Source organism: Coprococcus sp. HCN-4056, from assembly GCF_037892645.1.
Classification (GTDB): Bacteria; Bacillota; Clostridia; order Lachnospirales; family Lachnospiraceae; genus Coprococcus; species Coprococcus ammoniilyticus.
Window position 1 is genome coordinate 461,371 of sequence record NZ_JBBKBL010000002.1, and the last position, 57,671, is coordinate 519,041.

The following is a 57,671-nucleotide window of genomic DNA, read 5'->3' on the forward strand; positions in this document are numbered from 1 at the left end:
GCATCACTGTTCTCATCTGTATCGTCAGTACTTTCTGTTGCTTCCGTAGTCGTCGGTGTATCTGTCGTATCCTTCTTTCCGGAGAATAGCTTGAAACCGGCAATCTTAGAAATCAATAATGCAACAAGGATTGCAATGATAACTACAACTGCAATACTTGATATCATAATGATCTTTTTCAGTTTTGGATCCAGCTCATCCAGTTCTGCATCGTCATCATCTTCCGGCTGTCTGAGTTCTTCCTCGTCATCCTCCTCATCGTCGTCATCATCAAACAGATTATCAAATTTGGAAGGTGGTATGATCGGTGTGTCTTCCGGATGCTCTTCCGGTTCCAAATCTTCCTCATCCAACACAGGCTCATTCATCTGCCTTCCTTCTTTGATTGCTTTCATTTCATCCGAGGTCATTTCAACCGTTGGCGAACTTGGCACGATTGGAGGCACAACAACACAGTCAATATCCGGATTTGCCTGCACGCGCTTCAGATCTGCGATCAAAGCACTTGCTGTCAGATATCTGCGCTCTGCCTTCTTCTGTGTACATTTCAAAATAATCTTTTCCAGACTCGTCGGTATGTCCGGATAATATTCTCTAGGGGAGATCATCTCACCCTGTATATGCATCAATGCAACCGCAACATTATTCTCTCCCTCAAATGGCACATGTCCGGTTACCATTTCATACATAGTGATACCAAGCGAATAAATATCACTTCTTTCATCACTGAAGCCGCCTCTTGCCTGCTCCGGGGAAATATAATGAACACTTCCCATGGCATTTGCTGTCATAGTGTTGGAAGAAGCTGCTCTTGCAATACCAAAATCTGTAACCTTGATTCCGCCATTTTTTGACACAATAATATTCTGTGGCTTTATATCTCTGTGGATCGTATGATTCTGATGGGCTACTTCCAGTCCCTGTGCGATCTGGATCGCAATATTAATTGCCTCATCTGATTTCAGTCTTCCCTTTTCCTGAATATATTCCTTTAAGGTAATTCCTTCTACCAGTTCCATTACGATATAGTAAATGCCATTGTCCTCCCCGACATCATATACATTTACGATATTCGGATGGGATAATCCGGCTGCTGACTGCGCCTCGATCCTGAATTTTGTTACAAAATTCACATCGGAACTGAATTCCGGCTTTAAAACTTTTATTGCTACATATCGGTTCAGCACATGGCATTTTGCCTTATAAACCTCAGACATTCCGCCCGTACCGATCAATTCTATTATCTCATAACGATTACTGAGTATCATTCCTGGATTTAACATGTTTACACCTCTCACTATTTTACAGCAACCACAACGGAGATATTATCTTTTCCTCCGTAATAGTTCGCTCTGTCAATCAATTTTTCAACCGCTGCTGTAATATCCCCGCTGTCTTCCATCACGATTTCTTTTATCTCATCATCCTCGATCATATTGGTCAAGCCATCTGAACATAACAAAATCCTGTCATTTTCCTTCATATCTAACTCAAAGAAATCGATCATGACCTTATCTGATATTCCCAGTGCTCTGGTTATTATATTTTTTTCGGGGTGATTTCTGCCTTTATTTCTGTCTAACTGTCCGGATCGTATCAATTCCTCCACAAGGGAATGATCCAGAGTTACCTGTCTGATATCATTATCTATAAAATACAGCCGGCTGTCCCCGATGTTTGCAACATACAGGGCATCTTCCTCACATACAGCCGCCACAAGGGTCGTTCCCATCCCTTTCAGATCTTCCTTCTCCCTTGCCATTCTGTATATCTTATCATTTGCATAAACAATCGCTCTTTTTAGAACGGATACCGAATTGTTCAACGTGCTTTCTTTTATATATTCTGTTACACATTCAATCGCAGTCCTTGATGCAACATCACCAGCTTTATGACCCCCCATACCGTCTGCTACTATGTACAGATTTGGCAGTGGTCCAACTGGCTCATCACAAAAGAAAATGCTGTCCTGATTCTGGGCTCGTTTCTTACCGATGTCTGTTCTACCATCCGATCTCATCTGATGCCTCCCGTCTAAAAAGTCTCTTTTGCCTCTTCATATTTTCTTCGAAGCTGTCCACAGGCAGCATCAATATCTCTGCCCATACTTCTTCTTATTGTAACATTTATATCTTTCTTTTCAAGTATATATTTGAATTTTTCAACAGAATCACCGAGTGAACGACAATACTCACGCTCTTTGATCGGATTTACCGGAATCAGATTCACATGTCCGTGCATATTTTTTAGAAGCTCCGCCAGCTTATATGCATGCTCCGGTGTATCATTTTCATCCTTCACCAATGAATATTCAAAGGTTACCCTTCTGCCTGTTTTTTCAAAATAATACCTGCATACTTCCATCAGTTCTGCGATCGAATACTTATTTGCAATCGGCAACAGCTTTCTTCTGTCTTCATCGGTCGGACTATGAAGAGACAAAGCAAATGTAATAGAAAGTTCCTCATCTGCCAGTTTTTTTATTTGTGGAACCAGTCCGCAGCTTGAAACCGTAATATTTCTCTGGCTGATATTTTTGCCCCGCTCGTCATTGATGATCCGGATGAAACGAATCAGATTATCATAATTATCCAGAGGCTCTCCGGTTCCCATTACAACAATATTCGACACGCGTTCTCCTGTGATCCGTTCGATCGCATAGATCTGATCAAGCATCTCTGATGCTTCCAGATTCCGAATCAGACCGCCTATTGTAGAGGCGCAGAACCGGCATCCCATACGGCATCCGACCTGAGAAGAAATACAGACGGAGTTTCCATGCTTATACCGCATCAGCACACTTTCCAATACATTTCCATCCTGTAAACGGAATAGAAATTTATTGGTTCCATCCTGTTTCGATACCAGTCTGGTCACCTCTTCTACACCATGCATGCCCTGCTTTTTAATCTCCTCGATCAGTTTCTTTGGAACATTTGTCATTTCTTCCGCATCTGCAATTCCTTTTTCATGCACCCATTCAAATATCTGTTTTGCACGGAATGCCGGCTGTCCGACTGCCTTTACCCAGACTGCCAGTTCATCAAACATCATGGAGCGGATATCCAGTTTTTTTATATCTTCTATCTCTGTAAACATATCTTTCTCTTCCTGAACCATAGAATAACCGGAAAAGTGCTCTGCTCTCCGGCATCAATTTTCTTATCTGCTATTTCCGTCTGCGCAATCTTGAAATAAAAAATCCATCGCAGTGATCCACTCCCTGCAGCAAAGTGATATACCCTTTTTCTGCACGTTTTTTTAAACATTCCGGCATATAGTCAGAAAGACTTTCCAGTTCGTACTCTTCATGTGCCTTTAAAAATGCTGTCACGTTTTCTTCATTCTCGATCCGGTCGATCGTACAGGTTGAATAGATCAGTGCCCCTCCCGGTTTTACATAGACGGCACAGACATCCAGAATCGTCTTTTGTATTGCTGCAAGTTCTCTTACCATATCCTCTGTTACATGATATTTAATATCATTTTTTCTCGCCATAACACCAAGTCCGGAACAGGGAAGATCTGCAAGAACAACATCTGCTTTCTCAATCATATCCGGATCCGGAACCGTTGCATCCCATACCTTTGTTGATACGTTATGAAGCTCTAACCGTTCCAAATTCTCATCGATCTTATCAACCTTTTCTTCTGAGATATCACGCGCATATACATGTCCCCGTTCTCCGGTCTGTTCTGCCGCATACATGGTCTTTCCGCCGGGAGCTGCACAGACATCAAGGATCACATCACCCGATCTGATCCCTGCTGCAAGCACCTGCAGGCTGGAGCTCTCATCCTGAACCGTAAACAGGCCTTCATGGAATCCCGGAACCGTACGGATATAATCATATCCTGAAATAATCAGGGACGTCTGATTATAATATCCTTTTTCTACTTTTATGCCTTTTTCGATCAGAATATTCCGAAATTTCTCCATTGTCGTTTGCATCGTATTTACACGGATCGTTGTGCCACGCTCCTGCTCGCCTGCCTGTAGAATCTGCTCTAACTGGTCTGTACTGTATTCCTTTAACAGAAATCCCACCAGCTCCTCCGGAACTGAATATTTCACAGACAAATATGATTCTACACCATCCTCCATGGAAGGATAAGTAATTGCCGCCTTGTTCCTGCATACACTCCGGAGCACGCCATTTACATACCCTTTTAATGTCCGGAACCCTCTTTTTCCTGTCAGGTTCACATATTCATTACAGGCAGCTTCATCCGGTACTGCATCCATATAAAAAATCTCATATGCTGCCATCCGTAAAATACAGCGGATGACCGGCTTACATTTTTTAATTTTTGTTTTTGAAAATTGATTAAGAATATAATCCAATCTGATCTTCTGCTCTGTTACACCCTCCGTCAACCGGCTGATGTAAGCACGTTCTTTTTTATTCATAAACTGATTTGCCCGGAGTGCTCCACCTAGAGCATCCCCTGCAAATCGATCATTACGGTCAATATCAAGCAGAATATCCAGAACGATCTCTCTTGAAGTTTTACTCATATATCATCTGACCTGTCTTAAGTTTATTTCCTGCAAGAAATGCTGCACAATCCATCGGCTTCTTGCCTTCCGGCTGAAGCTTTCTTATCATTAATGCTCCATTTCCACATGCAACCGTAAAGTTTTTCTTCGTAACACGAACGATCATTCCCGGAACGATCTGTGTTCCATCCTCCAATGCCTCCTCCGGTTGTTCACAAACGGAAGCCTCATAGATCCGTACAGTCTTCTGATTCATCTTCGTATAAGCAACCGGCCATGGCTGTAACCCACGGATCAGTCGTTCCAGAGAAGCTGCATCTTTTGTAAAATCAAGCTCTCCCATTTCTTTCTTCAGCATGGATGCATAACAGCTTAACGAATCATCCTGTGGTGTCCGTATCGCTGTATGGTCTTCAAGCTTTGAAAGTGTAGACAGGATCAGCTCTGCACCTGCGTCTGCAAGTTTATCGTGAAGCGTAACTCCGGTATCGGTATCTGCGATCGGAACAACCGTCTTTTCGATCATATCTCCGGTATCTAATCCCTTTGCCATATACATCGTAGTAACACCGGATTCTGTCTCACCATTAATGATCGTCCACTCAATCGGAGCTGCTCCTCTGTATTTTGGAAGCAGTGACGCATGAATATTGATGCATCCGTACTGTGGAATATTTAAGATAGATTCCGGAAGGATCTGTCCATAGGCTGCTACAACGATAGCATCCGGCTGATAATCCCGGATAATCTGAACATTTTCTTCCTCCCTGAGTTTTACCGGCTGATAAACTGGTATATCAAGGGAAAGTGCCTTTTCCTTAACAGGTGTTGGCTGAAGTGTTTTTCCTCTTCCCTTCGGTTTATCCGGCTGCGTAAAACATGCAAGAACCTTGTGTCCTGCATCTACGATTGCCTGCAAAGGCTTTACTGCAAATTCAGGGGTTCCCATATATATAATATTCATACGATTATCTCTGCCTCCTTATAGTCATCTGGTAATTCTTTTATTCTGTCTCGTATAAGCCATCTTCTACTTTATCTTTATATAAGATACCCTCCAGATGGTCTGTCTCATGGCAGATTGCCCGTGCCAGAAGGCCTTCACCTGTTACCGTGATCTCATTCATATCACGATCCAGTGCTTTACAGACAACATGCATCGGTCTTGTCACCTGTCCAACCTTTCCCGGAAGGCTCAGACACCCCTCGTCTCCGGTCTGCTCGCCGGACGTCTCTATAATCTCAGGATTAATAAGCGTCAATGGATGCTCATCTCCGATATCAATTACAACGATCCTCTTTACAATTCCAACCTGTGGCGCTGCAAGCCCGACACCATTTGCCTCATACATAGTATCAAACATATCATCGATCAACTGAGATAACCGTGGAGTCATCTCCGTAACAGGCTTACATATCTTTCTTAAAATACTGTCGCCATCGATTCTTATCTTTCTTGTTGCCATCTCTTGTTCTCTCCTTAATACATATTTAAAGGATTAAAGTCAAATTGAAGACTTAAATCCTGAACTTCTTTTTTCTCTGATATATATTGTTCTATCTGATCTTTTAAAACCACCAGCTCATTATACCGATAATTCTTAATATAGACAACCCTTCTGTAAATATCACGGATTTTTGCAATTACCGGAGCAGACGGTCCGATTATCTTCATGTTCCGGTCATCTACCGAACAGCTTCTGATATAATCACAGATATCCTCCGCCATCTGATCCAGAAAGGCTTCATCTGAACTTACCATCAATACCACCATCATATTCCATTCCGGTGGATATTTCATCAGTCCCCGATATGCCTCTTCTTCTTTATAAAAATAGGAATAATCCTGTCCGGCTGCTGCTTTTATCGCATAATGCTCCGGCTTATAGGTCTGGATCACAACCTTTCCCGGCTGTTCCCCTCTTCCGGCTCTTCCTGCCGCCTGGGTGATCAGATCAAAAGTCCGTTCTCCTGCACGGTAATCATTCTGAAACAGTGTAAGGTCTGCAAGAATGATCCCAACCAGTGTTACATTTGCAAAATCATGTCCTTTTACGATCATCTGTGTTCCGACCAGAATATCAGCTTCTCCGTTTCCAAACTTTTCCAGGATCTGTTCATGTGCATTCTTCGCAGTTGTCGTATCCTTATCCATACGAAGGATCCTCGCCTGCGGAAACAATCTCTGTACCTCTTCCTCCACCTTCTGAGTTCCGGTTCCATATCCGCCGATCAACCCTGAATGACAGGAAGGACATACTTTTGGCTGAGGCATCTGGAATCCACAATAATGACAGATCATCTGATTATTTCCATGTCTGGTCAGGCTGACATCACAGTGTGGACATTTCAGTGCCTCCCCACAACTTCTGCATGACACGAAACTGTTATATCCTCTTTTATTGATAAACAACATTACCTGCTGCCTGCGGGCAAGCCGATCCGCGATATCATCTGCAAGTTCCCGACTTATGATCGATCGGTTTCCTGCTTTTAATTCCTTTCTCAGGTCAACGATTGATGTCTTTGCGAGTTGTCCGCTTCCTGCACGTTCATGCAGTTCAAGCAAACGATATGTCCCGTTAAGTGCCTTGTGATAACTCTCAACGGACGGAGTTGCCGAACCAAGCAGTACACTTGCATGTTCAAGCTCCGCCCTTTTTACTGCTGTCTCTCTGGCATGATACTTCGGCGGATAATCACTCTTATAACTTGATTCGTGTTCCTCATCTATAATAATGATCCCCAGATTCTGAAATGGTGCAAATAATGCCGAACGTGGACCGATCACAACATCTACATCCCCGTTCTTTGCCCGCATGAACTGGTCATATTTTTCTCCATCACTCAATCTGGAATTCAGGATTGTCACCCGGTCTCCAAAGTAATTCCGAAAATACCGTACGGTCTGATATGTCAGTGCAATTTCCGGGATCAGAACGATCGCCTGTTTTCCCATCTCCACTGTTTTCTTTACAATATTCACATAGACTTCTGTCTTACCGCTGCCGGTAATTCCATGCAACAGATAAGTCTGTTGATGTCCCTGTTCCATATCATGGGTTATCTCATCTACTACAATCTGCTGTTCTTTGTTTAAAGTGATCTGAAATTCCTCTTTATAGTCATAAATCCCCGCCGTCCGATATCGTTCTTTGCTGATGACTGCGATGACTTTTTCCTGCTGCATCGCTTTCAGTGTAACCGAAGAGATATTCAGTCTCTGTCTGACAATATCCATTGACAGATACCGTTCCGGCACTTCTTCCAGCGCCTGTAGCAGCCGCAGCTTCGCCTGTGCATGTTTTTTCTGATATTGTTCTCTGACCTGTGCTAACTGTTCTGCATCCATCTGATCCGTCAGCACAACCATCTGATCCGTCAACTGCCGGATCGTCTTCTTTACCGGCATTACCATGCGGATTGCATTGATCATTGTAGATCCATAGTTCTCCCGGATCCATGCAGCGAGCGCAAGCAGTCGTCCTTCCACCGGAACCGACCGATCACAAAGTTCTGCAATCTTCTTGATCCGATCCGGCTGATATTCCGTCTGATCCGAAAAACCGATCACATATCCTGTACGAAGGTGGTTGCCTCTGCCAAATGGGATTTTAACCATGCTTCCTATCTGGATTTTTTCCTGTAATTCATCCGGTATCCGGTATTGAAACGGCCGGTCAATGGCTTCATGCGAAATATCGATTATTATATCCGCATATCTTGGTAACATCTTCTTCCTCCAGTATCTCCCGGATCAGGTCTCTCTCATCCATGTGATATTTCACACCCTTGATCTCCTGATAATCCTCATGTCCTTTACCTGCAAGTACGATCACATCGCCCGGTTCCGCATGCATGATCGCATACCGAATTGCTTCCTTCCGGTCAATGATCTCTACATATTTTCCTGTTGTCTTATCGATTCCTGTTTTTATATCATTGATGATTGCCTGTGGATCTTCTGATCTTGGATTATCCGATGTTATGATCGTGAGATCTGCCATATTTCCGGAAACCTCGCCCATCTCAAATCTTCTCTCTTTGGAACGGTCTCCTCCACATCCAAACAGGCTGACCAGTCTGCCAGGATTATATTCACGCAATGTTTCCAAAATGCTTTCAAGACTGACTGCATTATGTGCATAGTCGATCATGATCGTGAATTTGTCTGAGATTGGGATCAGTTCTACTCTTCCCTTTACCTTGATCGTTTTCAGGATTGCCTGTATCTTGTCAAATGGAACGCCCATCAGATCTGCAACTGCAATCGCTGCCAGTGAATTATAAATACTGAAATTACCCGGAAGATTAACCAGAACATCACCATTTAATTTTCCAGACAAATGATAACCAATACCCAGATGTCCGTCTTTGTTATACAGATTATGATCGTTTGCCTTGTAATCATAATCGCCATGAATTCCATAGGTCACGATCTTGCAGGCTGCATGCTCTGTCATCATATCTACATGTGCATCATCTGCATTGAAGATACCCGTTTTGCACATCGTGAATAATTTGCTTTTCCACATTGCATATTCTTCAAATGTCTTATGTTCATTTGGTCCGATATGATCTCTGGAAAGGTTTGAGAAAATACCGTAATCAAAATCAACCCCTGCCACACGGTCAAGCATCAATCCCTGTGAAGACACTTCCATAACAACACTGTCTAAGCCATTGTCGAGCATGTCCTTTAACTTCTTATGCACGATCATGGATTCCGGTGTCGTATTGTTCGCCGGTATGACTTCTTTTCCATCCATGATCTCGATCGTTCCGATCAGTCCAGTCTTGTGTCCTGCACTCATCAGCATCTCACGGATCATATATGTTGTTGTTGTCTTGCCCTTTGTTCCTGTAATGCCGATCACTGTCAGCTTGGACGAAGGATTTCCATAAAAATTGCTGCTGATGATTCCCATCGCATACCGGGTACTTTCAACCTTTACGATCAACACGCCCGGAACTGGATTTACATCCTTCTGGACGATCAGACAGACAGCTCCTTTTTCTGTTACATCTTTTATATATTCATGCCCATCAAACTTGGCTCCCACTATACAGAAAAACAATCCCTGTGCTCCAACTTTTCTGGAATCATTATAAATCTCTTTTATCTCAATATCTTCATCTCCGCAGATAACCGAATACTGCAGTCCCTTTAATAATTCGCTTGCTTTCATATGCTGCTCTCCTTTTTAGAAAAGAAAAAGGTTGCGCAAAAATGCAACAACCTCTTTTTTTATTAGTTATCTTCTTCGTCGTCACCGACAATCTTTACTTTGCCGCTGTAAAGCTCATCAACTGCTATGGATAAAGGCTTATTGCTTGCTGTATTTACAAGTGGCTCCTGTCCTGCTATTATCTCTCTTGCGCGCTTAGCAGTTGCAAGCACGATAGAATATCTGCTCTGAACTACCGGATGTTCTCCAGGTTCAACCTCTGAATTTACAACTGCCATTAAGTCTGTGTATGATGGATGTAACATAAAATTATATCCCCTTTCTATATTTTTTCTTACCAGATGCCTTTCAGGTCATCTCTTATTTCTTTTATATAAGCCTGATTATTTGATGTTCTGCATGCATAGCCTACGATCACTGAATTCACTGTCTGTATACATTCTTCCAGATCATCATTGATCACTATGTAGTCATATTTATCCATGTCTGCAGACTCTTCTGTTGCTTTCTTTAAACGCTTCAGAATTACATCCTCTGCTTCCGTTCCTCTGCCCCGCAGTCTGTCGCGCAGGCTGTCAATGCTCGGCGCACTGATAAAGATCAGCAATGCATCAGGGTACTGTTCTTTGATCTTCATAGCACCCATGACTTCTATCTCAAGGATAATATTTTTACCCTGATTCAGACTTTCTTCCACAAATTTTCTTGGTGTACCATAGTAATTCTCAACATATTGTGTCCACTCGATAAATCCGCCATAATCAATCAGATTCTCAAATTCGCTCTTATCCATGAAAAAGTATTCTCTTCCATGTTCTTCTCCGGTCCGTGGACTTCTGGTTGTTGCTGATATCGATAATTCATATCCATAATCAGACACCAGTCTCTTTACAACGGTACCTTTTCCGACTCCGGAAAAACCTGAAATTACAATTAATGAACCTCTGTTTCCCATCTTTTTTACTCCAAATTCTGTATCTGTTCTCTGACTTTTTCAATGTCCGTCTTTAATTCGATCGCACGGTTTGATACATCCAGTGAGTTTGCCTTGGAAAGGATCGTATTCGCCTCTCTGTTCATCTCCTGCGCAATAAAATCAAGTTTTCTTCCAACACTTCCACCTGCCTCCAGAATCTTTCTGGTGCTGTCAATGTGGCTCTTCAGACGAACCGTTTCCTCATCTACACAGATTTTATCCGCATATATAACAACCTCGGTTGCAATCCGGTTCTCATCGATTGCTGAGCTATCAATCAGTTCTGAAATCTTGTCGATCAATTTCTGACGATAAGCTGTTATAAGCTCCGGCGATACTTCTTCAATATAATCGACTGCAGCCGTCATATTGTCAAGCTTCTCCAGCAGATTAACCTTCAGGTTCTCACCTTCCACCATTCTTGACTTCACAAACTTATCAGCCGCCTCGTCAAGTGCACCTTGTATCAGGCTCCATAACTCATCTTCATCTACTGTCTGCTCTTCCAGAATAAAAACCTCCGGAAGTCTGCATATAATCGATGGACTGATATCATTTGTAAGATTAAAATCTGCTGCCATCTGATTCATATAGCCAACATATTCCTCTGCCAACTCTTTATTATATTTTACTGAGACATTTGTCTCGGTCAGATCTTCATAAGTGATAAAGACATCTACCTTACCACGTTCTATATACTTCTTTAAATATGCTCTTATAGTTGTTTCAAAAAAACTCAGTTTCTTTGGTGTTTTTACATTGATCTCGCAAAACCTGTGATTAACAGCCTTAATCTCCACAACTATCTTACGGGCTCCGGAAACGACTTCGCTTCGTCCAAAACCTGTCATGCTCTTAATCATAAAAATCACATTCTCCTTAAAACAATGGATACTATATTATACTTCAACCGCCATAAAAAATCAAATATTTTATCTCGTTACTTCTTCTATTCCACGGATCACCGGTTCTGCTATCATTGAATAATTCGTATGATAGATGACAAATCCCGGTTTGGCTCCTGCCGGCTTCTTCAGATTCATCCGTTTTGTATAGTCGATCTCCACCTTTGGATTCTCTCTTCCAGACGAATAATATGCTGCAAGCCTTGCCGCCTCTTCATAGGTCTGATCCGGAAGTTCTTCTGCTCCCTCCATCCGTACGATCACATGCGAGCCCGGCATCTTCTTTGCATGGAACCACATGTCCCCGCCATTTGCAAACTTAAATGTCAGTTCATCATTCTGCAGATTATTCTTGCCGACATATATATGAAAACCATCAGATGATATATAGTGATATGGCTTGCTCTTGCTGGTATGCTTATCCCCTTTTTTGCCATATCTTCCCTTGATATATCCGCTGATCATCAGCTCTTCTTTTACCTGAGCTAACGCATTTTCATCCAGTGTCATATCGATAAATGTCTGAACCGATTGTAGATATTCCAATTCATGTCTGGTCTCAACAGTCAGCTTTTCTAACACCTCATATGTCCGCTTCTGCTTGTTGTACTTTGCAAAATACCGTTTGGCATTCTCAAGCACCGATATTGTCGGATCGAGTGGAATTTCGATTTCTTCATTTGTGTAATAATTCAATGCACGGAAGCTCTTTGTTCCCTGCTCCACTCCATATCCATAGGTATTGATCAGCTCACCATATACCTTATATTTCTCCCGACCTTCGGTATCCTTCATCTGCTTTAACTGCAGATCATATTTCTTGCTGGCTCTTTCAATCGCAGTTGAGATGATTTTCCGCAGATCTGCTGATTTCTGCCGGATTCTTGTTACCTTGCTCTTCTTAAAGTAATACTCATCTAAAACCTTTGAAATTTCATCCTTATCTTCTACCTGATAATCCTGATACATACTGAGTCTTACTGATGAAAATTCAACCGGAATATACCCATCATATACAATATTCGGCACATAGTTTTCTGTCTTTATATCGGAAACCATTTTCTCAAATTCCTGGTACAGCTTCTCTTTCTGAATATCCGTTAACGCTGCTGTTGACTGTCCGCCATCGATTCCCACACGATAACAAAGCTCATTTGCGATCAGGGGTGAAATACCTGTAACTGAGGTATAAATTGCCTTTGTAACAGTCACAGGCTTTGTATATACCGAAGATGCAAAATAATCCTGATCTGCATCATATGGAGAACGCTTATCACCGGACGGCGGATATACATAAGCTTTACCTGGAAGGACCTCTCTCACCGAGCTTACCAGATGGGATATATGCTTGATACTATCAATTATCATTCCATCCGCATCCGTGAAGATAATATTACTGTGCTTACCCATGATTTCTATAATAAGCTTCTTTTTGCACAGATCTCCCATCTCATCGAGGTGCTCGATCGTGAATTCCACGATACGTTCAAAGCCCGGCTGGCAGACATCTACGATCCTGCCATTTCCGATATGCTTACGAAGCAGCATACAGAAATTCGGAGCTGTCATCGGATTCTCCTTAGGCACCGGCAGCAGATAGATCAGAGGCAGACTTGCATCTGCAGATAACAGTAAGCGGTAATTCTCCCTGTTGTTTTTTATAATAATATTCAGTTCATCATTTTCCGGCTGGTAGATCTTATAGATCCTTCCATCCACTAATTTCTTTTTCAGATCACTTACAACATTTGATATTACAACTCCGTCAAAAGCCATATGAAACCACCTTTCCTGCGCAGATCCACCTATTTTTGTACGACCGCAGCCCCAGATCTGTATGTTCTGCGGTAAAAAGGCAGAAAATGTATCGCAACATCTTCTGCCTGATTTTTCATTTATGAAAAATGAGTTTGACCGTTTGTTTTTATAATGAATTGTAAAGATCGTTATAGATCTTTGCTGAATTGTACCAGGAGTAATCCATTCTCATGCCACGCTCCTGAATACCATACCATGCGTCTTTGTTGTTATAATAAACTTCCTTTGCATAGTTGATCGCATCTAACAGCTCATATGCATTGTAATTTGCAAATGAGAAACCTGTACCTGTATTCTCAAACTGGTTATATGGTTCTACTGTATCTTTCAGACCACCAGTCTCTCTTACGATCGGAACTGTTCCATAACGAAGTGCCATTAACTGGGTCAGACCACATGGCTCAAATCTGGATGGAACAAGCATAACATCACAACCCGCATACATCTTATGGGATCTTTCATCCGAATAATAAATATTCGCAGAAACCTTTGCAGGATGAATGCCCTGATAATAACGGAACATATCTTCATATCTGCTGTCACCAGTTCCAAGAACGATGAACTGGACACCATCACAACAGATATCATTCATAATGCGATCAACCAGATCAAGTCCCTTCTGGTCTGTCAGTCTGGATATAATACCGATCACAAACTGCTTATCATCCTGTGGAAGTCCACATTCCTTCTGAAGTTCAACCTTGTTGATCTTCTTCAGTTCACGGAAATTGTCGACACTGTAATTCTTGTACACCTGTGAGTCTGTAGCAGGATTCCATACATCATAATCAATTCCGTTTACAATTCCCCAGAGTGACTGCCATCTTGCACTCAGAAGCCCATCCAAGCCTTCACCGTAATATGGTGTCTGAATCTCTCTGGCATATGTGTTACTTACTGTTGTGATCTTGTCTGCATATACAAGACCACCCTTTAACATACTTGCATCTTTTCTGACTTCCAGCTTATCCGGTGTGAATACATAATCCGGGAGACCGGAATCTGCCTTGAGCGTATCGATATCCCACTTACCCTGGAACTGTAAATTGTGGATTGTCATAACAGACTTCATGCCACTGAAAAACGGATTTCCGGCAAATAACGTTTTCAAGTATACCGGAACCAGACCAGCCTGCCAGTCATGGCAGTGCAGGATATCCGGCTGGAATCCTACTGCCGGCAGAATACATAATGCTGCCTTTGAAAAGAAGCTGAACTTTTCAATATCCCACTTTACATCTCCGTATGGGGTAAATCCATTGAAGTAATATTCATTATCAATAAAATATACTTTTACTCCTTCGTATTCCAGATACATAACCCCGACATAATCATTCTTATATCCGATATCCATATAGAAATGGGTCAGATACTGCATTTTTTCTCTGTATTTATTTGGAATACAAAGATAGTTCGGCATGATAACCCGAACATCATATTCATTTCTGTCAAATATTTTTGGAAGTGTTCCTACAACATCCGCCAGACCACCCGTTTTGATAAATGGTACACACTCTGAAGCAATATAAGCAACTTTCTTCATCTTCTCTTATTTCCTCCCATGGAATAACTCCAAAATAATATTAATTTTATCATATTTATACATATAATTCAATGAATAAAGGTGCTGCATTTTATTGCAATTATAAAATTTGGCTGTGGACTTTTGGTTACTTTTCCATTATGATGAAAATGATCGGTCAACACAGTTTTGAATGGTATCCGGCATACCCGGAAATGACCGTCAATTTTATTTTAATAAGGAGACCAAACATGGCAAAACAGAATGATGATGAATTAGATGATATCGAAATGATGTCACTTGAACTCGACGACGGAACAAACCTCGAATGTGAGATTGTTGCTACCTTTGATGTTGAGGATACCTCTTATATTGCTTTGCTTCCTGTCGAAGCACCGGAAGGTTATGATGATGACGAGGTTCTTGTATACCGTTATATTGAACTTCCAAACGATGAATTCACACTGGAACCAATTGATGATGAAGAAGAATTCGATATGGTTGCTGATGCTTTTGATGAAATTCTGGATGAGATGGAATTCAATTCCATGTCTGAAGATGACTAATCATCTTCAGACACAGTAACCAGATTATTTTTTATCGTATATTCGATACTTAATGTTTTTGTAATCTGATCTTTTTCAAAATACACACAGATTTTTTTATCATCCACAAATGTTATGACACCTTTGCCATATCGTTTGTGGATGATTTTATTTCCAACCTGAAGCATATCATAGTCGATCACCATTTCTGTTACAAACCGGGAAATCTGTCCCGTCTTTCCATACACCACCTTCGGTACATAGATATACAGACCATATCGTGCCCTGGTAACGGCAACATAGAACATTCTCCGTTCTTCCTCCAGTTCCGCATCTGTGACCGATTTCTTATGGGGCGTCATTCCTTCTACTGCATTCATGATAAATACCTGATCAAACTCCAGTCCTTTTGCCCCATGCATCGTCGCAAGTACAACTGCATCCTTTGCGTGTTCCGCTGTTTTCCCCTGTTCCTTCAGTTTTATCCTATATTCATTTAACAGGTTAAACCACTCAATAAAGGAATCGGCACCTCTTGCCATCTCCTGAAATTCATCCGCAATATCCATATACTCCTGCGGATCGATTCCTCTATATGAAGCATATTCCTTCAGATATTCATCATACCCAACTGCTTTCCTGATATAATTAATGGCTGCATATGGTTTTAATTCTGCGATCCTCCTGAAATCCGTTTCCAGGGTTACCAGATTCTGCACTATCCTGTGATTATCCTTATAGAATTCCTGCATCCGCTCCAGATCTACCGGATCAGTTTCCAGGCACTCCCGGCTTATATACCGGTTCGGTCGATTTATGATCCGTAAAAATAATGCCCGTTCTCGGTTTCCAAGTGCTGCCTTAATATAATCAAGGATATTCACGACGACAAAATGGGAAAACAGATCCGGCATATTATCCTTCATCCGGAATGGAATATTATTCTGCATCAGCTTCATTGCAAGTCCGGACGGTTCCGAATTGGTACGATAAAGAATAGCAATATCCAAATATGGGATACCCTGCTGATTCATCTCCCGGATTTTCTGTATGATACCATCTGTTTCCTGCCGCATTCCCTCGACTTCAATCACATGCACACGCTCACACTGACTTTTCTCAAATGCAGACCGGATCTCCTTCTGATACCGCTTCTTATTGTTCTTAATGATACGTCCTGCCGATTCCACGATTGCACTGCTGCATCTGTAATTTATACTTAGGCAGACCATCCGGGTATCCGGGAAATCATCCGGGAAGCCAAGCATGATCCTCGTATCTGCGCCACGGAATCCATAAACAGACTGGTCGTCGTCTCCCACCGCAAATATATTATGTTCTTTTCCTAACAGCAGCTTCACAGTCTTATACTGGATCCTGTTAATATCCTGAAACTCATCAATCAGAATATACCGGAACCTCTGCTGCCACATTCTCCGGATATCCGGTCTATCCCGAAGCAATTCATATGTAAATACGAGCATATCATCAAAATCAATCTTATTATTCGCCCGAAGTACCTCTTCATACTCCCTGTAAGCAATCCGGAAATCTTCCGGCTTCATGTTCATCGAATGATACTGTCCGATCGGTGTCAGTTCACTTTTTACCAGACCGATCTCTGCAATTACATTTTTTGCAAAATCATCCTGTCCATTGTATTCCATATTATGTTTTTCAATAATACTGCGAATGATCTGATATTTCTCCGATTCCAGTATGATATTGCTTCCATTATATCCATAGGCTTGACGTAAGATCATAAAGAATACCGAATGAAAGGTTCCAAAAGTAACACCACTCGAATATCCCATTATTTTCTCAAACCGGCTTTTCATCTCACCTGCTGCTGCCTTGGTAAAAGTGATCACCAGGATCTGACTTCCATTTACCCGACCATGCTCCAACATATATTTCACCCGGTGCGTGATCACCGTCGTTTTTCCACTTCCCGGTCCCGCTAGAACTAGCATTGGCCCTTTTTCATGCCGGATCGCTTCTAATTGTTCCTTACTGAATTGCTGTTTTTCTTCCAATCGTTCTTCCCTTCAACAGAAAAGAGAACAGGACGGATACAACCATCTGTCTGTTCTCTTTCTCTTTCCTGTTATAAAATTCTGCTGTAGTTCTTCTTTATCAGATTATCTACCGCAGCATTTCTTATACTTCTTACCACTACCACAAGGGCATGGATCATTTCTTCCAACCTTTGGAGGCTTTACAAGTGTTCTGGATGTCTTCTCTTTCTTATAGAGTTCATCTCTCTTTTCCTGTGTAAGGATCTTGTCCCATGCAGGTAATGTATATAACCATTCTGCATTGCATCCAACCATATTCATATACAGCTTCTCATAATCAATACCAAGTGTTACTTCTGAATCCTCTGTAACCTCGTCGAGATTATTCGATGTGATCAGGCTGTCATCAATTCCATCCAAGAAACCGATCATGGTCTGGATACTTACTTCAAACTTCTCTGCAAGTGCCTTTACTGTTCCTTTTACAGGATCTGCCTTTGGATTTGCAAGAATTATTTCATAAATACCTTTTTCTGCCTGAAAATAATCAAACCAGAACTGCTTTCCTTCTGGTGTTCTGTCATCAAAACCATACGCATAATCGCGCCACTGTGATAATAAACTCATGTTACATACCTCGTTTCAATTTTTAAAACTTTATAGAGTATATCAGATAATCCCTTATTTTTCAACATTATTCTTTTCTGTTTCATCTGACGACACAGCCTGATCTGCCAGTTCTTTTCCTTTTGCTGTAAGCAGCTTTGTGATCAGACTGATTCCATAAAATAATACCGGAACCAGAATGCACAGAAATAATGCCGCTGAAAAATATTCACTGCCTGTTATTCCCAAGATAAATACCCAGACAACCAGTCCAAGAATCACAAGGACCATAAGAAAGGCTGCTATCCGCTTCATTTTCTCCATTAAAGTTCTTCCTTTATCTTCTTAAAATATTGTTTTATGTTCTGCTCATATCCATTATCCGTCGGTTCATAAAACTGTCTGTCTGCGATCTCATCAGGCAGATACTGCTGTTTTACATAATGATTTGGATAATCGTGTGCATATTTATAACCTGTATGTCCAAGCTTCTTTGCTCCGCCATAATGTGCATCCCGCAGATAGACCGGAACCTGTCCTGTCTGCTCATGTTCCACAACATTTTTTGCAGAAAAGATCGCATTCACGATCGCATTACTCTTTGGAGCGCACGCCACGTAGATCGCCGCATGTGCAAGTATGATCTGAGCCTCCGGCATACCGACCCGCTCTACCGCCTGCGCACATGCTGTTGCAACACAGATTGCATTTGGATCCGCATTTCCAACATCCTCACAGGCACATATCATGATCCGTCTTGCTATAAATGTAATGCTTTCTCCACCGCACAGCATCTTTGCCAGATAAAATACGGCAGCATCCGGATCGGAACCACGCATACTCTTGATAAATGCAGAAATGATATCATAATGATTGTCTCCGTCCTTATCATATCGGAATGCTCTTCTCTGAATACATTCCTCTGCCACCGACAGCGTAATATGAATCTGCCCATCTGCTTCCGGTTCGGAAGAAAGAACTCCAAGCTCTACTGCATTTAGTGCACTTCTGGCATCTCCTTCTGACATATCACTTAAGAATTCCACGGCATCATCATCTATACATGCATTAAAGGCTCCCATGCCCCTCTGGTCATAAACAGCCTTTAATATGATCTCTTTTATATTTTCTTTTGACAACGGTTTTAATTCAAAAATATTAGATCTTGAAATTAAAGCCCCATTCACTTCAAAGTAAGGATTCTCTGTCGTTGCTCCGATCAGGATGATCGTTCCATCCTCCACAAATGGAAGCAGATAATCCTGCTGTGATTTATTAAAGCGATGGATCTCATCAATAAAAAGTATGGTTCGTTTTCCATACATTGCCTTCATATTCTTCGCTTCTTCTATGATCTGCTCCATATCCTTCTTACCGGAGGTTGTTGCATTGATCTGCTTGAAATCCGCCTTTGTCGTATGTGCGATCACCATGGCAAGCGTCGTTTTTCCGGTTCCCGGCGGTCCGTAAAAAATCAGTGAGCTAAGCTTATCCGCCTTTATCGCACGATAGAGTAATTTCTCTTTTCCGATAATATGCTCCTGCCCGATCACCTCATCCAAGCTCTCAGGTCGCATTCGTTTTGCCAGAGGAGAATCATCATCCTTCTGGTTTTCTCTCATATAATCAAATAAATCCATTCTTATTCATCCTAAATAACATCAAGCTTCTTAAGGATCTCGTTGAATTTCATAATATCAATCGGTTTGCAGATGTAATCATCATAATCATCACTGGCCTGATTGCTGTCAAAGCTGGTTTCATCCAGTGCACTTGTCATAATAACCTTTGACCGTAACATTCTGGATACGCCATGCTTTCTCTCTGCATTTCGAATCGATGCAAGTACCTTATATCCATCGATCTTCGGCATCATGATATCCAGACAGACAAGTTCAAAATTTTCGCCCTTTTCCAAATGATTTACAAATTCATCAACAGCTGCAATTCCATCTGGTGTAATTACAACTTCTCCAAATTTACTTAAATATTTTGATAAAAACTTTGCATTTGCAACATCGTCCTCAGCAATTAATATTCTCATGACAAACTTCCTCCTACTTTAAAATCTAAGCATCTTTTCAATCTGGTTCAGCATCTCTTTTACTTCAACACGAAATGTTTTCTTGGAATATTTGGTTCTTCGCTCTAAAAGACCCTCTGTAAATATACCATTAAACATCAATGTCAATTCCCGTGGGGTAAATACCTCCCGAATCTCTCTGTCTGCTATAGCGTCTTCAAACAGCTTACAGACAAATTCATTTCTCTTCAAAATACATTCAGAAATAACCTCTCGTGTCTCACTCAGATGCAATAATTCCTCATAATGCAGCATAATCGCACCCATACCAATATAATTATCATAATAGGTTGCATATGTATCTGCATAAAAACGTAACTTATCCATATTTGATCCGGCCTGATGATCCACGGTCATCTGGATATTCTTATCAAATGCCGCATACTGTACGACCACTTCCGTCAATACTTCATCAATACCCCCGAAGTATTTATAGATCAAAGTTTCGGATATATTTTCCTTACGAGCCAGATTCTTGGTTGTCAGAGCATTCAATCCCAGATCGCCGATTAGTTCAACTGCCGATGCAACGATCTTATCCCTTCTTGAAACGTAATTCTCAGCCACACCGTTCTCCTCTCAACACATAAACTTACACCCAATATATACTATATAATTCTATGTCATGCTCTTTCGTTTGTCAATCAAAAAAGCTTCAAATTAATATACGCAGAACACAGTTGTAAACTTCTCTTTTTTCTTCTGTTTTCAAGGTGCTTTTATGCCTGTGTTTCTGATGAAACACCTGTTTTTATACAGTTACAGTCGTCAGCATATGCTTTTTCCGGTCGTAATAATAAAGATTATAAGAAAGGATATCCTGTCGGTGAAGCACACTGTCATTTGCTTCTTTCACAATATCTGCCAGCATCTTTGGCTCCGACACTTTTCCAGCCTCCACAAACATACACTCATGAATACTGGACGGCATAATATAGATACTGTCCCCGGCAAGCTCCGTACACATATCAAGGATTCCCCTGTACAACATAGCTCCGGCTCCGTTTAATCCCATTTCATTTGATATTACATACAGTTCTCCGCACTCGCCCGAAAACTCATCTTCCACAAATGCAGGAAGACAGTTTCTCGCCTTTAGATATGCTGTGATCCGGTCGATCACTGGAGGAAAATATCTTGGAGTATTCCTTTCTGCCAGTTGGTAAAGTGTCTTCGTATCTGTATGCCATCGTTTCAGATCATCCTCTGATACCGTTGATGATGCCATCCCATTCTCACCTTTATGAAAGACACATCGAAATATGATCGCAAGATCATGAAACGGAATATACGGAACATGCTCCAGATATTCTTCATTCATACTTTGATTCACAACCGTATAGATCAGCCGGTTCTTCACCCAGTTAAAATCCATATAGTTCTGAATTTCATTGTCGGATGATACTTTGGTACATCGTTCCGTAAAGATATCCTTTATCCTCAAAACAACAGTATGTATCTCCTCCTTTTGAATATCCTCTCTATAAAAATCGTCAATATATATCGTTGGTGTTATCATGGAATTTCTGTCCCTTATATTGATTCCTGTAAGAATCAACCCGTTATTTTTTACAACTCTGGTAACCGCAACCTCCATATTGTCCGGTTCAAATAAAACTGCCAGCCCATCTCTGACTGTTTCTGTAAATTCATTAAATTTCATTTTATCTCTCCTTCGCAGCTTCTTTGTCTGAAACATTTCGAAAAAATGATAAAATCCGGATTCTATTGCTGAAATATTTCTTCCATCATGATAAAGAATTTCCTATGTGTCGTCAACATTTTGCGTGTGTTTATTTGTAACAGCTTGTGCGTTTCTGTAACAGTTTTTCTTCCGAACAAACAAAAACGGATGTGTATTTCGCATCTTTCTTATCAAAATCTGCAAAAAACACATCCGCTCTTATATTTTTTTATCGATGGATAACAATGCTTTTATCCGCCTGCTCACAGGCAAAACCAGCCATCCCTATTTATATTCTTTTACATATTTTGACAAAAAACTAACAAATACGTCCATCTCTGCATCCGTTCCGATCGAGATTCTCAGATAATTGTCAATCCTTGGCTTATCAAAATAACGCACATAGATATTATTCTCTTTTGCCGCAGCAAAGATCTCCTTTGCAGGAATACTCTCATGTGTTGCAAATACAAAGTTTGCAGTTGATGGCAGACAGGTAAATCCAAGCTCTGCGATCTCTTTCACAAATCTTTCTCTGGTTGCAATGATCTGTCCAACCTTCTCCCTGAAATATGCATCATCATGAATGGATTCTACACCGAGCACAAGAGACGGGCGGTTCATCGTATATGAATTATAGGAGTATTTCACATCATTTAAGGCTTTGATCAATTCAGGGTTGCTGATCGCATAACCGATTCGAAGTCCCGCCATGGAACGTGATTTTGAAAAGGTTCTGACTACCACAAGATTGTCGTATTTGTCGATCAGAGGAAGTGCTGTTTCTCCTCCAAAATCAATATATGCCTCATCTACGATCACGATCACGTCCGGATTGTTCTTTATGATCTCCTCTACATGATCCAACGATTCGTAGATACCTGTCGGTGCGTTTGGATTCGGGAATACGATTCCACCGTTTTCGCCCTTATAATCATCTATCTTCAGACGGAAGTTCTCATCAAGTGGCATCTGCTTATATGGAATCCGGAACAGTTCTGCCCATACATCATAAAAAGAATATGTGATATCCGGGAACAGAATCGGTTTATCCGAATTAAAGAAGGTCAGAAATGACATTGCAAGTACATCATCGGAACCTACACCTACAAATACCTGTGATGCATCCACACCATGATACTCCGCCAGTGCATCCACCAGTGCGCCTGCTGTCGGATCCGGATATAACCGTAACAGATCCTCATTATCCTGAACCGCTTTTACTCTTGGAGACGGTCCATACGGATTCTCATTTGTATTTAATTTGATCACATTTGTATTCTTTGGCTGCTCACCAGGTACATATGGTTCAACCTGACGAATATTATCTCTCCATGATGCCATGATTTATCCTCCATGTTATCTCTGCTAATCAGCAGGTTATCGTTTTCAGTTGTCTATTCTATCATTTTGCAGGATGAGATACAAGATAAGAATCATCTGACACTTATTTATAAAAGGACTCTCCAGTTATTCTCACATTTTCCCTGCACGATCAAATTTTCATCTCCGATCAACTGGTAATTATCATACCCCATTGTGACATCTGCAATTACATCAACTGCATTTTTTCCAATGCTTTTTTCATTATCCGAATAAAGAATATTATAGTCTTCATCTACCAGATAAGACTGCAACTCACTCATATCGTCAGATGCGGTAAGGACATCACTGAGTTCCCTGCTGTAAAATGCTGCGATCAGGATTGCATTTTTATTTAACCGTTTCAGATAATAAAGCCGGTCATAACATTTACTATAGTCAAAAAACACCCGGATTCTGTTTTTGTATTTTCTGAAAATGCCATTTTCCGCTCCATATTCAAACTGACATACTACAACCTTCGTTCTATGCCGGGGATAGGTACATTCTATATCTGTACTGCCCGGATAGAAACATTATACTCAATTTTTCAGATATGGCATATAAATCCTTTTATAACAGAATGTGTTTTTTCCAAATTCCGGCTTTGTAAAATAAAAATGATATTATAGCTCCAACGGCTGTCGCGATCGGTATAGATATCGCAATTCCTCTTACACCAAGTTCACAAAGGAACGCCAGAACATATGCTAACGGAATACGAACGATAAATGCAGATATCATATTTGTAACCAGCGTAATCCATCCATTTCCAGTTGCAGTTGAAACCGTATTAAATGACATGATAAATGGAAGTCCCACATATTCAAACGAAAAAGCAAAGATATACGGCATACCATAGACTAGGACATCTTCTTTTACGCCAAACAGATGAAATATCTGCTCCGGGAATATGTGCATCAACGTAAACACGACCAAAGACACACCAATACAGAGAACCAGACAACAGTGCATAGTCTTTGATGATCGTTTCACATCTTTCTTGCCCATATTCTGTGCGATCATGGCTGATGCAGCCGAGCTGATCGCTGCTTCCGGAAGAATTGCAAATCCATTAAAGTTATTTACTATTCCTGCTGCAGCCGATGCTGCTACACCACCCGCCCTGTTAATGAATGTAGTCAAGATCAAAAACGAAAAATTTGTACCAACCATTTGAATACTAAGCGGCAATCCGGTACGAAGCAGAGTGTGGAATCCCTCTTTTATAAAATGAAAAGAAGATGGTTTGAAATCAAACATAAAATCATGATGTTTTAAATATATTATACAAAATAACATCGAACAGCCCTGTGCAAATACAGTTGCAACAGCAGCACCACCGGCTCCTAAATGAAATCCGGCAACCAGCACCAGATCCAAAATAATGTTGATCACACATGCAATCATAACAAAGATCATCGGTGTCCGACTGTCACCAAGTCCACGCATAATTGCACTTAATGCATTATAACCATAAATAAATAATAGGCCCAAAGTGCAAATAAACAAATACTGTTCTGCCTGTGAAAATGCCTCTTCAGGTGTATCAAGTAATCGAAGTAACGGCTGTTTTAATATAAATAACAGTACCATAAATGCTGCTGCCATAACTGTCAATGTTATGAATAATGTACTGATCGCTCCATTGATCTTATCCTTACGTTTTGATCCTAGATAATTTCCAAGCATCACAGTTCCTCCGCCTGACAGTCCCGCAGCAAGATTTGTCAGGATCACAAGCACCTGTCCTCCGATATTAGCTGCCGATATGGAATTTGTTCCGCCAAAATGTCCTAATATGATCAGATCGATCAGGCTGTATAAGGACTGGATCAAATTACTGATAAAAAACGGCACAGCAAACCATACAAGCTGCTTCCAGATATTTCCTTTTGTAAGATCATGTTCAAATGTACTCATGTCTACATTCACCTCTTTTGTAATTAAAATGGTATATATCCTTTATTAAAGTCATGTTATTATTTCTAATTCATACGCTCTAACATACTTATATCGCCAGACTGTATTGCCTGAATATTCTTTTTAATTCGTTCTTCTTCCCAGTCCCACCATCTGATTTCTTCAAGTTTCTGAATCGTTCCTTCATCAAATCGTTTACGAATTGGCTTTGCCGGTACTCCTCCAACTACCGTATATGAAGGCACATCTTTTGTTACCACTGCACGAGCGCCTATAATTGCGCCATCACCGATTGTTACACCAGACAAAATAACTGCTTCATATCCAATCCACACATCATTTCCAATTACAATATCACCCTTATTATCCCATGCATCGCATATATTCTTTGCATCCAATCCCCATTCTTCAAAGAAAACAGGAAACGGATACGTAGATAACGATTTCATTGCGTGATTTGCACTGGTAAATAAAAATTTTGCCCCACATGCAATAGAACAGAATTTTCCAATTTTTAGCTTATCCTTATTAACAGGATAATGATACAAAACATTATTTTTTTCAAAATCAATCGGATCATGTACAAAATCGTTGTATATTGTATAATCCCCTACCTCTATATCAGGGGTATTTATAACATTTTTCTACATTTCCTGTAGAAAATGATCCATGTGATCTTCCAGAAGCCTTATCACCCGACTCTTGTCATCTACTCCATCATATATGCTGTAAAGCAAAAAAATAGGTCCATAAAAATCAAGTGCTGTCTGTCTGGCTTTTCTTGTATCCCCCAGCATATCCGAGAACAAAGCTTCTATATAAGTTAATGGTCCACCTGCAAGATAATTCTGATATAACTGTGCCATCTGCGGCTCCCTGTACTGTTCCAATGTCAGCATCTTACGGAAACAGGATGAAAACTCTTCCTCTGTCCAGTGAAGAAACTGCACCTTTGTAAACTGCTTAATTTTATCAAATGCTGTTTCTTTATACTCGGCCACAACCTTTTCCAGATCGCCCTCCGGCATTTCATACCGCTTTACTCTCTCCATATCCAGTTCATTCATTTTGTCAATAATACTGTCCAATATCTCCTGCTTGCTTTTATAATGCTTATACAATGCAGCCTTGGTTACTCCAAGCTTTGAAGCAATATCATTCATGGATGTTCCCATATATCCGCTCTGTGCAAATAATTTTAAAGCTTCTTCCAGTATTTTGTCCTTTGTATTCTTTTCTTTAATCTCCACACTTGTCTCCTAAATCAGCCTCATCAATCGGTTACCTTTTGGCCACTTTATTATAGTTACCTATCGGTTACTTGTCAACAGTTATTATTTAAAAATAGAAAAGAACATCGTTAACTGCCTATCAAACTCTTCCACTTCCTGCTCGTCAACCAGATAGCCCTCCGGCAATCCGTGATAACGGATACCATACTCGCTTGCCTGTCTGAAACCACTCTTACCATAAAAATCAATATTCTCCTTCATGATATTATATTTTACAAAATCATCCAATGACACCGTCTCATACTTTTCAGGCATTCTCTCTTTATCATCCTCCGGCATATCATGATCTGATGCCTGCTCACTATCCTGTTGCTTCATCCGCTCCACAATACAGTTAAAAATATCTTTTTTGCTCTTATAATGATGGTATAATCTCCTTTTGTCATACCAAGTTCTCCTGCTATCTGGCTGACTGAGGCAGCCTCGTAACCATCCCTGGCGAAAAGATTAAGTGCCGCAATTAATATTTCTTCTTTCCTATTACTCATACTAATAACCTCTGGGCAAAAAATAAACGACCGTTTACACTTTTATTTTAGTAAACGTTCGTTTATTTGCCAAGGCTTCATTTTTTAACATTTAAGCAAAACCTGAAATGTTCTCATATCGGCTTTTACACAAAACAAATAAACTATAGCCGAACGGTATATTTGTTTGCATAATATACCATTCGGCTATGCCTATCATAAATAAATTTACTTACTAACAGAAACATCCATAATACAATCTATCTGATCATAATCTATTGATGATTTTTATTCGACCACAAAACAACCTTCAAAAAATCAAAAAAGTAATTTTTCGAATGGATGCAGATTAGGAGTGTTGGGAGTAAGAACCGTTTGCTATGTTATCGTTAATCGGTCCGACATCCAATCTTTTGCTAAAGATAAATACGCCAAATTTATCAAAGCAAAAAACAATAAGAAAAAAGCAAAAGATGTCAAAAAGAGGCTAAAATCCAATGTTGATCTTACAAACCCAGGCAGCATTAATTGCTCGGATTCAGATCTTGACTGAGAGGCCTTAACTACCATCATTTTCACCATCTAGCCAAAAGCCCAAAAATTTTCTCTATTCATTATAAAAATATATATTTTTTTCACAATTAATAAGAGAAAAAAGTGGGTTTTTGGCCACAACACCCCGCAAACCCGCATAAAACCTAGGTTTTTCGCTGGCCAAAAACATTTTCAAAAGTGGGCAGAAACCCACTTTTTTTGGCCATTTGACCAAAATTCTCCAAAATCCATTCCAAAAATTTGCATAAAAAATGACCAGAACCCACAAAAAGTGGGTAACTGGCCAAAAATTTTTATAAAAGTGGGCAGAGATTTTTAGTCGTTTTTAAGGTGTTCAAAGGCAATCCAAGTATCATATCGATCATATGTGTCATTGTATCCATATCCCATATCAACACTATATTTTGTGGATTCATATTTGCAAGCTATGTCGCCATTATCATTCTGTATCTTAAAGATTTCTTTATTATATCCACTGGATTTAACGAATTCAACATATTTATTAAATTCATCTTCAGTACACCCGCTAATGCTAATATAATACTGCATTTCATTATTTGTCAGTACCTGACATTCCCCACTAACAAAAATATCATCATACTTTGGAACTACTTCTTCCCATCCGTACTCATCTACTTCTGCTTCCTCTACAAGAGTTGTCCCGGTCTTACCAGAACTGTCACCACTTCCACCGTTATTACTGCTATTATCAGAGCATCCAACAGCAAACACAGCGACTGCCAAACCCATAATCAATAAAGCCTTTCTCATATCCTTCTACCTTCTTCAATATGTATAAAATATAAATTGATTATAGTCTGTCTACATCCGGGCTGTCAACCAAATCTGACACGTCACTACAAAGAATTACTGAAAAGCCATTAATACCGCTTACTCCATATACAGTATTCAAAGTATTCTTAGCATTTATCTCTTTAAGAGTGACACAATAATCATCAACACACTTTTTAATAGTTGCTAGGCTAAGCGTTATAATGTAGACAAATACGCTGTCAAATATATGGCAGGACATCAGATTAAAGACGTAACGGAAGCTATCTACACAAAACGCAAGCCAGAATGGTTACAAACTAAAATAAGAAAAATAATATAGCCTTTTTATAATGTAGAAATGTCCAAATCCCTACTTCATTCCATAAATATGGCGAACAAATACAATAGTAGCAAAATCCCCGGAAGTAACCTTCCGGGGATAATTATTCTTTATTTAGCTTCGGACATCCACTCAACTAAATTCAAGCTTCGCTCACGCTCGCTTTCATTAAGTTGCTTTCGGTCTAGAACTTACCAGCCTTTGCAGCTTCCTCTACGGAAACAAGAAACATAGGAAATAAGCCACTTTTCAGCCCAAAATGTAGGAATAATGAAGAAATATCCTACACTCAGGCACTTTCAACTACTCTTTATTGAGTTTATTATACTGACTTGTGCTGATTCCAATGAGTGCACCAACCAGAGTATCGATTGCCGTAATTGTACCTACGATCTCCTCGCCGTAAGGGAGTCCCCAAATCTGAGAAATCGCAAAGTAGAATGTGCCGATCGCAGGAAGAACGCATAATGCAATCCACTTTAATACGTTGTATACTTTATCATTAAGCTGCATGTTTTTCATCTCCTTTACTAAAATTCTCTGAATGAATTGGTAACTTCTCAACCTCTTCCATAATACGTTTCGCTGATCCGTTGCCACCCATTTTTGAATATGGCTCATATAAATACACTTTGAGATTTTCGTATTCATCTTGTGTAATATATGCTGGATCTCGATCAATATAACCTGTTCCTAAAAACATAATACGATCGTGTGCCAATCCAAGAAGCAATTCTTTTTCGGCATTGTTCCGGCTTACTTTATTCGTAATAAACGCCCATAACCCTGATGAAGCTAATACCGAACAAAGAATAGTTACAATTATCTGCGTCATTTTGATTGTATTCCTTCCTTATTATATAATTGCAATCCACTTCACACTTGTGTTTCCATTGTCGGTTCTTGTTACATACAAATCAAAGCCCGTTGTAGCGATATTGGTTGCTGAACAACCTTTGAATATCGTTCCGGGAACAGCTGTAAGTGGATTAAGGAGTACTATAGGAGCACTTGCCATTTCTTTCGGAAAATCGACATGTGTCGCTGTTGGGGTATTTGCTTTGGCGGAACATGTTATCGTACCTTTTTGCATAGTGTGACCGTTGAAACTATTTGCCTGTACGTCTCCTTTTTCTGTGACTACCATAGCATTTGATCTATCGGTATCCTCTGTGCCGTTTCCTACTACAAATAACGCATCATCACGCTCGGCACTGTATTTACCGATTGCGGTTTGATAGTCTTTTGAGGCGATTGTGCAATAGCCACCGGAGTGAGAAGCTTTGCCGGATGCGGTAGATAAATATCCTTCGGCATGTGCAGCATATCCAGATGCCATTGTATTAGCACCTTCTGAATGAGAATAATCACCGGATGCTCCGAGCATAGATTGTCTTGCGTTATATCCTTCGGCATGTGCAGCATATCCAGATGCCGTAGTTAAAGCTCCTTCTGCGTGAGAATATTTACCGGATGCCGTTGTATAAAAACCTTCTGATACCGATAATTCACCGATTTTGTGAATTTCATCTGATCGTCGATACCCGAATGTAAAATACGGCGAATATTTTGTTATAACTGTTCCATCATCATCCACGCTCTGAACGTTTCCACAATAAATCTTGCAAATGCTACCACCGTTACTTGAATCAAAAAATTCTGCACCATCTTTCGTGATTTTTATATTCTTTTTTGGCCCAATTTCAACTTCTTCCCCAAAACTGGCTACAACATCTTCTCCACTTTTCACATTCACGTTCTCGTTACTTACCTCAAGTGTTTTAGCGGATGCGGAATCGCCAAGCTTAATGTTGCCGTCCTTAAAAGTGATATAGTCTGTATGTTTACTGATATTCGCATCTTTTCCATTCAGAATCTTGTCCCAGTTCATCTGCCAGCCCTCTGTTGTCTGCTGAAATGTCGTTACGGTTTTTTCGACATTTGTGGCTTTATTGTAAGCCGCTTTTGCTGCTTCGTAACTGCTGGATTTCGATACTGCCGAATATGAGAACGAATCATCACTCATGACAGTCAAATCCACAAAATATAAGGTACTGGTAGATCCGCTTGTATAGTTTGGTTCCGTTGTAGACCAACTATCTCCAGGCGGATTAGTAGTCGGCTTACTTGGGGATGATTCGGTCGATGACTGCAATAAATAATATCGAACAGTCTTCTCAATATCTATGATCTTTGATATGGTGATCTCGTCTTTCGCTTTAGCCATATTACATTCCTCCTATTCGAGCTGACAAGTATATGCCTGTGAATTATTGACATCAGAAGCAGATACTGTGAGTGTTTTTGCTGTCTTCACAAGTGTTGCTCCTTTATACCATTTGATACTACCGAGAGATCCGCATACACCAGCATCGGTAATGGACTGCTCAACTCCGCCTTTGAATACATGTGCCGTTAATACTGTCGAACCATTGTTGTTCTTAAATACTATACCATTACTTGACGTAATCGTAAGATTAATCGCATCGGCTCCTGCCGCACCATCTTTTCCATTTTGACCATTTGTACCGGCTTTAGCAACCGCAAATGAGAACTTCTTATTTACAGTAATACCATCAACTACAACAGGGATTGTTGCTTCGCAAGCTACCGCAATCGTTGCAGTTGTTGTAAATGTAATTTTAGCTTTTGAAGTTCCACTGTTTTCGACTGTGGCTGAAATACCGGTTGGACATGTTATTGCCTTTGCATCAACGGTCACCGAAGAACACTGATTCTGTCCGCAGAATGCCACCGCTTCAGTAGAGCAAGTCTGTCCAGCTGCAACGCCCGCTGTCCCTCCTACAAATGTATATGCTTCACTCGTAAGCATTACTGAATATGCATCAGTTACATCAATCATTGTAATCTGATCTGCTGCTTTTATAGCCATATTTGAATTTCCTCCTTAATCAGTAATAAGTTCACACATGAAAGTAACTTTTGTATCTACATCATTCGGTGAAAGGGTAAAAGAAAATCCGCCATTACCCATTCTCGAGTCGGCGGATGATATAATCCCATACGTTTCTTCGTCAAGTCTTTGCCACTTCCATTGAATATAAGCTGTGTTTCCATATACTTCATGTAATTTGTCTATATCGGTTATTCGATCTTTTCCATGATATACAACAACCGATAACACGGTCGATATAGCATTATTTTTAAATACAGTACCTCGCGATGATTCGATTCTCAACAAAGTTGTAATTTCGTCTCGTACTGTATCGATATCATTTTTAATTTTGTCAATGGTATCTGAAATATCAACATCGATACCGTCACTACTTTTTATAGATAATGACTCAACTGCAATATCTAACTTGAATTTGCCGTTTTGTTCTTTAAAATATCGAATATAATTTGCCGAATCGCCAAATGAAATCTGACCAGAATTATCGAGATATATACCTCTGGTAGTATTAAGCACTGATTCTTTTACTCCAGAAAATATAGCATCTTTAGAAATGTGAAAACCGCCAATAGTTGCCCCGAAAGCAACCAAGTCATCAACTGAGATTTTAGTAGCAGTAATGGATTTTGCTTTTATAACGCTGCCGTTCAAACTGTTAAAATCTGTCTGCTCTTTTTCTATTGTATTTCCATCTGTATTAAGCTTGTAGTACAGTCCATCTTCACCCTTAACCACAAGCTTATCCGCCACAATGGTATTACCTTTAATCAAGTCACCGCTGATAGTTACTCCAACTAATTCGCCAGTTATTGATCCATGATCAATTACAATATCTTTAATCAAACCGGATTCAGAATATAGATATTTCATAGCAGCTTCTCCTATATTAGAGAAGTCTATATTTGCATATTTTAATTCTGCTGTCTCAGCATCCAATTTATCTGTCTTAAGACTTGAAATATCAGCTGATTGAGCTGTTAATGTCTGGTTTATTGTGACATTGTCAGCTTCTAAGCTATCGATTCTGGCTTTCTCTGCTTCTAATGTCTTAACATCAGCCTTATCTGTCTTAAGACTTGAAATATCAGCTGATTGAGCTGTTAATGTCTGGTTTATTGTAACGTTATCCGCTTCTAAAACACTAATTCTGGCTCTTTCTGCTTCGAGATCGCTAGTGCTCACCTTGTCTGCTACAATTTCTTTTAATTCATTTACATCATCGCTTCTTGCTGATGGTGATGATGCATTACCGACAATTGTTGCGGTATGGTTCTGTATCATGACCATAACACGTTCTTTATTAATAACATCAGCCGTTGTTGAAACTGGTGTTAATAATTCAGACCCATCAAGCTTGACCATGACCTCGTCGTTTCTTTTCTCTACTGTTCCATACATTACAGATCCAGTATTCTTTGTTTCTCGAGGCGACATCACTTCAATAAACTTTGAGATCAAGTTATTTGAAAGATCCATTTAGTCACCTCCACATGTTTTGCGTAAATACTGCTTTTTCCGATACAGAACACCCAGACTCACAAGTTATTGTTTGACTTACAACCTTAGCTTTAATTCCGGTAAGTCCTGCTCGCTGATAGTTTAGCATCACACAATCCCCAAGTTTAACTGGGCAATAACCGTGAGTGTATGATACAGATAATTCGACATTGGAAAGTGATTCTAACAGCTGTTCTGCATATTCATCTACTTCGGCCTTCGTCGGGTTTCCGATCAAAGATGGGCTTGTTTCACGATATACTACTTCTCGTCCACGATTTATTGTGGATATAGGACTACTGCGTTTGTTGTTTACTGCTCTTGCATAGTATGTCGTTTTTGTGGTTGAACAAACAACTTCAACTACATTGGGAATACCATATAAATCGCGAGTAAATTCTACATCTGGTTCCAAGATTGAGCTGTTGTCATCATTATATGTCCATACATGATTCAAAGCAGCAATACTTCTGACCGGCTTGTAAATTAATCTGGATAACGAATCCAATCCTAATTCAAATTTAGAATTAGCGCATAGATCTCGTTCATAACTAAGACATGTATCATCGGCATTGGCAACGAACGCAGCAGTTAGTTTATCGTTGTTTGATGCAGATATTACTGGTGCACGCATGTTGGATTTTGCAATAAGATATGCGCTGTCCATTACGTTTTCACCTTTGTTCAGTGAATAACCTATCGGCATCAACTTTTCTTTCAGTTCAATTAACGGAGTATATCCGTCTAAAGTGATCGATGATACTTTGCCATCGAAACTTTCCTCTGGGGTTTGAACAAGGAATGTTCCTAATGGTGTTCGTTCCATGATTCCATTTTGAATCGTTACCAGATAAATCCGAACATAACACTCATCTAACCTCTCAATAGTCGGAATTGAAGCCGACCCCAATGTTTCTAAACTTGAATCTCGATTAATGGTCGTTCCTGGAAGGATACAATCTATTTTCGATTCATCCAACCAGGAAACAGGATCTACTAAATAATATTCATACGTTTGTGTCATAGATTTTGTCCAATCTGGCATAGTACATCCTCCTATTTTTCACCATCAACTCTGGTTATGTCCAATGTTACCGGTATTACAACTTCGCAATGAGTCTGATTGAATGATACCTTAACGCTTGCCCAGTATCCGCTACCTGATGGTTCTCGAACATATACATGTCCCATCCAATGAGCAAGTCTTCTTAGCGCATAAAGCGTCTCTTTATCATCTTTTGGTATGTCTGTACTCCATGTTGCTGTCTCACCAACCTGTGTTCCGTAATAATCAACTGGATGCGCTCGACCAACATATTCTTTAAACACTACATCAGGATTATAACTATCCGAAACATTGACATTATACATAAGTCTTAATAAAGATCCAGTCCAAACTGGTTGCTCTGGTTCACTATTTTCTGTTGCATCAAAAAATGTCCATTCTTCATTCCACTGAATAATTATTGCTTTTTCAAGAATTGGTATCGACACATCCGAATACCCAGATTCTCCCGTGGACGTATTCGTCGCTACTATTCTGTATCTAGCGTAATCCAACGATGGATGTGGATCGGGTACACCTGCTGAATACAGATTTTTTAAACCAGTTGCTATTTCCGTAAACGTTCCATCAAATTCCCGTCTGTATACTGATAATGTCACATTGTTTATCAATTCTCCGTTTTCATTTGTGCAAAAAGGAACTATTGACACTTCGGCGGTATCAGGGTTATATGCTATTGAAGCATCGGGATTATAATTTGAAGCTTTCCATCTCGCTGTAAATGTCTCTGAGTCCTGTGCAGACAATCCTGAATTCATGCTCACAGTTACTGTAAGTTCGTATTTTTTTCCCGGATCAAGATTAACATCTCCCGCATTCAACGAATATGGTGGTAGATCAGCGTTCTTTCCTTTCATATTTTTATATGAAGAAAATATAACTTGATTTTTCTTAACATACGCAACCATTCCTGTACTATCAACAGTCTGATATGATTGGAGCGATTTTATCGATATCTGGCATCCTATCGGAGTCTGTCTATCGGGTGCGGTAGTCATACTTATCTTTAATGGGTATGCAGTCATATAACCATCATCATTTACAGACGTTGTCATATTCACAGTTGGTTCATCATGTATTGTAACAACTCGTTTTTCTGACCATGGCCCGAATTCTTCGGTTATTCCGGCGGTTCTTATTTGCCAAGTGACGACAACCCCATTGGCGTATTTAGACATAAGAGCTAAAGTTTTAAGATTGAATAAATTTCCAAAATTGTAAGGAAACTTTGAATTGCTCTGTGACTTTTTCACCAAATCAGCTAAAGTTATATAACTATTTGCGTTGTTTTTCTTTATGTTGTCATCAATATCAAACACTGTCTCGTCAGTATGATCGAACCACATTCTTAACTGTGCATGTGTCTGATCAGAATTGTCTGAGCTGTTATACATCCAATACAGTTTTACTTCATTTTGAACGGCATCTTTTACAGTTGCTGTCGTTACATTTGACCATGTCGTAGGAGCAGTTGGTTTGCTGCCTAATACAATTGAAAAAACTTTTGTCCAATTGGAATCTCCGCCAGCATTGCTTGCCTTGATTCTGAAGAAGTACTCGGTCCCTTCTGTCAATCCAGTTATTTCAGCATGACCCACAACAGCATCGATCGTTACTGACGATACATTGCTAGGGGAACTGTCAAAATATCCTTCTCGTTCCGTATACTCGATTGTATATGACGTAGCATTATCAACATTTTTCCAATCGATATAAACCGAATTCTTTGATAGTGCTTTTTTCTCAAGTATTGATGGAGGTTTATGTGGTGCTGAAACCAGATCATAAACGAAATTTGACCAATCACTATATTCTTTTTCAGAAGAATTAAATAATTCGCCGAGGTTTAACGGAGATAAAGTGAAAAAGTTAAGAGTTTTTGAAGAACCAACTATATTAACAGCTCTGCACTTTATGCTATACGTTTCCCCTGCTGCAACAGGGCCAATGGACGCTATAGCTCTTGCGTTTTGTACATAAGCGTAAGTTTTTTTATATGCTTTATTTGGTGCCGAATCTTTATAGACTACAAATTCGATCATATCAGTCTGTGAATCGGTTATATCTGTAACCGTAGCTGTGATCATGTACTGATCAATCGTTGCCTGTAATGAACTTGGTGCACTTGGCTTTGGATTTACAGTTATAGCATAATCGATATCCTCTGCATCACCAGTCCAGTAACTTTTTGTAACCTCAGTCGTCGTCTTTTTGGTGGTTACTTTCTGTTTATATGTTTTGGATACTGGTTTTACTTTAACTCGTATCTTTTTTGCATTTTCTGGTGGAGAATATAGTGCATTTTTTAACTTTACATCTGATGATCCGCCATCAAACCATACTCCATCGCCGCTTGAATAGTACCACTGTACTGTGTAATGATCGATATTATCAATCGGAACTAATGCGGAACTTGCCGTTCCAGATGATTGTATGTATTTTGCATTGACTGCACTATTAAGAGTTTTTGTCTTTGCTTTATTTTTGCCTAAAGTAACTCTATCCGCCGAAACCGCGGATACAATCCATTCGTCAGATATAACCGAAGCCGGAACTGCGGCACCGTTATAGTAAACAGCACCGCTTTTAAGCTTAACCTTCGTTCCGACTCGTATGGTACTACTTGTAGCATTAATTTTTGGCTCTTTGAAGTCCCAAGACGCAAAATATGTTCCACTGACTCCGGTTTGAGGTTTAATGGTCAAGTCAATAACTCTTTTTCCCATGATTATGCTCTCCTTCCGATTCTCGTAGCTCTAACAAGTGTATCTATCGCACTTGCAACTTCGCTTCCATCGCTATAAGTGATACCATTTATTGTGTAAGTATTACCAGGTGTCATGTTAAACTTATCTCCAAGTTTTCCGATAGCTGAAATAATGTCATCATTTGCCCCATTTTGATTATTTGCCATTTTACTTGCATACTGAGCATTTGCTCGAAGTGCAATAGATCCGTTTCCATTGAACATGTTTGTAATCATGCTAGCGCTTGCCAACACATCACTTGTATCAACAACTGGACGAATTGTAGGCTCATAATCGAAATTGGATGCGTCTAATGATTCTCCTATCTGAGAAATGACTGCCTGTGTATTCTGCAATGCTGAACTAGCCATTGCTCTTGACGATCTATCAGCTAAATAGCTGAATCGGTCAATTCCATTAACAAATCCCATGACAGTATAGTAACCAATCTTGGTAAACTTCCTTGATGGGGATTTGACTTCTAGCTCTTTTCTTGCTGCTGTCTCGGCATCCTTTGCCATTTGACGAACTTTTGAAATGCCTTTCCATGCATGATCGTCAACACCATTAGCAAACCCATCAACAATGTAACTACCCGCAGAATAAAAACTACTATAGTACGATCTTACATAAGACAGTGATGTACGCATAATTGAACTTACAGCAGTTGTTGCCTGATTGGCATTAATAGCGATTCCATTACGGAGTGATTCTATCAATGTTTTACCAGCTTCTAAGAACTGTTGTTTTTTACTTTCTATATTGATAACAATCCCCTGAAGCAGTTCGTTTACCGCCATAGATACTCGTCCATCCGAATCTGTAAACGATGCCACAAATCCGTCAAGACTGACTGATCCGATATTATTGAGGTTATCGATGAAAGTACTTAATCCCGACACATCTGTATCGTCTATTCCTGATACGAGATCGTACAATCCCTGAACCTGTGCGGTGAAAGCTGCTAAAGAAACAGTGTCAACATCTACAACCTCTTTGGCAAACTTCTTCATATTCTTACCGAAGTCTTTGAGTGAGCTTCCAAACTTCTTGAGTTTCTTGAATTTGGAATCTTCCGTTCCGCTCAGTTTGCTATGAAGATCTGCAAGGATGTTTCCTGCTCTGGCGGCCGAATCGACTGCGTCCTGATTAATGTTACCAGACACTTCTTCCGAGAAATCTACCATTGCTTGCCCAAATTTAAGGATCTTTTCACCAAATGTAGCAAGATCTTTTTGACCTTTAAATTTTTGTATTATGCCGTCTATAGGATCTATAGAAGATTGTAATGTGGTTAGCATTGTTCCTGCGTTAGCGGCTGCCTGAATGCTTTCTAAACTAATATTACCGGTAACCGTTCCTGAGAACTCTTTAATGGCATTACCAAATGCTACAATATTGGTAGCAAAAGTACCCATATCCTGTTCGCCAGTGTATAACTGCCATACACCGTCTGACTTAGGAAGAGAACTATTCAACTCAGCAAGCATCTTACCGGCATTTGAAGCATCTTCTACTCCCTGTGGGTCTACTTTTCCGGCTACTGTACCAGAGAATTCAACAATTGCATTGCCAAATTTCACTATATTAGTCGAAAACGTATCCATATGCGATTCGCCAGTTATTGCCTGAACAAATCCGCCTTCTTTTGGTAATTCTTTATTCAATGCTGCAAGCATCTTACCTGCATTAGCCGCATCCTGAACTGCATCACCATCCACCTTGCCTTTTACAGTTGAAGAGAATTCAGCAATAGCTTCGCCAAATCCCACCATCTGAGTTCCAAATTCATCAAATTTCACTCCACCAGTAAACCATGATGTTAACTGATCAAGTAAATTTGCTGCGGTAAGAACAAGTAATGCTTCTGCCATAGATTTAACACCATCCATAGCTGCCGGATCAATATCATTTGCCATTTTGAAGAATGATGAGGCATTCTCCATAAACTGTGACAGTTTTGTACCTATTTCGGGTAAACCATCAGCAACACCTGTCATGAATCCGCTGACAATATTTCCGAAGAACGATCCAATCGCATTACCTATCTTCTCAATAACCGGTATTCCTTTATCGAGGAACTCCTCTAACTGAGGCACCTTTTCCATCAGAGCACCGATTCCGACAATTAATCCACCTATCCCAGCGATTAATGTTGCCAATGCTCCAATACCGATAAATGCTGACGCGCCCATAGTTCCAACAACACCTAAGATGACTAATGCGCCGGACATAGCCACTAGCAATGTAGATAATGCAATTGCAGTTGGTATTGATGCCTCAACACCTAATTTGTCCATCGCTCCAAGGATAACTGCGAGTTCTGCTACAACCAGGCCCATCAAAGCCATGTAACCAATTGCTTTTGCATCTGTACCTTTGGCTAAGCCGAGGACAAGCATTGCTGCTGCCATAGCATTAAGAAGTACTCCTAATGAAATAGCTGTCTGAATAGATCCTTCTACATTTAAAGCATCCATTACTCCAAGTATCGTTCCGAGTATTGCAACAACTCCTGACATTACAAGCATGTTACTCATAACTGATTTGTCAATTTTCTTTGCCTGTCCAAGGATAACAAATGCAGTTGCCATAGAGTTGAGTAGTAAACCAATAGCTGTCGCTGATTGGATAGATCCCTCGAGATTAAGTGCCGACATAGCACTAAGAATGAGCGCCAGCACGCCAACAACACCCGTCATCGTATAAAGATTATCGGTAACGGTTTTGGAAATTCTATCTGTTTTGCCAAGTATTGCTATAGATGAAGCAAATGCCAGCAATAAAACAGATAATGCTGCTGATGACTTGATCGCCGAATTTCCATTAAGGAATGACATAGCGGTAATAATACCCGCTAATAACGCAACAACCCCCATCATGGTACCAAGAGTCCGTATCATCTGTTTTGTATTCTTTGAAACGTGGGTTACTTTTATCATTAACGCGAATGTTGCCATGACCGATGTCAACGCAAGTGAAGCCGCAGCCAACCGTTCAGGTTTTATGAATGATAAAGCTACTATAGCCCCAACTAATAATCCTATCGCAACAGTCATAACAACCAAATCATTCTTACAATCTTTTGCATATTTTGTCACAGCGATCAGCCCGGCAAATAATAATTCCAATACGGCTACTGCTGCTAAAGCCCGACCAAGTCCATCCGGCTCAATCTTGCTTAATACAAACAACACTCCTGTAAGTACTACGAGCGCACCGGACATCATGAGCAACATTGCTCCGGCTTTTGCTGCATTCTCACCAGCAAAATTTGATACTGCGATAAGAGCCGCAAACATCAATTCCATTTTGATTATTACGCTCATTCCTCGACTGATCTCATCATCACTTATGTAACTTATAAGCTTGATAACTCCGACCATTGCCATCAGAGCTATTGAAATCTTGAGAATCATGCTTCCGGCTTTTTTACCATTTGCTCCGGCATACTGTGATACTTTCACAATTGCTTTGAACAATACACCAAGTACGCCTACAACAATTGTACCTTTTACGATTTCGTCAGCTTCAAGCTTCCCGGCGAGTTTAATAACTCCAACCATTATTATCAAAGCAAATGACATCTTAAGCAACATAGCTCCGGCTTTTTTACCATTTGCTCCTGCGTGCTCTGAAACTTTAACCATAACAGCGAAGAATGTGCCAAGTAATCCGATTACGGTTAGCCCTTTCACAATCCCTGATGCTTCAAGTCCATCAACCTGTTTGATAACTCTTACCATAACAAGTAATGCTACTGACATAGCAAGCATAGTCTTTCCTGAACCAGCAATATCAACAGGTCCTTTAGAAAAATTGCTCAGTGCTAATGCTACAGTAGTCAATAAGGCAAGTATTCCAGTTATACAGAGTAAATTTGTCTTCATCTGATCCGGATTCATGCCATTAAGTTTGGACATAGCTTCGGATACCAGTAATAATGATGCACCTATAGCAAGGATTGAAACCGTAGGCTTGCTGAAATCACCAAACTTATCTATTTTAGATAATGCAAGAGATAAGCCAACTAATGTAGCTGCCATTATACCAATAGTTATAACAGCTCTCTCTAACGAATCCTCGTCAACTTTGGATAGTACAACGAGAGATGCCGCTAACACACCAATTGCAAGAGCCATGTTAAGAATTCCTTTTGATACTGTCTCAAAATTCTTGGCTTTTGTTCTTTGAGTTATAGAAGCACTAATTGAATCAAATACTGATCCAAAACTTGTAAGTAATTTCCCAACACCTTTAGCTGGTGCTGAAAATGCCTCAACGGCTTTAGAAAGGGTCTTAAATCCATCTGCCATCTTATAGGTTATAGCAAGCATTCCTGCACCTACACCAACCGCAAATACTTTTCCAAAATTGATTTCTTTTATACTACTAATGCATTTCTTACCAAGTGATTTAATAGTATTTAGTACAGTTGAAAAACCATTTTGAATTCCGTTGACTAATCCCTGAATAATGAACTGACCAATTTCAAAGAATTTTGTTGATGGTGAATGAATACCAAGAACATCACGGATACCCTCAAGAAGCATCTTACCGAGCTCTACTATTGACTGAACCGCTGTCGTTGCGCCATTCTTTATGCCATTAACAAGCCCTTTAAGTATGTATTCTGGTATGTTATCAGCTGCTTTTAATCCGTCAATCCAATTCTTCACAGCATCTGCCGCTTTCTGGAGATGAGGACCAAGCTTATCCATCGCTTTTCCAAACAAATTACTGAAATCGGTAGCGTCTCTCAAATCTACAAGGAAATCTCCCAATTTAGCAGTAACAGATAACAGATCAATGTTGAAATATTTCAGAAGTGTCGATATAACTTTAATTCCGAATTTTAAACCACCGCCGAGAACATTTGTAACCATATCAAGCAATGCAATGACACCTTTGATCGTTCGTTTCAGTTTATCGGCAGTATCATCGCTCATAACTAAATGCTTTGAGAATCTGTTAATGCTCTCAGCTAAGTTATATAATGTATCAGAATTGATAGGGTCAAACATTTCAGAGAATGCCTGTTTGAATGTTTTCGCAAACTTTATACATCCCTTTATGCTATTGCCCAAGGAATCAAGAATTAATTCTTTTCCGCTTGGTTTCTCTAACTGAGTGATTAACTCACTCAATGGTGTTCCCGTTTTTTCAGCTTCCTTTGCAAGTTCTTTCAGTTTCTTTACCTGCTCATCGGTATATCCGGCATTCTTCAATTCACTATCGGATAAACTTGCGATAGCTTCTGTAAGTTCTTCAGCGCTTAATGTAGTATTTGACCAATTATGTCCGTTTCTTTCCCATACTTTATTCACAAGACCCTGCACGGTTGCAAAGTCATATCCGGCTTCTGTCAAAGCCTTCATTCGTTTCTCGTTGTCATTATTTCCAAAATCGCCTCTAATGACTCTTCCTACTACATCATTGAAGTACTCTACTTTATCGGTTATGTCATCTGTCGCTTTAGACGCTTCTGTTTCAGCACCGGCTAACTTCTTTATTGTTTCTATTATAATACTGCCCGATAATTTACCTGCTGCAAATACTTTACCGATCGTGCCGTATTTACTGATCAGATCGTCGACTGCAATACCATGGCTTTTGGCAACTTCTATAAGTTTGTTGTTGAAATCCTCTTCGGTAACCCCAGCCGATGTGATCCGGGAAATGAGGTTATCCCATTTTGAATTCAAACCACTAAACTTTTCGAATATTTTACTTACATCTATACCATTAACGAATTTTGTTAATGCATTAGCCGCTCTTGTTACACCGGTAGTGAATACCTGTGCAAATGGTCCGATATTTGCCTTAACATCATTGATCTTAACTCGTAACGCATTGAACAATTCTACAAGTGGACCATTCTGTTTAATCAATGGGCTAATAAACTCAGCGCCTATTCTTGAAAGGGCTGACTTTACATTTGACATTGCACCGTTGAATGTCTCATTTGCTTTCTTTGCATGTTCACCGAATGTCTCGTCCATAGCTGTCGCAAAAGTATCGAAATCGATTTTTCCCTTTGACACCATATCACGAACATCCGCTTCGGTAACTTTAGCGCCATTTCCAACTTTTGTAAGATACTCAGCCAATGTTGCGGCTGCATTCATACCTCTGCCTGACAACTGAAGTAACTGGTCACCCATCATTCTTCCCTGCCCAGCTATCTGTGTATAAATTCGACCGATATCTTCATATGAGCTATTGGTCATGGCTGCAACACCCGAGATACCTCGAAGTGCACTCTTCATGGAATCTCCAGCTCGCATGCCTGATGCTGCCAACTGTGATGCTACTTTTGCCGCCGCATCCAAACCATATGCAGTTCCATCTACACCGTAACTAACATCTTCCATTACTGCGGCAACATCTTTTTCATTCTTAAGCAAACCCATTAACTGAAAGTTTGCATTTTCCAAATTCATTGCTCTGGAAATACCGCCAGATTTTATGGTGCTGGTAATGTAGCTGTTTGTTTTCTTGAAAAGAGAGATTACAGAATCTGTAACATTTTCAACAACCCTCATTCCTACAATTCCAAACGTGGAAAATCTTTTTTGCAACTGTTCCACGCCGGATGCAATATGATCAAGAGATATGTTGTTTGCAGCTCGAGATACATCCTGAAGCCCTTTTGTTGCACCATCGAGTTTGAGTTTCTGTTTTAATCGGTCGAGCGATGACATAGTAGTTTTGACATTTTTCTCAAAATTACGGTTGTCAAATCGCATCTCGACGACTTTTTCGTCAATAGTCGTACTCATCTCTTAGTGATCTCCTTCCACGCAGAATCTGCGATTTCGTCAAAAATAGGCTGAATAGAAGGATTGATATAATCTCTGCCTTCTACCCAGCCACCGGTTCCTGTTCCATGCCCATACTGAAGAATGATCGCTATTGGCACATCATTTTGAATATTTGAATTATGAAATGAAATTGACGCTGATCCGTCTTTATTCTCGATTTTGTAATACCAAGAACTTGCTGTTTTTCCTGTATCTTTTGGCGTCGCAGCAGCCAATGCTTCAACACCGGCGCGACCATACTTATTGAGGTCACCAAGATGTATTACTTCCTTAGCTCGTTCAAGGAAATTAGTGAGATTTGAAAAGTCTCCTTTTTGTATAAAACTAATCATATCAATCCCTCATTTCGTTTATATCTTTTTACATAAAAAAGACGGTCAGCTGTGACACCATACCGTCCTTAAAAATTTCAAGTTATTTCAAGCAATTTTTTCCATGTTCTATTCTTTGCTGTTATTTCTCCGTCAGCTATACAACCATTAGCTTTCTGAAATGCTTTGACACCGCCGTCAAATTTCGTTCCGGCAATACCATCAACTACCCCGCAATTATAGCCGATGCTGTTTAAATACTTTTGAATGGGCTTTACAACAGCGTGTTTATTGTTTTTCGTCTTGCTTACTGTAACAGTCTTACTTAATGTTTCATTTCCAGCAATACCGTCAACCTTTGCACCTATGGCTTTCTGCACATCTTTTACGAATTGCATATGCGAGTATTTGGTAGATTTTTTTTCTTTGCTTTCTGAGATCGATTTGTTAAACAATTTCTGTTCTGCTGCACGTCTTTTTGTAAGTCCGTTTAATACTTTTCCACCGGCTTTATTATAAAGTAAGATTTTTTCTGAAATGATTTCCGCGTTTCTTCCGGTAACAAGCGTTTTTAAACTACCTGCTCCACAGTTATAACAGAATGATGTCAATGCTCCATACTGATTATCATTTGGCGTAAATGTTGTCACATACCGGTCGACATATGCAGAATATTTTTTTAAATCCTCTGTCAGATATTTTTCTGCCTGTGCCTGTGAGATTTTCATTCCACGTTTTACGCCGGCCGTATGCCCGTACCCAATTGTCCAAACACCAACCGAATCCTGATAGGAAGTCAATCGACAACCTTCAAATTTTTTAATCAAAGCTATCGTCTCTTTGTTTATTGTTCTTCCCATTTAATCATCCTTTCGTGTTAAATTTCTTTCTACGCTCAGCATTAATTCTGGCATACATCGCCGTAGTATCTTTTTTACTCATCTTTTTCTTTGGTTGTCGATCAAGCATACAGACTTTGATCTGATCGATTAATCTGTTCAAATGCCATTTCTCACATTCTAAAGGCATTTGAAGTTCGAACATCCAACTATATATATCCTCGGCAGTGATAAACTGATCGTTCAGTCTGCTTTTTTGTTCGTTTGTGAACACGGTTGCCGTCATTTTTCGATATATATAATCGTTGAGTGCTTTAATGTTTTGTTCGGTCATGCTTTTATATGCATATGGATCAACATTCTTGTTTAATGTCATGCATTTGAAATAATCGATGGATTCTTCATAACTTAATTTTGTGGAGAGGAAAGGTTTATTCCACCTTGCCTCCCACTTCTGAAGAGACACCAAAGAATGCTCCATCGTTAAAGTTGCACCTTTAAACTCATAAAATTCGTTTGTTTGGTCACTATAAAATTCCCTCGGTGGGATTGTTATTTCAATCATTCTTCAGTACTCCATTTTGAATTACGCAGTAGCAAGTACTGCTGTGTCGGCATTAGAAGCTGCATTCTCAGCCGCTTCTCTAAGATCTGCTGGTACAATGCCATTGATAAACTTTGCTGCTTCTTCGTCGTCAGATGAAAGCAACATATATAAAACTTCGTAAGCTGCTGTTTCAGAAAATGCTCGTGACAAAGGATGTCCTTCTGCATCTGTCTTTGTGAATCGTCGGCCATCAACCTTTTCACCGTACGCCGTGAGAATGATTGTCTTAAATGTCTTGATGATCTCTGACACATTCTTTGCTTTAACGATGTCGTCAAGCATCTCTGAAAATTTCTTACCAGTTGTGTATTCTAATTCAAGTAACTCTGGCTTAGATAAATGGAACCAAAGTTTTTCAGTTCTTGTTACTCCGTCGTAATCGTCATATGTAAGTTCTTTACAATACATAGTGTTATACCTCCTTAAAAAGAAAAGACCCCGTAGATTAAACACGGGGCCTATAATTGATTATGTGGATTATGTTTTATTATTTGTTTTTTACGCTGTTTTCATAATTTCAGCGATCTCATCTGGTAACGGAAGTCTACCATCTGTTCCAGGTGTGTAATACTTCTTCTCAGCCCAATCTGGAGCTGACACACCAGATACTGCAACATACTTATTGCCTTCTTTTGTCAAGTAATCTTTGTAATTGGTTGCCCAATCATCAGGCTGTGCTGATAACAGCTCTGGATCTGTTCCGTAAAGAACCTTTTCCAGATCGGCAAGTTTCTTTGCATCTACCTTGGTACTGTCGAGTTCCAAGTGAGCTGTCGGGTTTCCACCAGGAACATCTACTGGAGTTGTGGAAATCGTCCATGAGAATTCAATACCTTCTGGACTGTTGTTCTTTGACTTATATGCCTTCTCAGACGGGCTTGCAAGAGCTCCATAAATCATATGTAACTTATAGCCATAATCATCCTGATCGACATCATTTCCGATTGCCGTCTGGTAGGACATACCAAATGCTGCTCTTTTCTGCTGTCCTGCAAATACTCCTGGCGCGATCTCTTTCTGACCATTACACTCACTGAATGAATCCGGATATGTGTAAGCAGTAATTGTAGCTCCGAAATCTTCAGAGGACATCAGGTTTACATACTTAGCATCATTTGCATATAATGCAGTAACTTCAGCTCCTGATGGACTTTCTGTAACACCGGTAAGGCCATTCCATGCTTCACCCTTTGGGTATGATCCATCAGACTCCTGCTTATAGCAGACACCTTTTTTGGTACCGGTTTCGTATAAACGTTCACCAATCTGATCCCATTTCATTAACATAGGTTTATTCTCCTTTTTTAAAAATATAGTGTGAATACATCGTGATTCAAGTTATCAGCTACATAATGTCTATCGTGGACACAGAATGGGGTTTCTAAAAGTTTATTGATTGCATCATTATCTGGTCTTTTTGAAATCACGATTACTTCATAGCATGTTCTTGAGATGTAAGCATGGTCATTTGCACGCTTCACGTCTCTTTTTTTTATCTGATATCTTATCGCCGGATAAGACATCTGTTTATTGTCAGGGGGCTGATAATACACATTTTTATTCCCTATAAATTCCTCTAATTTACTTTGCAGTTTAAGTCTGCTCGACATCTGTATACACACCCCCTAGTGTTAACGCGATTCTAGGGAAGCTAGATGGATCGATAGTTGTAACTTTCCACTTAACTCCCTTATACTCCGCGTATACAATCTTCTGACAATTCTTCGAGGCATAGGGGTTGGCTACTATACTAATCACATTTGATAATGTGGTATTAGTATTAACATTATTGCTTCCGTTGTGATTCCATCTCTGGGTAAAAAAATCGCCTCGGTATTTATGAGTGATTATTCGTTCCTCACTTAACCCAGGCTCTATTTCCACATTTTCTGCAAACCCAATAAGTCCGCTCCATTTTGCCATTTTGAATTATCTCCTTATAATCAGTCCTTAGCTGCTGTTAATGTTCCCAAATCAGCGCTGGTCGCTGTCGTACCATTTGGTTTCGCATATGATACACTACCGGCATTGCTTGTCACGCTGAAAGATACCGGCACATACAGAGCATCTCCAATAGAAATGATTGCTCTCTTTAAGAACATCTCTTTTAACTCACTTGTCTTAAGCTGAGTTTTGCAAGCAGCATCTGCATATGCCTTTGTATCACCGGATTTTCCGTATACATATGTAGCACTTACGTTTTTGTCTTTTGCATCATTGAAAATCTTATCCATGATTATTTATCTCCCTTCTGATAAATTAAGCAATTGCTTTCTTTGCTTCGGCAAGACCAGGTTCCTCACTCTTTGTCTCGCTGCCAGATCTAAGTACAATTGCTGAGAATGGCTTATCAAGTGCGCCTGAGCAGCGAGTCTCGATCAGATACTTCTCCTGATTGTAGTCGATGTCAAAGTCTTCAAACATGTTGACTGATCCGCCCTTATCAGCGCCGACCTTATAATCAGCAAGGTTTACGATCACACCATATACATCTTTTTCATCCTTATCCTTAAGGCCATCCATAACTGGAACTGTAACGATTTTGCTTACACGAAGTGCTGTTGCAAGTTCAGCTTCAGTCTTATATAACTTGTGTCCGATGGTATCCTCAAGAAGCAGACAATCAGTAAGCATGTCTTCTGTAGTATACAGAACTGGATTTCCTGATCCCTTGTAATTCTTTCTTGATTTAACAGCTGCACGAATGAAATTCTTCGCCTTTTCATCCTCGGATGAACCTGCGGCAACTGCCCATCTAATTGTAAATAAATCGTGATCATTCAGAACTGGACGAATACGATTCTCGTCAACCTTGTCATCACTGGACGCAAGTCTACCATCGCCAAAGAGAATTGATCTTGCGATTTCCTCATCGAGCATCATACGCATCTCAGCCTTGAGCCAAGCAACAACTTCGAAATCTGTGATATCAAGGATGTCATCACGGTCCATCTTCTGTTTCTTATAGATTGTTGTTGGATCAGTACGTCTCTTAAGTAAACCGAATACTTCTTCTTTCTTAAGCTTTCCTTTGATATAACCCTTAGCTCTCGCTTCATCCTCTGTGATGTCAGCGAACATTGACTTGATTCTACTAAATGGAACGTGATGTACAGATGACATTACCTGCTGTACCCAATCCATGCTTCTGCTAATGAAGGTTGGAACTGGAGAATCAGCTTTTGCCTCTGGGAATAAGAATTCAAGATTCTGTACGCCATATTCATCAGCGTGTGCCATAAAACTGTCTTTTAATGATCCGTATTTCTTAAGATCACTAATGATTGTCTTCATATCATCGTGAGACAGAACTGTATTATTCTGCTCATTCTGCATGTTGTTCTGATCGAATAAGTTGTGTTTCATTTCGTTGTCTCCTTTTTTATTATCGTCATTATCTTTGTCATCGCTCGGTTCTTTTTCTGCCTGAGCTTCACCAATTAAGCCGAATAAAACTTTCTTCTGTTCGTCATTCATTGTGTTGATGACTTCTTCGATGGTCTTTCCTTTTTCAGCCCCATCTTTCTTTGGTTCCTTATTTTCAGGTTCTGTTTTCTTTTCCGAGTTATCTTTCGGATCCTCTTTGGAGTCGTCCGCATGCTGAATAATCATGATATTTTCATCATAGAAAGCCTGAAGCTCGTCCGCTTCTTCATCACCATGAGCCATAATAAAGTCAATGCTTGCCCCTGGATTGGCTCCGGCGAGTACGAGACTGACTTCCTTGATGTCACCATGGATTACATCGCCACCGATCTGCTTAAGATGGTTTGCCCATATTGATAAGCAGGCTACATCACCATGCATAACTCGCTTCTTTGCAGCCTGACCTTCTTCGGTATCGTTAAACGATCCGTATGCATATACCCCATCTTCACGATTTTCAAGCAATGCATGTCCGAGAACTGATTCGACTTTTGTGTGGTCATGCATCCACACTAACGGGACCGTTTTTCCATTACAGTCCTTAAATGCGCCGTGTCTAATCGTTCTTCCGTCAGCACAAAGTAAGTCATTTCTAGTGGCATAACCACTGAAATCCCATTTCTTACTCATTTTGATTATTTCCTCCTTCTTGAGATTGATCTTGGATATTTAGTACTGGTGCATCTCCTTCTTTAGCCTGACTGATATTGCTATTTCTCAGTTCGTCAGCCTTTGGATCTTTTGATGGCTTCATACCAATAACCTGTCTCATTTCGTTTGATGTCATAATTTCATTTCTTGTGAATTTATCCGCGATATCTGCGATATTATTGACTGGAACCAGTCTGAACGGATCTTTGAACATCTGAATTGTCTGCCCTTGTGTACGAGCAGTCTTTGTTAAGAATTTTCTTTTAAATTCATCAACAATGGCTGAAACTATCGGTTCAATTGTCCGATTCATATAGTTCAGCATTGTCTTTTCATCAGCAGTACCATCTAAGATACTCTGCGTAATGCCTATCTGGGCAAATACCTGATTAGTCAAATACTCTACCTGATTCATAAGATTGTTTTCAACCGGACGATTAAGCTGAATGATTTTTTCAGTTGCGTCGATATATGCAACACCATATTTACTGCCTACAAGCTGGTCTTCGATATCTTTACGTCTGGTCTCGGCCTGCTCTTTCTTTAGCAATGATCTAGCCTGATATGGTAACTGAACAATTATGTCAAGTTTTCCGGATGCCGTTTTTTCATCTGTCACATCCAGTAATCTCAATTTCTTTGCCAACCGCTGCACCTGTGAGTTAGGCTCATTCACAATCGTATAAAGTGGATTTTCGATAATTGCTATAATTCTTTTGGGCACTACTACATCTTCTCGCTTACCGGTCTGATCGTTATACACTCTAACCTTTACATGACGAGGATACCATTCAAGTATCTTACATGTTCTCATTGATCCGATGATGTAAGAATCAGTTATTAAAGGATCTTCGTCAGTGTCGATAGGTATTGCCCCGACACATCCTTCGTCCAGCATTGACATAACTAAATCCTGTAAAAATGCACGACCTGTCTGGTCGATGTTTGCTTCCAAATTCAAACAATTGTTTAGTCCGGAATCCACATCTTCTTCATACCGGCCGTTTTTGTCATTCTTACAATGTTTAATTCCAACACTTGATGCATCAACGGCAATTCGGTTAAATATGGAATTGATGATGGAGCGATCATTGCCGCCAGTGAGAATCAATCGGTCGGGTCTTCGTCCATATCCACTTCCGTAACCGTATGGATATGTTGGTTCCTTATTTCTAAATGCATTCCATGCCCGTTGAAATCTGTCTGTTACTCCCATTTATTACCTCCTAGTCAAAGGCTTCACGATTGAGCTTATATGCGACATATGCGTCGAGCATTGCTGCTACTGCATCTATCTTCTGCTCATATCGTTTCTTTAATAGTTTTCTATTACCGTTTGTATCTTCCATCGTGATACAGTTACCCATGGCAAACGTCATAAGTTCCTCGTCAAACAAAAGCATACGTTCCTCAGCCAGTTTCTTTAACTCACCTAATGGAACCGATTCTGTTTTAGCTCCCTGTATTACTTTTTCTACTCCGAATGGACTATTTTCTCTTGTCCAACGCTCAACAAATTCCCGAGCATTATATGGGTCATATCCAAAACTTACTACGTCATACTCTCGTTGATTTATGTACTCATCCAAATCATCATAAACCTGCATCATATCTAATACAGTTCCCGGCATTACAATCAGTGAACCTTCATTCATAAAAGATTCATACTTAACTCTCATCGCCATAGGCAATTTCATAAGAGTTTGTTCTGTAATATAGTTTCGAGTCTTTATTCCAAAAGACCCATCACCAATTGGAAACATAAATGTGAATGCACAGAAGTCATCGCCCTGTGATAGATCTGCTCCGAGCGAACACGGCATACCCCAATAGTCTCTTTTTTTCTTATGAGGTAATGTTTCTTCATAAGTGAAATAATAGGTATAGCCTTCCATTGGAATGCCAAATCGCTTCGCCAAAATATCATTTCGAACAGCGGGGTTTTTCTCAGCACGTTCAACATCGTCCTGATAGGTATCATATGTGACTGTTTTTCCAAGATTTGGGTTTGCCTTTATCCACATCTCCGGATTGCTTACTTCGTCAATTGAATCAAGCTTATACCACCATATAGAGGTATGAATCGATGAATATTCACCTTTTAAAATTTTCATCAATTCCATTTTGATTGTGTCTCCACTACCGTTTCGTACGGTACCTTCTGAACTGATTGCTAAAATCAGATAATCATTATTCTGAGCAGTTCCCTGCTCTTTTGCTGACGATTGTTCTATCGCGCCAACGACATCTTCTCGAACATCACCGGATAGCCATTCGTCAATGGTTGCAACTTTAATTCTCTGACCCTGTAGTTTATCAATTGTCATAGGAACGACTTCCAATAAAGAACCAGTAAGGAAATTCTGTATTCCTTTTTTAGTGCTTGCCAGATAGGTATGATTCCCTGTTTTTCCAACAGTACTATGCACGCTTCCTTCAGTTAAGAATTTGTACAGCGGTCCTCTTGAACGAGCGATTGCGGTTCTTATTGGTGACATAACTTCATCCGCTTGCCTCATTGTTGGTGCAGTTGTTATTTGATGTGTTGTGGATGTATCTACATTAAGAAAGTAGTTTTGTATGCATGAGGCATACATAGACTTAGCCGCTCCTCGAGCAACTATAAGATATTGTTTATTAATAAGACGTTTCTTGATTTTCTTTGTAACGTAATGTCCGCCATGATTATCTGGACCGGGAACATATACACTACGTTCGACATAATAATGCCAACAAAATATTTGTTCTGCCCATAGTTTGAAAGTATCAAGTAAATGCAGATCTTCTCCGTTGGTCAATGTCAGCTCATCTTCACAATAATCGACAAATCCTTGCATGACTTGATCATCGTACCATATACCAGGATTAGCAATTAACGCGTCAATGCGGTTCATTTCCATTTCGATCTCGGTATTGATTGCTATATCTCCTCTAATTACGGCATCCCTAAACATACCATAATATTTCGGTACAGCAGTATTAGATAGTCCCATACACGATCACCTAATTACCCTTCTTCTTATCTCCGCCTTCACCGATGATTGGCGCTCTTGCACTATCTTTCTTCTTAAATGCATTATAAGCTTTGGCAATATGGTTATATCCCTTTGCACTTACATCCATAACATCGTTCACTTTACGTCCGGCACTGATATATGCATTTACGATCTTTTCACCAGTCGAAACATCTTTGGGGATTAACTGCTTAATATTTCGTTCGAGACTTAATCGATTGTAAGCATTCTGTAATTCGTTATATGAAAAAAGATCAGCATTTTTATATAACTCTTTTGCTGATCTGCTTTCTAATACTTTCTGTTTTTTTGTTTCGACAGATTCATCTTCGGTCTTCGGTTTATGCGTAAGGGTGTCATATTCTTTTTTTAACTTCGCTGCTCTTTTTCGACCTTTAGCTGTCAATGTTCCATCGGCATTTTGATAACGCCGTACTCCCCATTTCATTCCGAGTATTCCATGATGAGAAAGAAAATCTTCTGAATACGGGGTTCCCATATAACTCCACATAACGTCATCCCTCCTCTTTTTGTTTGTGTTCTGAAGCCACTTGTAGTCGCCATTCCATTTCTGCTATATTCCGATTTATAGCGTCTGCGTGAGTTGAACTTGATGGTGGATCAAACATCATACGAACTTTGAGCCCGACATATGTTTTCGCCCAATCAATATATATATTGTTATTGATAAAATCTTCCCACGTCGCAGTCGAATCTTTAATGCTAAATGGTGTTTTAGGACCAACGCCCAACTCCCATAAGATCATAAATGCCGTGTTAATGTCGGCAATGATATCGTTGTCAAAATCCTTATCTTCATCCAAAACACCATTGAATTCCTTTACGAAATCTAAAATACTATTGGTCATATCGATCTCCTTAATGTTTCCAAGGACATGTGTCGTTTGGTTTTCTTTCTATTGGGTTAGTAATTAACAGATTCACATCGCCATAATGTATGGCATTATGTGTACTTTGAATTGTGCAAACAAGATATTCTGGATTGAGTAATAAATCCGTTCTGGATAAAATATCTGCTTTGGTGATTGGATTTAGATGATGAATTAATACCGGTCCATGAATATCATAACCCGGCATAGCCAAATCGCAACATTGATCCCTTATGATTATTTCGTCTCTGATTTTTTTCCATTCCGGTGATTTATAAAATATCTGATTAAGGTAACGATCTGAACCAAATGTGTCTGCACCTACTTGTCCGTCCAATCGTAAATATTCGAATCGTTCTTCAAAAGTCGGTATTTGTATCAGTTCAGAATATCGTCTAATATTCATCAACATCACCGCCTTGACCAGAATATTTTCGCATTGCTGCTAATGCCTCTGCGTATGTTTCTTCCATTCTCTTTTGGCTCTGTAAAGCTTCAGTTTTAGCCTTAAGTAATCTGTTTTCTTCTCGAAGCTTTTCCAGTTCAAGTTGATCTTTTGTGGAGCCAGCTTTAAGAAAATATGTAATTATTTGTGACGATGCCGTTCCCTCTCGTAACTGTTTTTCTGCTGCCTCGTTAGCCAAAGCAATCAACTGTTTCTCTCTTGCTTCAGGTGTCAACGCCGGTCTGAGTTTAGCAGTAGTGTTTTTAGCTTTCGGCATACTTTTAACCTCCTTCTATTATCTTTTCAACCATTTAGATAACATTTATAAAGACTTATGATGCACCTGAAATATGCTCAGGATTTTTCGAAAGGAGGCATTTTCTGGACGTGGCATCACCAGAATATATGTGCGGAGGGTTTCACATATCAAATTTAAAGAATCATCATAAGTCCTTGTAAATATCATCTAACAATCAAGCAATGAATAACATTTGTAAAGACTCATTAATGTGAAAGGATTGGAAATAAATGCTTGTAAGGGGTGGATTACGAAAAGCATTAATGAGTCTATGCAAATATCATTCATCAACTTTCTCCCATTTTTACCTCCGGGGAATTTTTGAGGAGGGCGGCGATGACGGCAGGGGGTGTGATTTTTAAGACCCCCTCCCTATGTATTCATCATCTATCAGTGATACGGTTAAGCCGCTACGCTGTTATTTGTTATTTTTTTGTAAATATTGAATGGATCAGTTTTAATTATGCTATCAATTGCCTGTTCAACTGCACGATTATATTCTTGCTGTGACAAATTATCTTCAACTTTTGCAATTCTTGCTAAGTATTCGCAAGTGTTGTAACCTTTTTCTTTGTCGAACAATAACCATTCTGTAAACTGTGTAAAAGGATTAAAAGGATTGTCGAAAGTTGTAATTGCAACTAAACGATCGATAGCATTATTACTATTGCTCATTTAATTTCCTCCTTTTAAATACTTTGAAACTGCTGAAACAGAAAGATTCATCTTGTCAGCGATCTCTTGCAATGTGTAATCGGATGCTGCATAAGCTTTGATACGATTAATCTGAACTTGCGAAATACCACGCTTTTCTTTTGGCATTGATCTTTCGCGAAGCACATCTGGATTTGCATTATTAAGTATCTGCTTTAATTTATTTTCGCTGATAGCCCCTGACTGAATTGCTTCCCATTCACGGTCAGTAATTTCTATGGCTCTGTCTCTTCGTGCCACAGATCCAACCTGCTGACGATACTTAGTAAGCGCCTGTTGACTAATCTTTTTAAGATCACTCGTTTTCATATCAGGATTACTTTGCTTTTTCTCGTTTATCTCTACATTCGCCATCCGCTGTGCAGTACGTTCTTTGACCGTGTTCTTAAGGGCATCGTTGAGTTTTGTATCCAGTGAGTCTATCTCATCTTTATACTTGCTCTTTGCCTCTTTACTGGTTGCTATCTTACCTGTATAAGACATCTCTATTCTAGCTTTATTAGCCAGCCCCTTCATGTCATTGGCATACTGGGCATATAATAGCTCCATAGGATGACGTGCTTCAGATACTAATGTATAAGCATCATCAGTCTCGGCCATCTTTGTACTCTTTTTGGTTCGCATTTTCATCTCGTATCGGATCTTACCAGTACGATCTGTATAATATACCTCGCCAGTGGTATTGTCTTTACGCTTAACAGGGGTGTACCGATCAATGGATGCCTTATCAGTGGTATTATACTTAATTGTATCTCCATCAGCGGTTTTGATTGTCACTGTACCAGTCTTTTTATCTATGGTCCGATTAGGGTAATACAAATCATCAGCTGTCTTATAAATCAATGATCCCTCTGGTCTGGATGGGTCATACCACGACTTATCTTTCAGATTGACCTTTGGTGTTCCTTGTGTCGCCGGAACACTTGTCTCTCCTTTAGCTCTTGAAAGTATTGTGGATGCTCCACCAGATCTAACAAGATTGCCATTCTCATCATACTTCGGCTGGTAATCTTTTCTAAGCTGTGCAATGTTATTGTCTTTTTCACTCGCTTTATAGTCGAGCTTGTGTTTTTCAGCATCAATTACAACCATAGAATGTCTAACAGCTCTGGCCAGTTCATTTTCATCCGCGCCAGCTAATGTCATATCTGTGATAAGATTAGATATTTTACCCATTTCTGTCTGAGTATTCTTCATAACCTTATATTCGTGACCATCCCGATAATAATGTTTTTCACCATTACTATCAATCTTTACTTCTCCGCCATATTTGAGTTTTGGATCAAATCCTTTAAGCCCAGCAAGTTCTGGTGTAGATGTGATCTTCACCTTGCTACTGATAGGTATAACCATAGCAGTATCCCCATCGAAGTCTGCACCAGATAATCGAGCAGCTACCTTCGCATTAATACCAACAGCGTCCTGTGCTAATGGTCCAATTATTTTAATCGCATCTTTATTACGATTGTTAACTGTACAAATAGGTATCTCAAACGTTCCTCCGTGAGGGTAACGAATAAGCGCAACCTTTGTTCCGTGTGGATACTTTGGTGCATATATCTCATTATCTTTGAGTGATGGGATTGGTATAATGACATGATACTTCTGATGAGGTAATGCTGCTGCCTGTAAATTGACAGCTGCCGCGTCACAACCATCCGCAAACTTCTCAAGATAATATTTCTTAACAGTTGGGTTAGTCAGTGAACATATCTCAGCATACTCATCCATCTTATTTGCTTTCGCCAAATTAAGCTGCTTTTCTGCCAATGTCTTTGTCTGTTTACCAAGAAACTGTGACGGTAACGCATCTTTCCAGTCATCCCAATCGCCCTCATCAGCTCTCTTATTTATGAGACCAAGTTTCTTATTAGGGTTATCGGATGCTCCAGAAATCCGTTCGCCGGTTTTACTGTCATACCAATACTGTCCACCCTGATCCGCGTCTTTTATAAGTGATCCAAATGGATTGTCCGGATCGTCTTTGATGTCTTTTAAAACTTCGAGTTTAGACTTATCTTTTGTTTTATTGGTATTAAATCGTACATCTATACCATCCGGTAGATCATCAGAATAAACTGCCATTCCCTTGATGTATTTCTTCCCGTCTACCATGATTCGAACCTGTGAATATCTGGATTCTCCTAATGATAAATCAGGACACCCTCTTCTGATTTCAACAAGTCCGTCTTTCTCTAACCCACCATCTTCAGCATAACAAATTGCTAACCGCTTTGAATCCAAGCTTGATGGGTATGTGAACTTTCGTTCAAATGTATCGCCACCATCACGAGATATGTAATCATTAATAGTTTTTACTCTGTCCAGATCATAAATCTCCTGATGTTCGATTCCCGGTTTACAAAGTACCCTCTGAGTCGTTTTCTGAGAAGTATTAGTAGCCTGAGAGAAACGTCCGCCGTATACGTTATACCCTTCTCGTGTAAGAATGGTTAAAGCCTGTTCAAGTTTTTCTTTTGATATTCCAAGCTCACGTTCTACTCCGGTACCGACATCGACCATTTCTTTACTGTCAACCTGCTTCTTAAGATAGTTAGCAGTATTACGAGCCTGTTTCATTTTGCTTTCTGAACTGGCATTAAGCAGTGATCGTACGGTAGACTCATTAATGCCTAGTTTTCGTCCAATCTCAGAATTGTTTAATCCATCAGATCTTAATGATTTAACATGTTCGACAATCAACATACGCCGTTCATCTTTAGCCAAAGACTTTTCAGTACGATACTGTCCTGTGGTAAGTCCAAATTCATTTTTAATATTTTCGGGTGTTTCTTCCCACCCAGTTTTCTTAAGAGCTTCTACTCGACTAAGGAAATCCTGTCCATGCTGATATGGATTCTCTCCTGA

At 39.8% G+C, this 57,671-nt stretch carries 53 protein-coding genes (2 of these 53 only partly in view); 1 reads left to right on the plus strand and 52 read right to left on the minus strand.

The genetic code is table 11. The features are described from left to right. The 13 genes from pknB to glgA form a co-directional block, all read right to left on the minus strand. Positions 1-1,283: the 5' portion of a Stk1 family PASTA domain-containing Ser/Thr kinase gene (pknB, locus tag WKT03_RS04585; protein ID WP_118675428.1), read on the minus strand. It extends 943 nt beyond the left edge of the window; only the first 1,283 of its 2,226 coding nucleotides appear in the window; the start codon lies at positions 1,281-1,283; the stop codon falls past the left edge of the window. Positions 1,284-1,297: 14 nt separating this feature from the next. Next, positions 1,298-2,020, minus strand: coding sequence for a Stp1/IreP family PP2C-type Ser/Thr phosphatase (locus tag WKT03_RS04590; protein WP_340390974.1), 723 nt, complete (start codon positions 2,018-2,020; stop codon positions 1,298-1,300). 14 nt (positions 2,021-2,034) lie between these two features. After that, positions 2,035-3,099, minus strand: coding sequence for a 23S rRNA (adenine(2503)-C(2))-methyltransferase RlmN (gene rlmN / locus WKT03_RS04595; protein ID WP_021943241.1), 1,065 nt, complete (start codon positions 3,097-3,099; stop codon positions 2,035-2,037). 70 nt (positions 3,100-3,169) lie between these two features. Next, positions 3,170-4,519, minus strand: a complete 1,350-nt coding sequence (gene rsmB / locus WKT03_RS04600) for a 16S rRNA (cytosine(967)-C(5))-methyltransferase RsmB (RefSeq protein ID WP_021943240.1) — start codon at positions 4,517-4,519, stop codon at positions 3,170-3,172. Next, positions 4,512-5,465, minus strand: coding sequence for a methionyl-tRNA formyltransferase (gene fmt, locus WKT03_RS04605; RefSeq protein WP_021943239.1), 954 nt, complete (start codon positions 5,463-5,465; stop codon positions 4,512-4,514). The genes rsmB and fmt overlap by 8 nt, the downstream gene beginning before the upstream one ends. Before the next feature lie 40 nt (positions 5,466-5,505). Beyond that, positions 5,506-5,967 (minus strand): peptide deformylase, encoded by a 462-nt coding sequence (gene def / locus WKT03_RS04610; RefSeq protein ID WP_021943238.1) that lies wholly within the window; start codon positions 5,965-5,967, stop codon positions 5,506-5,508. Positions 5,968-5,981: 14 nt separating this feature from the next. Then, positions 5,982-8,234 carry a replication restart helicase PriA gene (gene priA, locus WKT03_RS04615; protein WP_021943237.1) on the minus strand — a complete coding sequence of 751 codons (2,253 nt, stop codon included), beginning with the start codon at positions 8,232-8,234 and terminating at the stop codon, positions 5,982-5,984. Then, entirely contained in the window at positions 8,191-9,690 is a 1,500-nt protein-coding gene (locus WKT03_RS04620; protein ID WP_021943236.1) for a UDP-N-acetylmuramoyl-L-alanyl-D-glutamate--2,6-diaminopimelate ligase, read from the minus strand. The genes priA and WKT03_RS04620 overlap by 44 nt, the downstream gene beginning before the upstream one ends. A 62-nt stretch (positions 9,691-9,752) precedes the next feature. Next, positions 9,753-9,995: a DNA-directed RNA polymerase subunit omega gene (gene rpoZ, locus WKT03_RS04625; protein WP_021943235.1), complete on the minus strand. Its 243-nt coding sequence runs from the start codon at positions 9,993-9,995 to the stop codon at positions 9,753-9,755. 29 nt (positions 9,996-10,024) lie between these two features. Continuing rightward, positions 10,025-10,645 (minus strand): guanylate kinase, encoded by a 621-nt coding sequence (gmk, locus tag WKT03_RS04630; RefSeq protein WP_021943234.1) that lies wholly within the window; start codon positions 10,643-10,645, stop codon positions 10,025-10,027. Between the two features lie 5 nt (positions 10,646-10,650). Then, on the minus strand, positions 10,651-11,529 hold the full coding sequence (locus tag WKT03_RS04635) for a YicC/YloC family endoribonuclease (RefSeq protein ID WP_021943233.1): 879 nt from the start codon (positions 11,527-11,529) through the stop codon (positions 10,651-10,653). Between the two features lie 69 nt (positions 11,530-11,598). Further along, positions 11,599-13,347 (minus strand): Rqc2 family fibronectin-binding protein, encoded by a 1,749-nt coding sequence (locus WKT03_RS04640; RefSeq protein ID WP_117784982.1) that lies wholly within the window; start codon positions 13,345-13,347, stop codon positions 11,599-11,601. 148 nt (positions 13,348-13,495) lie between these two features. After that, positions 13,496-14,932 (minus strand): glycogen synthase GlgA, encoded by a 1,437-nt coding sequence (glgA, locus tag WKT03_RS04645; RefSeq protein WP_021943231.1) that lies wholly within the window; start codon positions 14,930-14,932, stop codon positions 13,496-13,498. 230 nt (positions 14,933-15,162) lie between these two features. Here glgA and WKT03_RS04650 point away from each other — a divergent pair, with 230 nt between their 5' ends. After that, entirely contained in the window at positions 15,163-15,477 is a 315-nt protein-coding gene (locus WKT03_RS04650) for a DUF1292 domain-containing protein (protein WP_021943230.1), read from the plus strand. Here WKT03_RS04650 and WKT03_RS04655 read toward each other — a convergent pair. From WKT03_RS04655 to WKT03_RS04845, 39 genes are all read right to left on the minus strand, one after another. After that, on the minus strand, positions 15,474-17,492 hold the full coding sequence (locus WKT03_RS04655) for an ATP-dependent helicase (protein ID WP_340390975.1): 2,019 nt from the start codon (positions 17,490-17,492) through the stop codon (positions 15,474-15,476). The two genes, WKT03_RS04650 and WKT03_RS04655, sit on opposite strands and share 4 nt — an antisense overlap. A 105-nt stretch (positions 17,493-17,597) precedes the next feature. Next, a complete protein-coding gene (locus tag WKT03_RS04660; protein WP_021943228.1) occupies positions 17,598-18,101 on the minus strand; it encodes an SEC-C metal-binding domain-containing protein in 504 nt (167 codons plus the stop codon). Positions 18,102-18,155: 54 nt separating this feature from the next. Further along, entirely contained in the window at positions 18,156-18,404 is a 249-nt protein-coding gene (locus WKT03_RS04665) for a hypothetical protein (RefSeq protein ID WP_262529239.1), read from the minus strand. Further along, entirely contained in the window at positions 18,404-19,720 is a 1,317-nt protein-coding gene (locus WKT03_RS04670) for a replication-associated recombination protein A (protein ID WP_262529238.1), read from the minus strand. Before WKT03_RS04670 ends, WKT03_RS04665 begins: the two co-directional genes overlap by 1 nt. An 11-nt stretch (positions 19,721-19,731) precedes the next feature. Further along, positions 19,732-20,124, minus strand: coding sequence for a response regulator (locus tag WKT03_RS04675; protein ID WP_021943225.1), 393 nt, complete (start codon positions 20,122-20,124; stop codon positions 19,732-19,734). Positions 20,125-20,142: 18 nt separating this feature from the next. Next, the gene (locus WKT03_RS04680; protein ID WP_021943224.1) at positions 20,143-20,730 is read right to left on the minus strand and encodes a TetR/AcrR family transcriptional regulator; all 588 of its coding nucleotides are present in this window, start codon (positions 20,728-20,730) and stop codon (positions 20,143-20,145) included. 184 nt (positions 20,731-20,914) lie between these two features. Continuing rightward, positions 20,915-21,826 (minus strand): DUF5688 family protein, encoded by a 912-nt coding sequence (locus WKT03_RS04685; RefSeq protein ID WP_262529237.1) that lies wholly within the window; start codon positions 21,824-21,826, stop codon positions 20,915-20,917. A gap of 306 nt (positions 21,827-22,132) precedes the next feature. Continuing rightward, the gene (hisC, locus tag WKT03_RS04690; protein ID WP_340390976.1) at positions 22,133-23,191 is read right to left on the minus strand and encodes a histidinol-phosphate transaminase; all 1,059 of its coding nucleotides are present in this window, start codon (positions 23,189-23,191) and stop codon (positions 22,133-22,135) included. Between the two features lie 107 nt (positions 23,192-23,298). Then, on the minus strand, positions 23,299-23,619 hold the full coding sequence (locus WKT03_RS04695) for a hypothetical protein (RefSeq protein ID WP_262529234.1): 321 nt from the start codon (positions 23,617-23,619) through the stop codon (positions 23,299-23,301). A 163-nt stretch (positions 23,620-23,782) separates the two neighbouring features. After that, entirely contained in the window at positions 23,783-25,132 is a 1,350-nt protein-coding gene (locus WKT03_RS04700) for an MATE family efflux transporter (protein WP_021943221.1), read from the minus strand. Positions 25,133-25,197: 65 nt separating this feature from the next. Then, entirely contained in the window at positions 25,198-25,767 is a 570-nt protein-coding gene (locus WKT03_RS04705) for a CatB-related O-acetyltransferase (protein WP_340391066.1), read from the minus strand. A 9-nt stretch (positions 25,768-25,776) separates the two neighbouring features. Continuing rightward, positions 25,777-26,382: a TetR/AcrR family transcriptional regulator gene (locus WKT03_RS04710; protein WP_340390977.1), complete on the minus strand. Its 606-nt coding sequence runs from the start codon at positions 26,380-26,382 to the stop codon at positions 25,777-25,779. An 84-nt stretch (positions 26,383-26,466) separates the two neighbouring features. Beyond that, positions 26,467-26,742 carry a hypothetical protein gene (locus tag WKT03_RS04715; protein WP_243000371.1) on the minus strand — a complete coding sequence of 92 codons (276 nt, stop codon included), beginning with the start codon at positions 26,740-26,742 and terminating at the stop codon, positions 26,467-26,469. After that, positions 26,739-26,912: a TetR/AcrR family transcriptional regulator gene (locus WKT03_RS04720; RefSeq protein WP_262529231.1), complete on the minus strand. Its 174-nt coding sequence runs from the start codon at positions 26,910-26,912 to the stop codon at positions 26,739-26,741. Before WKT03_RS04720 ends, WKT03_RS04715 begins: the two co-directional genes overlap by 4 nt. 849 nt (positions 26,913-27,761) lie before the next feature. Further along, positions 27,762-28,217: a hypothetical protein gene (locus WKT03_RS04725; protein ID WP_340390978.1), complete on the minus strand. Its 456-nt coding sequence runs from the start codon at positions 28,215-28,217 to the stop codon at positions 27,762-27,764. Positions 28,218-28,863: 646 nt separating this feature from the next. Beyond that, on the minus strand, positions 28,864-29,073 hold the full coding sequence (locus WKT03_RS04730; protein WP_340390979.1) for a phage holin: 210 nt from the start codon (positions 29,071-29,073) through the stop codon (positions 28,864-28,866). Continuing rightward, a complete protein-coding gene (locus WKT03_RS04735) occupies positions 29,063-29,395 on the minus strand; it encodes a hypothetical protein (RefSeq protein WP_340390980.1) in 333 nt (110 codons plus the stop codon). Before WKT03_RS04735 ends, WKT03_RS04730 begins: the two co-directional genes overlap by 11 nt. A 21-nt stretch (positions 29,396-29,416) precedes the next feature. Then, the gene (locus WKT03_RS04740; RefSeq protein ID WP_340390981.1) at positions 29,417-30,787 is read right to left on the minus strand and encodes a hypothetical protein; all 1,371 of its coding nucleotides are present in this window, start codon (positions 30,785-30,787) and stop codon (positions 29,417-29,419) included. Between the two features lie 12 nt (positions 30,788-30,799). Then, positions 30,800-31,453 (minus strand): hypothetical protein, encoded by a 654-nt coding sequence (locus tag WKT03_RS04745; protein WP_340390982.1) that lies wholly within the window; start codon positions 31,451-31,453, stop codon positions 30,800-30,802. Positions 31,454-31,468: 15 nt separating this feature from the next. Continuing rightward, entirely contained in the window at positions 31,469-32,950 is a 1,482-nt protein-coding gene (locus WKT03_RS04750) for a hypothetical protein (RefSeq protein WP_340390983.1), read from the minus strand. 4 nt (positions 32,951-32,954) lie between these two features. Next, positions 32,955-34,016, minus strand: a complete 1,062-nt coding sequence (locus WKT03_RS04755) for a hypothetical protein (protein WP_340390984.1) — start codon at positions 34,014-34,016, stop codon at positions 32,955-32,957. Between the two features lie 11 nt (positions 34,017-34,027). Further along, positions 34,028-36,763: a fibronectin type III domain-containing protein gene (locus WKT03_RS04760; RefSeq protein ID WP_340390985.1), complete on the minus strand. Its 2,736-nt coding sequence runs from the start codon at positions 36,761-36,763 to the stop codon at positions 34,028-34,030. A 2-nt stretch (positions 36,764-36,765) separates the two neighbouring features. Beyond that, entirely contained in the window at positions 36,766-43,566 is a 6,801-nt protein-coding gene (locus tag WKT03_RS04765) for a tape measure protein (protein WP_340390986.1), read from the minus strand. Further along, entirely contained in the window at positions 43,563-43,940 is a 378-nt protein-coding gene (locus WKT03_RS04770) for an HK97 gp10 family phage protein (protein WP_340390987.1), read from the minus strand. Before WKT03_RS04770 ends, WKT03_RS04765 begins: the two co-directional genes overlap by 4 nt. A 77-nt stretch (positions 43,941-44,017) precedes the next feature. After that, positions 44,018-44,779: a glycoside hydrolase family protein gene (locus WKT03_RS04775; protein WP_340390988.1), complete on the minus strand. Its 762-nt coding sequence runs from the start codon at positions 44,777-44,779 to the stop codon at positions 44,018-44,020. Between the two features lie 4 nt (positions 44,780-44,783). Further along, the gene (locus WKT03_RS04780; RefSeq protein ID WP_340390989.1) at positions 44,784-45,323 is read right to left on the minus strand and encodes a hypothetical protein; all 540 of its coding nucleotides are present in this window, start codon (positions 45,321-45,323) and stop codon (positions 44,784-44,786) included. Positions 45,324-45,344: 21 nt separating this feature from the next. Beyond that, on the minus strand, positions 45,345-45,773 hold the full coding sequence (locus tag WKT03_RS04785) for a hypothetical protein (RefSeq protein WP_340390990.1): 429 nt from the start codon (positions 45,771-45,773) through the stop codon (positions 45,345-45,347). Between the two features lie 90 nt (positions 45,774-45,863). Next, on the minus strand, positions 45,864-46,652 hold the full coding sequence (locus WKT03_RS04790) for a hypothetical protein (protein WP_340390991.1): 789 nt from the start codon (positions 46,650-46,652) through the stop codon (positions 45,864-45,866). A 306-nt stretch (positions 46,653-46,958) separates the two neighbouring features. Then, positions 46,959-47,288 carry a DUF7253 family protein gene (locus tag WKT03_RS04795; protein ID WP_340390992.1) on the minus strand — a complete coding sequence of 110 codons (330 nt, stop codon included), beginning with the start codon at positions 47,286-47,288 and terminating at the stop codon, positions 46,959-46,961. Positions 47,289-47,308: 20 nt separating this feature from the next. After that, complete coding sequence (locus WKT03_RS04800; RefSeq protein WP_340390993.1) at positions 47,309-47,599, minus strand: hypothetical protein; 291 nt, start codon at positions 47,597-47,599, stop codon at positions 47,309-47,311. 25 nt (positions 47,600-47,624) lie between these two features. After that, a complete protein-coding gene (locus tag WKT03_RS04805) occupies positions 47,625-49,421 on the minus strand; it encodes a phage major capsid protein (protein WP_340390994.1) in 1,797 nt (598 codons plus the stop codon). Next, complete coding sequence (locus WKT03_RS04810; RefSeq protein ID WP_340390995.1) at positions 49,414-50,658, minus strand: phage portal protein; 1,245 nt, start codon at positions 50,656-50,658, stop codon at positions 49,414-49,416. Before WKT03_RS04810 ends, WKT03_RS04805 begins: the two co-directional genes overlap by 8 nt. A 10-nt stretch (positions 50,659-50,668) precedes the next feature. Beyond that, the gene (locus WKT03_RS04815) at positions 50,669-52,435 is read right to left on the minus strand and encodes a terminase TerL endonuclease subunit (protein WP_340390996.1); all 1,767 of its coding nucleotides are present in this window, start codon (positions 52,433-52,435) and stop codon (positions 50,669-50,671) included. Between the two features lie 10 nt (positions 52,436-52,445). Further along, positions 52,446-52,967: a DUF7211 domain-containing protein gene (locus tag WKT03_RS04820; RefSeq protein ID WP_340390997.1), complete on the minus strand. Its 522-nt coding sequence runs from the start codon at positions 52,965-52,967 to the stop codon at positions 52,446-52,448. Positions 52,968-52,971: 4 nt separating this feature from the next. Next, the gene (locus WKT03_RS04825) at positions 52,972-53,325 is read right to left on the minus strand and encodes a phage head-tail connector protein (RefSeq protein WP_340390998.1); all 354 of its coding nucleotides are present in this window, start codon (positions 53,323-53,325) and stop codon (positions 52,972-52,974) included. A gap of 10 nt (positions 53,326-53,335) precedes the next feature. Further along, a complete protein-coding gene (locus WKT03_RS04830; protein WP_340390999.1) occupies positions 53,336-53,752 on the minus strand; it encodes a hypothetical protein in 417 nt (138 codons plus the stop codon). Continuing rightward, positions 53,742-54,068, minus strand: coding sequence for a hypothetical protein (locus WKT03_RS04835; protein ID WP_340391000.1), 327 nt, complete (start codon positions 54,066-54,068; stop codon positions 53,742-53,744). The genes WKT03_RS04830 and WKT03_RS04835 overlap by 11 nt, the downstream gene beginning before the upstream one ends. A 423-nt stretch (positions 54,069-54,491) precedes the next feature. Then, positions 54,492-54,764 (minus strand): hypothetical protein, encoded by a 273-nt coding sequence (locus tag WKT03_RS04840; protein WP_340391001.1) that lies wholly within the window; start codon positions 54,762-54,764, stop codon positions 54,492-54,494. Then, positions 54,765-57,671: the 3' portion of a helix-turn-helix domain-containing protein gene (locus WKT03_RS04845; protein WP_340391002.1), read on the minus strand. The gene runs 96 nt beyond the window's last position; the window shows 2,907 of its 3,003 coding nt (coding positions 97-3,003); the start codon falls outside the window, past its right edge; the stop codon is at positions 54,765-54,767.

What these genes read in the sequence shown, in the direction of transcription:
- WKT03_RS04715 (WP_243000371.1), bottom strand. Translation starts at nt 26,742, where the DNA reads ATGAAGCAACAGGATAGTGAGCAGGCATCAGATCATGATATGCCGGAG.
- WKT03_RS04820 (WP_340390997.1), bottom strand. Translation starts at nt 52,967, where the DNA reads ATGTGGAGTTATATGGGAACCCCGTATTCAGAAGATTTTCTTTCTCAT.
- WKT03_RS04670 (WP_262529238.1), bottom strand. Translation starts at nt 19,720, where the DNA reads ATGGATTTATTTGATTATATGAGAGAAAACCAGAAGGATGATGATTCT.
- WKT03_RS04590 (WP_340390974.1), bottom strand. Translation starts at nt 2,020, where the DNA reads ATGAGATCGGATGGTAGAACAGACATCGGTAAGAAACGAGCCCAGAAT.
- WKT03_RS04745 (WP_340390982.1), bottom strand. Translation starts at nt 31,453, where the DNA reads ATGGCTATAAAAGCAGCAGATCAGATTACAATGATTGATGTAACTGAT.
- WKT03_RS04720 (WP_262529231.1), bottom strand. Translation starts at nt 26,912, where the DNA reads ATGAGTAATAGGAAAGAAGAAATATTAATTGCGGCACTTAATCTTTTC.
- WKT03_RS04660 (WP_021943228.1), bottom strand. Translation starts at nt 18,101, where the DNA reads ATGAGTTTATTATCACAGTGGCGCGATTATGCGTATGGTTTTGATGAC.
- WKT03_RS04775 (WP_340390988.1), bottom strand. Translation starts at nt 44,779, where the DNA reads ATGGGAAGAACAATAAACAAAGAGACGATAGCTTTGATTAAAAAATTT.
- def (WP_021943238.1), bottom strand. Translation starts at nt 5,967, where the DNA reads ATGGCAACAAGAAAGATAAGAATCGATGGCGACAGTATTTTAAGAAAG.
- WKT03_RS04665 (WP_262529239.1), bottom strand. Translation starts at nt 18,404, where the DNA reads ATGGAGAAAATGAAGCGGATAGCAGCCTTTCTTATGGTCCTTGTGATT.
- WKT03_RS04765 (WP_340390986.1), bottom strand. Translation starts at nt 43,566, where the DNA reads ATGAGTACGACTATTGACGAAAAAGTCGTCGAGATGCGATTTGACAAC.
- WKT03_RS04790 (WP_340390991.1), bottom strand. Translation starts at nt 46,652, where the DNA reads ATGTTAATGAAATGGGATCAGATTGGTGAACGTTTATACGAAACCGGT.
- WKT03_RS04635 (WP_021943233.1), bottom strand. Translation starts at nt 11,529, where the DNA reads ATGATTAAGAGCATGACAGGTTTTGGACGAAGCGAAGTCGTTTCCGGA.
- hisC (WP_340390976.1), bottom strand. Translation starts at nt 23,191, where the DNA reads ATGGCATCATGGAGAGATAATATTCGTCAGGTTGAACCATATGTACCT.
- WKT03_RS04760 (WP_340390985.1), bottom strand. Translation starts at nt 36,763, where the DNA reads ATGGGAAAAAGAGTTATTGACTTGACCATTAAACCTCAAACCGGAGTC.
- gmk (WP_021943234.1), bottom strand. Translation starts at nt 10,645, where the DNA reads ATGGGAAACAGAGGTTCATTAATTGTAATTTCAGGTTTTTCCGGAGTC.
- WKT03_RS04815 (WP_340390996.1), bottom strand. Translation starts at nt 52,435, where the DNA reads ATGGGACTATCTAATACTGCTGTACCGAAATATTATGGTATGTTTAGG.
- fmt (WP_021943239.1), bottom strand. Translation starts at nt 5,465, where the DNA reads ATGAATATTATATATATGGGAACCCCTGAATTTGCAGTAAAGCCTTTG.
- WKT03_RS04700 (WP_021943221.1), bottom strand. Translation starts at nt 25,132, where the DNA reads ATGAGTACATTTGAACATGATCTTACAAAAGGAAATATCTGGAAGCAG.
- rpoZ (WP_021943235.1), bottom strand. Translation starts at nt 9,995, where the DNA reads ATGTTACATCCATCATACACAGACTTAATGGCAGTTGTAAATTCAGAG.
- WKT03_RS04780 (WP_340390989.1), bottom strand. Translation starts at nt 45,323, where the DNA reads ATGATTGAAATAACAATCCCACCGAGGGAATTTTATAGTGACCAAACA.
- glgA (WP_021943231.1), bottom strand. Translation starts at nt 14,932, where the DNA reads ATGAAGAAAGTTGCTTATATTGCTTCAGAGTGTGTACCATTTATCAAA.
- WKT03_RS04825 (WP_340390998.1), bottom strand. Translation starts at nt 53,325, where the DNA reads ATGACCAATAGTATTTTAGATTTCGTAAAGGAATTCAATGGTGTTTTG.
- WKT03_RS04740 (WP_340390981.1), bottom strand. Translation starts at nt 30,787, where the DNA reads ATGGCTAAAGCGAAAGACGAGATCACCATATCAAAGATCATAGATATT.
- priA (WP_021943237.1), bottom strand. Translation starts at nt 8,234, where the DNA reads ATGTTACCAAGATATGCGGATATAATAATCGATATTTCGCATGAAGCC.
- WKT03_RS04750 (WP_340390983.1), bottom strand. Translation starts at nt 32,950, where the DNA reads ATGGATCTTTCAAATAACTTGATCTCAAAGTTTATTGAAGTGATGTCG.
- WKT03_RS04805 (WP_340390994.1), bottom strand. Translation starts at nt 49,421, where the DNA reads ATGAGTAAGAAATGGGATTTCAGTGGTTATGCCACTAGAAATGACTTA.
- WKT03_RS04800 (WP_340390993.1), bottom strand. Translation starts at nt 47,599, where the DNA reads ATGGATAAGATTTTCAATGATGCAAAAGACAAAAACGTAAGTGCTACA.
- WKT03_RS04675 (WP_021943225.1), bottom strand. Translation starts at nt 20,124, where the DNA reads ATGAGAATATTAATTGCTGAGGACGATGTTGCAAATGCAAAGTTTTTA.
- WKT03_RS04835 (WP_340391000.1), bottom strand. Translation starts at nt 54,068, where the DNA reads ATGCCGAAAGCTAAAAACACTACTGCTAAACTCAGACCGGCGTTGACA.
- WKT03_RS04810 (WP_340390995.1), bottom strand. Translation starts at nt 50,658, where the DNA reads ATGGGAGTAACAGACAGATTTCAACGGGCATGGAATGCATTTAGAAAT.
- WKT03_RS04730 (WP_340390979.1), bottom strand. Translation starts at nt 29,073, where the DNA reads ATGCAGCTTAATGATAAAGTATACAACGTATTAAAGTGGATTGCATTA.
- WKT03_RS04620 (WP_021943236.1), bottom strand. Translation starts at nt 9,690, where the DNA reads ATGAAAGCAAGCGAATTATTAAAGGGACTGCAGTATTCGGTTATCTGC.
- WKT03_RS04770 (WP_340390987.1), bottom strand. Translation starts at nt 43,940, where the DNA reads ATGATTAGTTTTATACAAAAAGGAGACTTTTCAAATCTCACTAATTTC.
- WKT03_RS04755 (WP_340390984.1), bottom strand. Translation starts at nt 34,016, where the DNA reads ATGCCAGATTGGACAAAATCTATGACACAAACGTATGAATATTATTTA.
- WKT03_RS04650 (WP_021943230.1), top strand. Translation starts at nt 15,163, where the DNA reads ATGGCAAAACAGAATGATGATGAATTAGATGATATCGAAATGATGTCA.
- WKT03_RS04785 (WP_340390990.1), bottom strand. Translation starts at nt 45,773, where the DNA reads ATGTATTGTAAAGAACTTACATATGACGATTACGACGGAGTAACAAGA.
- WKT03_RS04735 (WP_340390980.1), bottom strand. Translation starts at nt 29,395, where the DNA reads ATGACGCAGATAATTGTAACTATTCTTTGTTCGGTATTAGCTTCATCA.
- rlmN (WP_021943241.1), bottom strand. Translation starts at nt 3,099, where the DNA reads ATGTTTACAGAGATAGAAGATATAAAAAAACTGGATATCCGCTCCATG.
- WKT03_RS04795 (WP_340390992.1), bottom strand. Translation starts at nt 47,288, where the DNA reads ATGGCAAAATGGAGCGGACTTATTGGGTTTGCAGAAAATGTGGAAATA.
- WKT03_RS04840 (WP_340391001.1), bottom strand. Translation starts at nt 54,764, where the DNA reads ATGAGCAATAGTAATAATGCTATCGATCGTTTAGTTGCAATTACAACT.
- WKT03_RS04685 (WP_262529237.1), bottom strand. Translation starts at nt 21,826, where the DNA reads ATGAAATTTAATGAATTTACAGAAACAGTCAGAGATGGGCTGGCAGTT.
- WKT03_RS04830 (WP_340390999.1), bottom strand. Translation starts at nt 53,752, where the DNA reads ATGAATATTAGACGATATTCTGAACTGATACAAATACCGACTTTTGAA.
- WKT03_RS04725 (WP_340390978.1), bottom strand. Translation starts at nt 28,217, where the DNA reads ATGAGAAAGGCTTTATTGATTATGGGTTTGGCAGTCGCTGTGTTTGCT.
- rsmB (WP_021943240.1), bottom strand. Translation starts at nt 4,519, where the DNA reads ATGAGTAAAACTTCAAGAGAGATCGTTCTGGATATTCTGCTTGATATT.
- WKT03_RS04640 (WP_117784982.1), bottom strand. Translation starts at nt 13,347, where the DNA reads ATGGCTTTTGACGGAGTTGTAATATCAAATGTTGTAAGTGATCTGAAA.